This window comes from Desulfocurvus sp. DL1XJH-121 (assembly GCF_054819825.1).
The window spans coordinates 1-54,045 of the sequence record NZ_JBTVWW010000017.1; the positions used below are offsets into that span (position 1 = coordinate 1).

Below are 54,045 nucleotides of genomic sequence, written 5' to 3' on the forward strand. Positions count from 1 at the left end.
AAATAGGCGGCCGAGGCGGCCGCCTAGAAATCACCCCGCCAGGGGCGGCAGTGTCAGGTGAATACTATCTCTGTACACCCCGACACGCATTGTCATGAGAATTCAGCAGAAAAAGCCCCCTTGTCCTTTTGCCTTTCCCCCGCACGCCTGAAGCCACTCATTGAGGCGCACCTCTGTCAAGGGCGTATACCTTTACGTGTATCGATGGTTCAAATACATCCATCTCAGAAGAGATTACAATTGGTTATCAACTATGGCCATCCAAGTTGCTAATCCATTTCTCTTTCTCCTGTGCCACTTCATGCGTCAAACTGTTCTCAGAACCGACCTTTACGGCCGTTTCGATGCCGTCTTTGATCTCGTTCAGATTCGTCCTCAATTTGTTCAAATAGATATTAGTCGTAGACCGGCGCTTGTGCCCGTATAGAATCTGAACAAAGCTCGGGTTATCGCGTAGAACCACGGCCAAACAATGCCGGAAGCCATAGATGGTAAAGTCGCGGACGCCCTAGCTGGCCCTGGCCATGAAGCAAAAGAAAGCCCCCGGACCTGTCACGGCCTGGAGGCTTCGTTTTGTGGACTGACCATCTATGCGACGTTTTTCAAACCTTCTTTGATCTCTTCGACGTCCTTGGTTAGCTGCGACAGGGCAAGCATAATCTGGGCCTGGAATTGGTCGTCCTGTTCGCCCCCCATCTGCTGCCCCAGGGCCTGGAGGGCGAGGACCACCGTCCGGGGAATAGGCGTTGTGCCCTTGAGGTAGTTTTGTACTTGGCGCGGGCTGATACCCAAGGCCTCGGCCGTCCGTATCTGATTCAAATTGTGCCGGGCAATCCACTCTGCGAACGCCTGGGGGCTCATGCTCCGGCTATGGGCCCATTCGTTTATATCCCAGAGCAGGTCCGAGCCAATCTCCGTATTTTCGCCCCAGGAGACGAACCAACCCCAATCATCGACAATCATATCCCCCCAGCGGTTGGCGATGCCGGGGCCAAAGAACTTGGCGAAGCGTTCCACATGCTCCTGAACGTTTACGTCTGCAACGTCACCGTTCGTCCATTCGACGTGGACTATGAAGGGCTTCAACGCCTTGGCCGTTTTGATTTGCGGATACTCACGGGTTGCCATCGTCTTAGAACCTCCTGCCGTGGAATTTTTTCCACACGGCGTAAATCACATCGGCATAAGCCTTCGCTTCGTTCACGGCCTTTCGGGCCTCCGGAGTGGCATTGCCCCGGGTGATCTCCCATGTCTCAATGGAAACAACAACCGCCCATTCCGCTGCCGTGATGTGGAAGTGGGGCGGTTGATGATCGTTGGCCCTGACTTCAATTCGGTAGTTATTTTGTTTGGTGATGGTGGTCACTTTGGAGTTCCCTTCGTGTTGAATATAAATTACGAAAATATTGCGTATAGTCAAGAGCAAAAACGAAATAATTTCTTACAACGAGCAATTGAGAGTGAAATTCGCAAAAAAGAGCATGCGAAGCATGGCGGGTGTCCAAGGCGGGTTTCCCGTCCCGGTCGTCCATATGCCATCACTTCATGTGCCAAAGTGTCGAAAAAAGTCTTCTGAAAATGGCACATGAACAAACGGGTGCCTGGTAAACATAGGGATAATAGGGACCTAAGACGGTGGTATGCGCCCCTGCCAGGGGCGTATACGTTTCCTCCCTCCGCACGCGCGAAGCCACCGTGCGGCGCGGCCACGGCGTACAATTCGGACCAATCCATGACAAGTAAGGAAAATGCCGGGGCCGGGAAAACTGATCAAAAAATCAAGGGCCCTGGCTGAACGCTCCACGGCGTGCGGATGCAAGGCGCAAGGAAAATGCAAGACCGAAGCGTATTCCAATACGCGAGGGTTTGCATTTTCCGAAGCAACGCAGCAGACGTGCGTCGTGGGGCGTTCAGCCTTCGCCGTGGGTGTGGGGGACTTGGCCGTGCACGTGGGCGTGGACGTGCTGGTGGGTGGCGGTCTGGCCGTCGAAGGCGATCATCCCGGCGTGCATGGCGTAGATGTCGCGGGTGGTGCGGGCCAGGAAGTCGTAGTCGTGGGAGATGATGATGCGCGGCAGGTTCAGGTCGTTCAGGATGGCGATGAGCCGCTCGCGCGTGTCCACGTCCAGGGCGTTGGTGGGTTCGTCCAGGAACACGGCCAGGGGTTCCATGGCCAGGACCGTGGCCAGGGACACGAGCTTTTTTTCCCCGCCCGAGAGCTTGTAGGTCACGCGGTCCTCGAAGCCGGACAGGCCCAGGCGGGCCAGGGTGGCGCGGGCCGCGTCCAGGGCTTCGCCCGGCCCCTTGCCCAGGTTCAGGGGGCCGAAGGCCACGTCCTCCAGCACGGTGGGGTAGAACAGCTGGTCGTCGGCGTTCTGGAAGAGCAGGCCCACCTCCCGGCGCAGGGCCGCGAAGCCCTTCTCGTCCACCACGGGCGCGCCCCGGTGCAGGACCTGGCCCGCGTCGGGGCGTATCAGGCCCATGACGATGTGGGCCAGGGTGGTCTTGCCCGCGCCGTTGGGGCCGATGAGGCCGATGCAGTCGCCCAGATGGAAGGTGAAGTCCAGGTCCCTGAGCACGGGCTGGCGGCCCGGGTAGGCGAAGGTCACGCCCTTGAGGGCGAAGAGTTCCTGTGTCATGCGATGAATCCCAGATCGTAGAGGGCCAGGGCCGCGCAGGCCGCGAACACGCAGGCCGCGAAGCCGAAATCCCGGGGCGTGGCGCGCAGGCCGTTCAGGGAGCGGAAGCGGCCGTCGAAGCCCCGGCAGAGCATGGCCGCGTGCACGCGCTCGGAGCGGTCCAGGCCGCGCACGAGCACCATGCCCGCCAGATAGGCCAGGGCGCGGTAGGTGTGCAGGTTGCTGCGCGGGGTGAAGCCCCGGATCTTCATGGCCTGGCGCATGCGCTGGTATTCCCCGGCCATGACGAACACCGAGCGGTGGGTGAAGACCAGCAGCCAGGCCAGCTTGTCCGGCACGCGCAGGCCGCGCAGGGCGCAGCCCAGGTCCGAGACCGGAATGGTGGCCACCAGGGCGATGAATCCCAGCACGATGGCGTTGGACTTCAGCGTCACAATGAGGGCCAGGGCGAAGCCCTGGCGCGTGGCCGCGAAGCCCAGAACCTGGAAAACGGGGTCCCCGGGCACGGAAAAGGGCACCAGGGCCCAGAGCAGGAGGATGAACACGTTCACCGCGGCCAGACGCCGCGCCAGGCGCGCCAGAGGCGGGCGCGAGAGCCCGGCCAGCAGGCCCCCGAGGATGAGCGCGGCCCAGGCCGCCGACGCGGTGGTCAGCAGGGCCGCGGTCACCGACCAGACCAGGGCCGCGGCCAAGCGGGCGCGCGGGTCCGTGCGGTGCAGGAGCGAGCCGCCCTGGGTGAATGGTTCGTCCATCATGGTGCTTATCGGGGCGTGCCCGGCAGATTAGTTGAAATGGTCGCCTTCGGCAGGCCGTTCAAAAATAGTGAGATGCAAGGCGCAAGGGAAATGCAAGGCCGACGCGTACTTCCTGTACGCGAGGGTTTGCATTTCCCGCAGCAACGCAGCAGATCGCTGTTTTTCAACGGCGTGCCCTGACGAGGGCCGCCACGCCGAACAAGCCCAGGATGTAGCCGATGCCGCCGAACACGTCCGAGGCGCTGGGCCCGGGTTCGGACAGGGCCGCGAGCCTGCGATTGATGGGCCCCAGGCGCTTGTCCAGGGCCTGGTCCACGATGCGCGTCAGGGCGGCCTCGTCCACAGCGGCCGTCCGCCCGGAGCCGGGCTTTTCGGCCTCGGCCGCCGGAGCGGCCTCGGGCGCGGGGGCTTCGGCTCCCTCGGTCTGGCCCAGGTATTCGTCGGCCTTGATGACCCATTCGCCCTGGTGCCCCTCGCCGGCGTGCAGCACCAGCCGGAGGTCCAGGCGCGCGGCGCGCGCGGCCTCGGGAACGGGGAAGGAGGCCTCGCCCTGGCCGTTGGTCTCCACCACCAGGAGCTCCTTGTCCGTGGCCGCGTCCTCGACGCTGATGGGCGCGTTCTTGGCGGGCTTGCCGCCGGAGAACGAGCATTCCATCTTGATCTGCCCGCCTTCCTCCCAGGCGAAGATGTTGGCCCTGTGGGCCGACGCGGGGGAGGCCAGAAGCAGGAAGGCCCACAGCAGAACGCACAGGGCCGCGCAGGACCGCGCATGGAAATGGTGCATGGCGTGCTCCGTATTGCTGGTTTACGGATTTCGAACGGGAAGCCATGCGTAGCATACTTTCCTGGAATGTGCCATAGCGCGGGGCTAGGGTTTTCCGGGATGCGCCGTTTTCAGGACCGAAAAGGGCGGCCCCGCATGCGCGGGGCCGCCCTTGCAGGCGGTTCGAAGGACCCGGACCTAGGCGTTCAGGTCCGGATGGCGCTCGAGCACGGACAGGAACTGGTTGGTGCGCCTGTCCATCCTGATCTTCATCAGCATGTACATCTTGTTCATGAACTGGTAGCCGAAGTCGTGGTCCTCGTCCATGAGCATGCGCAGCTCGTCGCCGGGCAGCACGATGACGTCCGAGGTCTCCGTGGCCTTGGCGCGCATGGTCTGCACCGAGGCGGGCAGCATGCCGTACCAGCCGAACAGGTAGCCGGGCTTGATGGAGGCCAGGGACACGGTCACCGTGTCGCTCACGTCGGCCTCCAGGATGATCTTCCCGAACTTCACGATATACAGGTCGTTGGCCTCTTCCTGGGCCTCGTAGACGGTTTCGTCCTCCTGCAGGGTCTGCGCGCGGGCGATGGTCAGGAGCTTCTCGTAGATGGCGTCGGAGAAGCCCTGCAGCAGGGGCACGTTCTTCAGGTCGTCGATGGTTATCATTGTGTGTTACCTCGCCTGGTTGCTTGGGACCGCTACTTGAGGGTCATGATGATGAAGCTGAACAGGTACAGCGTGGCCACGGCCACGGACAGGCCGATGGGCGACATCCCGGCCTTGAAGTAACGCTTCACGCGCTCGCGTCTCGCCCCCGCGAGGGGCAGGACCATGAGCGTCAAGCGCATGGGCGCGGCCGTGAAGTAGTTGGTCAAGGCGACGCAGGCACCCTTGTGGAACAGCTCGTCGAAGATGCGGTTTAGGCTGTTGAGGATCTTGTCCATGGCCAGGGCGAACCAGCGGCCGCCGAAGCGGTAGAGCAGGTCGGCGTCCAGGTTCACGCAGCGCATCTCGGCCGGATACAGGCCGGAGAGCATCAGCAGGGTGAAGGCCAGGGCCGAGAAGAACAACAGCTGCAGCTGCGAGAGCACGTGGGGCGCCGTGTAGGGCACGAAGTCCACGGGGTAGGGCAGCAGGTTGTACAACGGCTTGGGATAGACGCCCACGCCGATGCAGAAGAACGCCGCCACGCCCATGGCCAGAAGCATGTTCCACGGGGCTTCCTTGACCCTCCAGCCCGCATCGTGGCCGAAGAAGGCGAAGAACGGGATCTTGATGCCCGAGTGGTGGAACACGCCCGCTGACGCGAAGATCAGGGCGAACCAGACCAGCACGTAGTGCCCTTCGCCCGACGCCGTGACGACCATGGATTTGGATATGAATCCGCTGGTCAGGGGGAAGGCGGATATGGACGCCGCTCCTATGCAGCAGAACAACGTGGTCCAGGGCATGGACTTGTACAGCCCGCCCAGGTCCGTGGCGTTGATCTTGCCGGTTCTGTGCATCACCGCGCCCATGCTCATGAACAACAGGCCCTTGTAGAGGATATGGGCGAAGGCGTGGGCGCAGGTGCCGTTGATGGACAGCTGGGTGCCGATGCCGATGCCCACCATCATGAAGCCCACTTGGTTCACCAGGGAATAGGACAGCACCCGTCGCAGGTCGTTCTCGATGACCGCGAAGAAGATGGGGAAGGCGGTCATGATGGCGCCGATCCAGATGAGCAGCTCCGTGCCCGGGAAGGCGCGCGCCAGGACGTACACCGCGCTTTTGGTGGTGAACGCGGACAGGAACACCGTGCCCGTGGGCGAGGCCGTGGGGTAGGCGTCCGTGAGCCAGGCGTGGAAGCCGGGCCAGGCCGCGTTGACGCCGAAGCCGATGAAGATCAGGGCCGAGGACAGGTCCGTGAGCCCGATGTAGCCGAACTCGATGGTCCCGTGCACGCGCTGGCGCAGCACGATGCCCGCCAGCAGGCAGAGGCCGCCCGCCGCGTGCACCATGATGTAGCGGAAGCCCGCGTTGCGCGCCTGCTCCGTGCGGTTGGACCAGATGATGACCGCGGCCGTGACCGTCAGGCATTCCCAGAACAGGAACAAGGTCAGCATGTCTCCGGCGAAGACCACGCCCTGCACGGCGCCCGCGTAGAACAGGGCGAAGACGTGCTGCACGTTGTCCTCGTGCTGGAAGGCGAAGACCATGCCGATGGCCGTGACGATGTGGAAGATGAGCCCGAACAGGAAGCTCATGCGGTCCATCATCACGGGCATCAGGTCGAAGCCCAGGAAGTGGATCTGGCAATGCGCCCCGTTGGGGATCAGGCACAGGTTGTAGAGGCTCGCCAGGGGCAGGGCCAGCATGACCAGGCGCTTGGCGTTGCCGCGCAGAAAGGGCACGAACAGCGCCCCCAGGATCATTATCACCGCGGGATGCAGGACGAAACTATTCATCGTAGAAGTCCTCCCGTCTCATGACCAGCGGGCGGAGCACGTAGCGCGCAGCCAGAACCAGCAGGACGCAGGCGATGAAGCCGTAGATGGCGTAGAAGCCGAACCAGTCCTCCCAGGGGAAGTGCGAGTGCTTTTCCACCACCAGGTCGAGGCCGAACAGGACCACCAAGCTGGCGAAGAAGACCTTGAGCAGCCGCTGGAGGTTCCTCGGATCGTCGAACATGTGTTTCTTTTCGGTGTTGTTTTCCATTATCCCTCTCCTAGTGGCCGGCCACGGTCGTTCCCATGGACATGCACAATATCAGCACCAGATAGCCGAGCCCGCCCAGGAAGCACACCCAGAAAGCGAAGCCGTATCCGGGAACGGGGTCGTGGTCCAGGACCATGCGTTCCCCTTTTTCATTGAATTCGGGAAGTTTCATGGTGTCATCCTCCAAAGATGCTCTTGACGGTCATCTCCGCCAACTGCAGGAACGGTCCAGGATGGAACAGCAGGCCAATGGAAACCAATGCGGTGAAGGCCAGGGGCGCCACGCATTGCACGGGGGCTTCCGAGAAGCCGATGGCCGCGTCCTCCGGATTCGGGTCCTTGAAGAAGGCCCGGTAGACGATGGGCATGAAGTAGGCCGAGTTGAGCAGGGAACTGCCCAAGAGCACCACCACGAAGACCATCTGGTCGGCCTGCAGCGCGCCCTGCAGCAGATACCATTTGGATATGAAGCCGCCGCACGGGGGCAGGCCGATGATGGACAGGGAGCCTATGAAGAACGCGGACATGGTGATGGGCATACGTTTGCCCAGTCCGTCCATCTGGCTGATGAGGGTCTTGCCGGTGGCCACCATGATGGCCCCGGCGCACATGAACAGCGTGATCTTGCCGAAGGCGTGCATGGCGATGTGCACCATGCCGCCCGTGAGTCCCTTGGGCGTGAGCAGGCCCATGCCCAGGACGATGTAGGACAGCTGCCCGATGGTGGAGAATGCCAGCCTGCGCTTGAGCCCGTCCTGGGACAGGGCGATGAGCGAGGCCGTGATGATGGTCACCGAGGCGATGGCCGCGATGAGGGTCCCCAGGTGCAGGTCGCGGAGCAGGTCCACGCCGAACACCCCCGTGACCACGCGCACCACGGAGAACGCGCCCACCTTGACCACGGCCACGGCGTGCAAGAGGGCCGAGACCGGGGTGGGGGCCACCATGGCGGCGGGCAGCCAGGAGTGGAACGGCATCAACCCCACCTTGGAGAACCCGAACAGGAACATGACCAGGAGCGTGGTGGCCATGGCCGGGCTCACGTGGCCCGCCAGGAAGCCCTGCGGACCGAAGTCCAGGGTCCCGGCTTGGAAGTAGGCGATGAGCATGGCCGGCAGGGCCAGGCCGATGGACGTGCCCATGAGGTAGCCCACGTACTTGCGGCCGGAGATGCGGGCCTCGGGGGTCTGCATGTGCGTGACCAGCGGGAACGTGGACAGGGAGAGGATCTCGTAGAACATGTACATGGTCAGCAGGTTCGCGGAGAAGGCCACGCCCACGGTGGAGGACAGGGCCAGGGCGAAGTAGGAGGCGAAGCGCGTCTGGCTGTGCTCCTTGAGCCCCCGCATGTAGCCCACCGTGTACAGGGAAACCACGATCCACAAGGGAGACGAGACCATGGCGAACATCAGGCCCAGGCCGTCCACCTTCAGCGCCAGGGGCACGCCGGGCAGGACCGGAGCCAGGGTGTACACGAACTGTTTGCCGTCGAGCACGTCGGGGACCATGCTGGCCACGATGGCCGTGAGGATGACCCCGGCGGCGATGGAGATGGCGTCCCGCGCATTGGGCGATTTTCCCGCCGCGCAGATCATCGGCATGGCGAGGAAGGCGACCAGGATGGCGAGAAGCGGTCGGATGGATTCAACAAGTTCCATGTGGAAAGCCCCCTAGACGATGGTCGCCGGGATGGCGAGGTCTATGATCTTGGTCACCAGATCGCCCGAGTACAGGCCGAGCACCACGAGCCCGGCGGCCACCGCCAACAGCGGCACGACCATGCCCCAGGGGGCGTCGTTGATCTCCTCGTGCGGCGGCCCGTGGTAGTGGGCCCCGTGCATGTCGCCATACGGCTCGAAGTAGGAGATCTCGAAGATCCGGAAGAACAGCACGATATTGATGAGGCTCGAAAGGATCAGCGCGCCCACGAAGCCCCAGTGCCCGGCGGTGAGCCCGCCCAGGATCAGGTACCACTTGGAGTAGAACCCGCAGGTGGGGGGCACGCCGATCATGGCCAGGGCGCCGATGACGAAGGCCGCCATGGTGAAGGGCTGCCTGCGCGAGATGCCCCTCAGGCTCTCGAAGCTTGTGGTGCCCGAGTGGTAGGCGAAGGAGCCCACGCACAGGAACACGCACAGCGTCATCACCGAGTCGTTGACGATGTGCAGGATGGACCCGGACATGCCCAGGCGGTTGCCCAGCCACAGGCCGCCCACCATGTAGCCCACTTCCGAAACCACGATGAAGGCCAGCATGCGCTTCAAGTCCCTCTGGGCCAGGGCGAAGAACGCTCCGGCCACCATGGCGACGACCGCCGCCCAGACCATACCTTCGGCGATGAGCGGGTTCTTGAAGGCCATGTCCGGGGTGAACACCGTGATCACCATGCGCGCCATGGCGTAGACCATGACCTTTGTGGTCAGGGGCGCGATGAGGCTGGACGCCGGGGACTCCGCGTCGGAGTAGGCGTTGGGCAGCCAGGCATGCACCGGGAAGAAGGCCATCTTGGTGAACAGGCCCACGAGCACCAGCCCGAAGGCCGTGAGGATGGCCGGGGAGTCGGCCATGGGCTGGATGAGCCGCGAGATGTCCTGCATGTTCAGGGAGCCGGTCTTTATATAAAGGTAACCGACGCCGAGCAGGTAGAAGCTCGCGCCAACGGTGCCCATGAACAGGTACCTGAGGGTGGAGAGCTGGGCCTTGGCGTTGCCCATGGCCAGGAGCGCGTAGCCCGACAAGGCCGTGATCTCCAGGAGCACGTACAGGTTGAAGGCGTCGCCCGTGACCACGATGCCCAGGTGGCCGGTCACGGAGAGCAGGTACAGGGTGTAGAACACCGGGACCCTGCCCGCGTAGCGCTTTTCAACGTCCTCGCGGGTGGCCACGAGGTTCACCAGCCCCACGCAGGAGACCAGGACCAGAACGAGGCCGTTCAGGTAATCCACATAGTATTCGATGCCGATGGGCGGCGGCCAGTGCCCCAGATGGTAGGACACCGGGCCCGTGGCCAGGATCTGCAGCAGCAGCGCCACGGCGGACGCCGCGGAGCAGAGCAGTGCGAAACAGGCGAGGGCGAAGGCGAATCGCCGCCCGAGCCAGCCGCTGATGAACGTAAAGAACGAGAACAGCAGCGGAATGATGAGTATGAGCGCGGGATATTGATGCGTCATGGCTAGTCACTCAGGTGGCTTAAGATTTCGTCTTCTTCCAGGGTCTTGTGCTCGCGGTAGATCTTGAGCAGCAAGGCCAGGGCCACACCCAGGGTCGCCACGCTGACGACGATGGCCGTGAGCATCAGCACGTGGGGCAGGGGGTTGATGTAGTCAACCGCGTGCACCGCGTGGTGCCCGCCCCCGTGGCCGTGTTCCATGATGGGGATGGTGGCCCCCTTCTTGGAACCGATGGACACGTAGAAGAGGATGATGGCGGTCTGGAAGATGTTCATGCCGACCACCTTCTTGACCAGGTTGTTCTTGCCGATCATGGCCCACAGGCCGATCATCATCAGGATGATGTACAGCCAGAAGTTGTACTTGGCCACGACAACGTTCTGCAGGAAGTCCATCATGGCTACAGGCCCTCCTCGTATCTGCCCAGGGAGGCGACGTTGTTGTAGATGATGACCATGGTGGACATGACCGTCAGGGCCACGCCGATTTCAACGAAGAGGATACCCAGGGAGCGCGCGTACACCGGGTCCACGCCCAGGAGCCCGGCCATGGCCGAGTAGTCCAGGAAGTTGTGCCCGTAGAACAGGGCCAGGGCGCCCCAGCCCGAGTAGATGATCACGCCTCCGGCGCTCATGATGCCCAGAACCTTGTTGGATATCCGCGAGGTCAGGGTGGTCATGTTGTGCGACAGGGCCAAAAGCAGGAAGGCCGCCGCGAGGATCACGCCGCCCTGGAATCCGCCGCCCGGGCTGTGGTGGCCGTGGGCCACGACGTACAGGGCGTAGATCTGGATGAAGGGGACCATCATCTTGGCGACCCGCGAGACGATGAAGTCGTAGGGCACCCAGGTGGGGTCGATCTGCTCGAACTCGCCGCCCGTCTTCGGGGCCGTGCCGCCGGGTTTGATGGTCAGGACCACGCCCGAGGGCTTGTGGCGGAAGTAGTGCCTGCGCTCGTCATCCTTGCGCGTGTAGGCGCCCAGGAGGAAGAAGCAGGCCGCGCCCGCGCAGAAGACCACCGTGGTCTCGAACATGGTGTCGAAGCCGCGGTAGTCGGCTAACAGCGACGTGACGAAGTTGGGCACGTCGGTGTCTTCGAGGCTGTGCTCGATGTAGTAGTTGGACAGGTACGTGGACGCCGGAGACTGGGGGTCGCCGAAGGCCGGGAAGTCCACGGTCACGGCGATAAGGATGATGCCGGTCAGCACCGTGGAGATGAAAGCGAGCTTTTTCATCAGTCTTTCGACCTCCTTGCGGTTCTGAACACGGCGGCCAGGAAGAGCACGGTGGAAACGCCCGCGCCCACGCTGGCCTCGGTGAAGGCCACGTCCACGGCCCCCATCACGGTCCACAGCACGCACATCATGAAGCTGTACGCGCCGAACAGTATGCCCGCGCCCAAGAGATCCTTGATCTGCAGGGCGCCGATGGCGCAGATCACCACCAGCAGCAGGATAGCCAGGTCGATTTGCCAGATCATGCGCCTACCTCCTGGGCTCGCCCTGGGTCCAGGGCTTGAGGCCGGCCCTGAAGCCCGCGTCCACGATGGCGTGGGTGGCGGTGGGGCTGGCGATGAACACGAAGACCAGGATGAGCATGATCTTCAGGGCCGTGAGAATGGAGCCCACATCCAGGTGGTGCAGCTCGTACAGCGCGAGGCCGCCGAGCATCAGCAGCGAGGCCAGGGTGTCCATCTTCCCGGCCGGGTGCAGGCGCGAATAGAAGTCCGGAAAGCGCAGGATGCCCAGGGAACCCCCGAAGAAGACGACGAGGCCCAGGACGAGCAGCGCTTTGACCGCGAGATCGAGCATGATGCCTCCTAGTTGTCCTGGGGCTGGTTGCGGAGCCCCTTGCGTTTCTGGAAATATCTCGCCGCGGCGATGACCGCGATGAAGTTGAGCATGCCGTAGGCCAGGGCGATGTCCACGAACATGTCCTGGCGATGGAACAGGTGCCCCGCGATGATCAGCAGCACCACCGTCTTGGAGCCGATGCCGTTGACGCCCACCAGGCGGTCCAGGGCCGTGGGACCCACCACGGCGCGGTACAGGGTCATGAGCATGATGGCGATGAGCGCCAGGGCCGTGCCTATGAAGAAGCCGTCCATCTATTCCTCCCCGAAGGTCTTGGCGATGTTCCGCTCCATGTCCCCGGGCAGTCCGTCGGCGGACTTCTTGTCGATGGCGTGCACGGTGTAGCGGCCGAAGCGGTCCACATACACGGTGATGGTGCCGGGGGTGAGCGTGATGGAGTTGGCGAAGGTCAACCGGGCCATGGTTCCCGTCAGGTAGGAGTCGATCTTGATGACCCTGGGGGAGATCATCGACATCATACGCGGATGGAAAGCCAGGTAGAGGAGCCAGATGTTGGCCTTGACGATTTCCCAGATCAGCCAGGGGATGTACAGGATGAACCTGAACCATACCCCGGTTACGGCGGCCTGCGTGTTCGGTGGGAAGAGCAGGTCCGACGACGCCCAGGCCACGATGGCGCAGCAGATTACGCCTAGGCTCATGTGGAACGGGTCGAATTTGCCCGAGAGCACTACCCAGGTCACGGCCATGAGCACGAAGGTCAGTGCCACCGCGCCCAGGCGTTTCCTGGGCCTGGTCAGGGTTTCTTGGTGGTTGTTCGCCATGTCGTTGTCCTTAAAAATGGAGGGTGACGGAATACGGGCCTTGGGGAACGTGGTCCGACCAAAGCCCGGAAAGGCATATTTCACCAAGATGTTCAGCGGGTCAAGCTCACCGGTGAACAAACTTCAGGCAATGGTGCGCGAAATCAGCCTTTATGTGAAGGGTCCCGCCATGTCCCGCAAGGAAGGCGGGAATGGTGGGAACCCACGGCCGTTGCGCGCTACCATGCGCCTGGAATAACGATGCGGTGGTTGTGCAACTCCCGTGCCGTGTGCACGGAGCATTTGTGCGGTCGCCCAGGTTGCCGGAAAGCTCTATATTGGCCTTGTTATTTTTTTGATTCCAATATGTTGTTTTCGCAATAGGGCTGGAGGTTCACGCTGCTTGTTTAAAATAGATCAAGCATTGCCGGAGCGATGTCCACGGTGGGATAGATGCCTTTGAGAGGGCCGTCGGGGTAGGGTTGCACAATGCTGAAAGACATGTCCTGGTTCTTTTGGGCGTGTCCGGCCATTGATTTTCCGTCATAGAAGGCGCCGTTCTCTTCCAGGATATGCTGGATGCGGTGGGTGAAGGCGTCCACGAAGGCCTTGCCCGATCCGGAAAACCGCATGCTGCCGAATTCCGCTTCGCCGCTGAATTCGCGAAGCCGCGTCAGGGCCACGCTGTTGTTGGTGATGTCCTGCTGGCGGGTGATGTATCCCCAGACAAGTGAACCTCCTGGAATTTCGATTGGTTCAACGGCGTCGATGATGGTGTGGGGCATGATGATGCAGCCCTTGCCCACCTGTACGGGATTTTCCGGGGTGCCGTGGACAAAGGCGTTGAAGCCCACGAAGCAGTTGGGGCCGCAGTGGGCGTGGATGATCTTGCCGCCGTGGGCTGTGACGTTCATGCCCTCCAGGTGCGCATGCACGATGTAGCAGTTCTCTTGGGCGTTGGCGCCCTCGCCCAGGGAGGAATCCTCTATGTAGGCCCGCTGGGCCACGAGGACCTTCTTGTCCACCTGGCAGGAACCCTTGACCACGGCGTAGGGGGACACGGCCGCGCCCTCGGGCACGTCCCGGGGCTGGCCCTGGTTCACGGAGCTGTAGATGGGGACGAAGTCCTCCTTGCGGTTCTCCACGTAGTCCATCATCACGCCCGTGGGCCGCGCGCCCACCTTGTAGTCGATGTAGTGCGGCAGCACCTCGCGCGGGAAGCGGTAGTCGAACTCGAAGGAGCCCTCGGAGCGGATCCAGACCCGCCCGGGCTCCACGTAGGTGTGGGAGATCTCCCCGGCCTGCACGTAGCTGTGCATGCCGAACACGCAGTTGTGGGCGCTGGTCAGGTCCACGGTGGCGAAGGGCTCCAGCAGGCAGCCCTCCATGGGCGAGCCGTGGATGTTGGACCAGTGCAGGGCCACGGTGTTGCGGATGGCGAATTTCTCCAGGTTTTCTGGATCGTGGGACTTGTTGTGCACCAGGGTCTTGATGAGAAAGCTGTCGCGGATGGAGATGAACTCGTCGTTGTAGAGCTTGATGGTCATGCCCTCGAAGTCCACGCTGTCGCCCTTGCGCTTGAGCTCGTCGCCGCGGATGTCGCTCTTGTAGACGATGGAGCGGTCCACCACGCACTTGCCCAGGAAATAGGTGCCCGAGATGCAGGACTCGGAGAACTGGAAGCGCAGGGGGTGGTGGGTGGTCAGGGCGTAGAAGGCGTAGAAGGCCGAGTAGTTGTCCGGATTGATCAGGGTGCGGATGTGGGGGCCCACCTCGGCGAACTCGTGGAGGTTGACGTTGACGCGGTTCACGATGCTGTCGATGAGCTTGTTGACCTGCATGGGGCTCTCCGTCCGCTGATGGTTGTAGGCGTGGCGGCGCGGCCCCGGAAAGACGGGGCCGCACCATTACCTCATAGTCGAATGCCTGCGTGTGGTCTACCCGCCCGCGGGCAGGGTGATGGACATGCCCATGAGGGGCCAGAGCACGTACACGGCCAGTCCCGTGACCGCCATCAGCAGGATGGACGCCGGGATGCCGTACATGAAGAACTCCCCGCTGGTGAACTGTCTGGAATTGTAGGCGATGGCGTTGGGCGCCGCGCCCACCAGGAGCAGGAAGGGCATGCCCGCCACGATGAGCGAGGAGAACAGGATGACCTCGCCGGCCACGCCCAGGTAGGGCGCGATGACCAGGGCCACGGGCAGGGAGATGGCGATGGCCGCCACGTTCATGATGAAGTTGGTCATGATCATCACGAAGAAGGCGATGGACATGACGAAGATGAACCAGTGGGCCTCCTTGAACATGGCCAGCCAGTTCACGGCCAGCCACTTGGCCGCGCCCGTCTCCCAGAGGCAGAAGCCGATGGACATGGCCCCGGCGAAGAGCAGGATGATGTTCCAGGGCACCTCCTCCAGGTCCCGAAGGTCCAGGATGCGGAACACGTAGAAGAGCACCGTGGTCATGAGGATGATGGCGGTCTTGTCGATGGGCTTCAAGGCCGGGATGAAGGACCGCAGGCTCATGATCACGATGGCCGTGCCCACGATGACGGCGGCCAGGATTTCGTTCCGGCTCAGGCGGCCCAGGCCGGCGTTGAGCTCGCGGGCCTTTGCGCGCAGCCCGGGGATGGTCTTGTGCTCGGGCTTGCAGAAGATCATGAAGAAGCCCCACAAGAGGAAGGTCATCAGCCAGCCGATGGGGAACATGTAGTAGGTCAGCTGGAAGAAGGTGATGTCCTGGCCCATGATGTCCTTGTAGAAGCCCAGGGCCACGGCCCCGCGCGCCGCGCCCAAGAGGGTCACGATGGACCCGGCCCCGGCCACGTAGGCCATGCCGATGAACAGGCCCTTGCCGAACTTGGTGGGCGTGTGCGGGTCGTCGGAGTACAGGCTGTAGATGGCCACCAGCAGCGGATACAGGGTGGCGGCCACGGCGGTGTGGGCCATGATGTGCGTGAGCGCCGCGCAGACCACGAAGCTGCCCAGCAGGATCATGGACGTGCGCTCGCCCACGATGTCCAGCATCTTGTAGGCCAGGCGCTTGGTCAGCCCGGTCTTGGTGAACACCGTGCCGATGACCAGGGAGGCGAAGATGAACATCACGGACGGGTCCATGAAGTCCTTGAAGGCCACCTTGGCCGGGCGGATCAGGAACAGGGCCTGGAGGATGCCGATCATCAGCGAGGTCACGCCGATGGGCACCACCTCGAAGACCCACCACGTCCCGGCCAGCAGGAACACGGCCAGGGCGCCCTTGCCCTCGCGCGAGAGCAGGAAGTGCTCGCCCATGGGGTCGATGGCGTCGGGCCAGGCCGGCGAGAAATAGACCACGCAGAACAGGGCCACGCCGGTGAGCATGAACACGAGCCGTTTCCAGTCGAAGGACGCGGCTTGTTTGGTTGCGGCAGTCATATTGGATTACCTTCCCTTTGTCTGGGGTTGGATGGGGATTATCTGGCGCAGGCCAGGACGAGGGCCTTGATCCTGCTGAACACGTCGCCGAAGCGCAGCGCGCCCACGACCTTGCCGCCCTCGCGCACCAGCAGAGGCTGGTGCGCGCCCATGACGTAGAGGTGCAGGGCCTTGTCCAGGCCCGCCCCCGCGTCCACGAACTCGGTCTCGGCGGGCTCGTGCATGATGTCCGCCACCTTCAGGCCCGAGGCCTTGCGGCAGAGGTCCGCCAGGGGCGCGGACCAGAGGTCGTATTCCCTAAACATCGCGGCCATGTAGTCCGGGGTCAGCACGGACCGCTGGTCCATGGACTCCAGGATGCTCTTGTATCCGGGCTCCAGGGCCAGGTAGATGTCCGTCATGGTCACCTTGCCGCGCACGCCCCCGTCCGGCCCGAAGACCAGCACGTCGCGGTGGGAATGCGCCTGGCCCCTGGTCTTCTTGTCTTCCTCCAGCGCCAGGAAGCAGTCCAGGAGGGTGTCCTCGATCCCCACGGAGACGTACTCCCCGATGGGGATCATGAGGTCCTTGATAGTGATGTCCATCAGCCGTCCTCCAAAGGTTTGTCCGGGCGCCCCACCCGGCTTGCGTTCATGCCGGGGCCGCGATCCGGCCCCGGGCTCAGCTTCGTTTCGCGGGCCGTTTGCCCGCGCCCTGGATCTTGTGCAGCAGCTCGTTGACGTCGAAGGGCACCAGCATGTCGTCCAGCACCCCCTGGCTCCTGGCGCGCATGGCGAAATCCACGTCCCCGCCGCTCTCCAGGAGGATGATGCCCGCCTTGGGGGCCGCGTCGGCCAGCCTGCGGATGCGGCCCAGATCCTCGTCGCCGCACTCCCGGGCCAGGAACAGGATCACGTCCGCGCCCCTGTCTGTGAGAAATCGCACAGCCTCGCCGGTGTCCGCCTCCTCGTCCACCACGATGCCGGCGGCGGCCAGGCGGAAGGCCAGCTGGCTGCGGAAACCGTCGTCCGGCGCGAGGATGAGAACGCGCGGGCCCATGCTTTTCGACTCCTTGGCAACGCGGATCTCCCCGCGTTGTCCGGCCATGGCTCTTGGCATGAAATTCACAAAGTCAGGCCGGAAAAGCAGAAAGCATGCCAGAAAAAATATGTCTGAATACCGGATAATTGGCGATTGGAGGCGAAACAGGCGAGACGAATTGAAACTATACGAAACGAATTATCAAAGACAAAAAGAAACAAAAAGCCACATATCGGTAATCACATGTCGTCGGGGCAATCCAGGACCGCGCCGGGTTCCAGGGTGCGGGAGTCCAGGGCCGCGAGCACCGAGTCCAGGCCGCCGATGACCGAGTCGTAGACCTCCACGCCCTTCCATTGCAGATAGTCGTAATACTTGCCCTCGATGGCTCCGCAGACCACCAGGGAGACCTTTTCCGTGAGCACCAGCTTGCACAGTTCGTCGGCCGAGGCCGAGGACAGCACCAGGGTCTTGCCGTCGGCCTCGGCGCCGCTCTCCAGGCGGCCCAGCCAGGCCTCGGCCGTGAGGTCGAAGCGGGCGGCCACGTGGTCCAGGTCCAGGGTGATGAGGATCTTGGTCATGCCGGGGGCCCCTGGGGATCGATCCCGTGTTTCTTCATCTTGCGCCACAGGGTGCTGCGGCCCCAGCCCAGGATGTCCGCGGCGCGGCCCCGGCGGCCCTTGGCCTGCACCAGGGCGTCCATGATCAACTCGCGTTCCGCCGCGTCCCAGTTGGGGGCGTGGGGCCTGGCCGCGGCGCGCGGCGGGGCCGGGGCTCCGGGCTCCACTGGGCGCGGGGCCGGGGCCGGGTGCGGCCGGGTCATGTACGCGGGCAGGTGCTCGGGCAGCACGGTGTCGCCCTCGCAGACGTTGACCGCGTATTCCACCACGTTGCGCAGTTCGCGCACGTTGCCCGGGAAGGGATGGCCGAGCAGGATGTCCCGGGTGCGCGGGCCGAGGCTTTTGACCTCCTTGCCGAAGGAGGCCCGGAACATGGCCAGGAAATGGTCCGTGAGCATCTCCAGGTCCTCGCCGCGCTCGCGCAGGGGCGGCAGGTGCATGCGCACCACGTTCAGGCGGTACAGGAGGTCCTCGCGGAACAGGCGCTGGGCCACCATCTCCTCCAGGTCGCGCAGGGTGGCGGCGATGATGCGCACGTCCACCTTCACGGGCTTGGTGCCGCCCAGGGGATAGAAGGTCTTGTCGTCCAAGAAGGACAGCAGCTTGACCTGCAGGGGCAGGGGCAGGTCGCCGATTTCCGTGAGGAACAGGGTTCCGTTGTGGGCCAGCTTGAAGCGGCCGGACTTGTTCTCCACCGCGCCGGTGAACGCGCCCTTGACGTGGCCGAAGAGTTCGCCCTCCAGGAGCGTCTCGGGCAGGGCCCCGCAGTTGACCTTCACGAAGGGGCCCTTGGCCCGGTCCGAGGACTGGTGGATGGCCTCGGCCACCAGGTCCTTGCCCGTGCCCGTTTCGCCGGTGATGAGCACCGAGGAGTCGGTCTGGGCCACGCTGGGCAGCAGCTGGAACAGCTTCTCCATCTTGGGGCTGTGGCCGATGATGCCCGCGTACCCGAAGGCGGCCTGCTGGCTGGGCTCCAGGTTTCGGAGCAGGCGCAGGTCCTCCACGGTCTCCATGTAGCCCTGCACGGACCCGTCCGCAGCGCGCACGGGCGAGGCCGTGACGCGCACGGGGATGCGTTCGCGGTCGGCGTTGATGATGTCGCCCTCGGCGCAGGCCGGGGAGCTGTCGCGGTCCAGTCCCGCCAGGGGGCAGCTGCGGCCGCACAGGCTGCCGCGCAGGGCGTAGCGGCAGGGCAGCCCCAGGCTGCGCCGCGCCGGAAAGCCAATGAGCACCTCGGCGGCCTGGTTCATGGCCACCACGCGCCGTCGGGTGTCCAGCAGGAGCACGGCCAGGGGAATCTCGTCCAAGAGCGGCAAAAAGGGCACGGGCGAGTTCAGGATGCCGTGGACCAGGGCGCTGCTCATGGGGCGGTGGTGTTTCGTGTGTGGAACATGATGCAACACTTTGACATGAATTTAACAAGTGTTGTCAAGGACGGAATTGGGCTCCTCTGGGCGGGAGCCGCCAGCACGCAAGGAAATATTGTCCCGGTGCCCTTTGGTAATATATTCATTTTCAAAATAAATTTTTCACATGGCGCGCCGCGCGCCCGTCGCGCCCGCGGGGCGGGGAAAAAATCGCGGCCCGGCGTGTTGACAGGCGTGTGCGCGGATGGGATTGATGCACTATGGAATGAAATGGGACGGTTGCGTCGAACCGGACGGAGATCGGCCAGCATGGAAAAGCAATACCAGGCGCTGCGGCGCACCATGATCGTGACCATCGTGTTGGTCTCCCTGGCGCCCCTGTTGGGGCTCTCGGTCATCGGCGGCTACCAGTTCCAGTCCGCGTACAGCGAGAAGGTCCTGGCCCACGTGGAGCAGCTGGTGCTCAAGCACCGCCAGAACGTGGACGGATTCCTGCGCGAGAAGCTGGCCGAGATCCAGGTGGTGGCGGACATCCTGGACGGCGAGCGCCTGCAGGACGAGGCCTTGCTGGAGGATGTGCTCCTCAGCCTGCAGCGCAGGCACGGCGGGGTCTTCGTGGACATCGGCGTGGTCGGGGCCGGAGGCCTCCAGACGGCCTACGCCGGGCCCTTCCGCCTGGAGGAGGCCGACTATTCCCAGGCCCTCTGGTTCCGCGAGGCCATGCGCCGCGACCACTACATCAGCGACGTGTTCCTGGGCCTGCGGGGCCTGCCGCATTTCATCGTGGCCGTGAAGCGGGTCTGGAACGGCGAGGTGCGCATCGTGCGCTCCACCATCGACTTCGTGGCCTTCAACGAACTGGTGGACTCCATCCGCCTGGGACGCACGGGCCAGGCCTACATCGTGAACCGCGAGGGCGGCCTGCAGACCAGGAGCCGGGGCGGTTTCGTGCCCGACCCCGACACCATGCGGGGCATCGTGCGTCTGGTCCAGGCGGCCGGGGCCCGGCAGGGCGGTTCGGGCGACGTCCCGGCCGACGTCCTGCGCCCGGTCCCGCCCCCGGCCATGGACGTGCGCCCCGGTCCCCACGGCGAGCCCCTGCTCTATCTGGCCGCCCCCCTCAAGGACGGCAGCTGGTACCTGGTCTACCAGCAGGACGAGTCCGAGGCCTTCGCCGAATTCTACCACGCGCGCCTAGTGGCCCTGGTGGGCGTGCTCCTGTCGGGCGCTGCCATCGTGTTCATGGCCGTGGTGCTCTCGCGGCGCATGGTGGGCTCCATCGTGCGCGCCGACAAGGACAAGGAGCGCATGAACGAGCAGATCGTGGAGGCGGGCAAGCTCGTGTCCGTGGGCGAGCTGGCCGCGGGCATCGCCCACGAGATCAACAACCCCGTGGCCATCATGATGGAGGAGGCCGGGTGGATCGGCGACCTCATGGACGAGGAGGCCATGCGCGCCACGCCCCGCCACGCCGAGATCATGGAGTCCGTGGCCCAGGTCCGGGGCCAGGGCCGCCGCTGCCGGGAGATCACCCACAAGCTTTTGTCCTTCGCGCGCAAGCTCGATCCCACGCCCACGGAGGTGGACGTCAACGACCTGGTGTCCGAGATGGCCGACCTCTCGGAGCAGCGCGCGCGCTACGCCAACGTGACCATGGTCACGGATTTCGACGAGGGCCTGCCGCACATCCACGCCTCGTGTTCCGAAATGCAGCAGGTCCTGCTGAACCTCGTGAACAACGCCATCGACGCCATGGAGAGCGGCGGCGGCGAGCTCAGGCTGGGCACGGCCCGGCAAGGGGACGAACTGGTCATCAGCGTGGCCGACACGGGCGCGGGCATCCCCCAGGCCAACCTGCCACGCATCTTCGACCCCTTTTTCACCACCAAGCCCGTGGGCAAGGGCACGGGCCTGGGCCTGTCCATCATCTACGGCATCGTCAAGAAGATGGGCGGGGAGATCACGGTGGCCAGCTCCGTGGGAGTGGGCACCACCTTCACCATCCGCCTGCCCCTGCCCCGGACGGACCGGGACGCGCGGGGCGGCGGCCATGAACCTGGGACGATCAACTCCGAAGGAGGCTCCTGATGCACGAGCGAGTGCTGCTGGTGGACGACGAACAGGGTTTTCTGGATGCCATGGCCAAGCGCCTGGACAAGCGGGGCTTGAAGGTCAAGACGGCGACCAGCGGCCAGGAGGCCCTCGACGCCCTGCAGGCCGACGATCTCGTTGAGGTGGTCGTCCTGGACGTGAAGATGCCCGGGCTGGACGGCATCGAGACCCTCCAGCGCATCAAGGCCGACCAGCCCATGGTGGAGGTCATCATGCTCACGGGCCACGCCACCGTGGAGACGGCCATCGAGGGCATGCGCCGCGGGGCCTTCGACTACCTCATGAAGCCCTGCGAGGTCGAGGTGCTCATGGACAAGATCGCCCAGGCCGGGGCCCGGCGCCGGGAGCAGGATCAGCGCATCCTGGAGGCTCAGGCCATGAATATCGCCCTGCGCCGCGGCGACTAGGCGGAAGGCCTATAAGCGCACAATCGCCGCGTTGCTGCGGCCGGGGCAAAACCTCGCGTATTTGGATACGCTTCGGTCTTGCCCCGGCCTTGCGCCTTGCGCTTGCACGCTTCTAGGCCTTCCGCCGCGAGGCGTGCCGCGTGTGGGGACCGCCTGACGGCGGTCGGGGCCGTGTAAAGTGGAGTTGTAGAGGAGGGAGCATGGCGGACGAACCCATCAGGCTGCTGCTGGTGGACGACGAGCAGGCCTTCATCAACGTGCTGGGCAAGCGTCTGGCGCGGCGGGGCGTGGACGCCACCCTGGCCTCGTCCGGGGCCGAGGCCATCCAGCATCTGCGCGGCCGGGACTTCGACGTGGCCGTGGTTGATCTGAAGATGGAGGGCATGGACGGCATCGAGCTCCTCGGGGTCTTCAAGAAGATGCTGCCCGCCATGCCCGTGATCATCCTCACGGGCCACGGTTCGGAGCGCGCGGCCCGCGAGGGCGTGCGCCAGGGGGCCTTCGACTATCTGGTCAAGCCCTGCGACCTGGATCGACTGTTGGAAAAGATTCGCCAAGCCATCGCCTAGAAGCGTTTCCGGAATCATGGTGCTTTGGCCGGGCGGTTTGCCTTGGTGCGCAAAACGTGGCATTCACGGCGGCACGTCGAGAACCGCTTTCCGCCGCAGGCGGGAAACAGTCCCGGGAGCCGCCCAGATGCCCAAGATTCCCCAGTGCAGAACCCAGGAGCGCAAGGACCGCGTGCGCGAAGTCCTTATGCGCCGGCAGAAGGACCTGCGCCTGGTCCTGGCCAACATCCACGACCCGCACAATGTTTCCGCCATCCTGCGCAGTTGCGACGCCTTCGGCGTCAACGAGGTCGACCTCTACTATACGGACACGGCCTTTCCCAACCTGGGGCGCAAGTCCTCGGCCTCGGCCAAGAAATGGGTCTCCCGCACGCGCCACACCGCCGCCGCCGCCCTGGTCGGCGGCCTGCGCGGCCAGGGCTACCAGATCCTGTCCACGGGATTTTCCGAGACCGCGCGGCCGCTCATGGACTGGGACATGACCCGGCCCACGGCCATCATGCTGGGCAACGAGCACCGGGGCGTGGACCCTGAGCTGGACGAACTGGTGCCCGACCAGATCTACGTGCCCATGATGGGCATGGTCCAGAGCCTCAACGTGTCCGTGGCCGCGGCCGTGATCCTGTACGAGGCCTACCGCCAGCGCCGGGCCGTGGGCATGTACGACAACCCTTCCTACGCCCCCGAGGAGATCGAGGCGCGGATAGAGGACTGGTGCGCGCGATGAACGTGGATTTCGAGCGGGCCCTGGAGATCGTCAGCGCCGGGGGCTGCCTGGTCTACCCCACGGAGACCCTCTACGCCGTGGGCGGGGACGGCCGCGACGCGCGCGCCGCCGCCCGGGTCATGGCCATCAAGGGCCGCGCCCCGGCCAAGCCCCTGCCGTTGGTGGTGGGGGCCATGGAGCAGCTTTCCCTGGTCACGGACGAGATATCCGGGACCCTGGAGCGCCTGGCCGGGAGCTTCTGGCCCGGGCCCCTGTCCGTGCTGGTGCGTGCGCGGGCGCACCTGCCGCCCCAGGTATCGGACGAGCGGGGCCTGACCAGCGTGCGCTTGACCCCGCATCCCCTGGCCGCGCGCCTGTGCCTCGCGGCGGGCGCGCCGCTCATCGCCACCAGCGCCAACCTGAGCGGCCGTCCGGCAACGGCGGACCCCGCGCGGCTGGATCCCGAGTTGGTCCGGCGCGTGGACGGGGTCCTGGCCCTGGCCCCCGGCCCCTCGGGGGGCGCGGCCTCCACCGTTGTTGGCGCGGGCGAGGACGGCGTTCTCGTGGTGCACCGCCTGGGCGCCGTGTCCATGGACGCCCTTCGCGCCGCCGGGTTCCGCCCAGTTCCGGCCGGTTCCTGAACCGCCCCAAGGGTAAATATTTGAACCTCCGCCCCAGTCATGCAGGGGGTTTCGGCCGGAACGGGCCAAAAAATTTTACCCCCGCGCGTGGTCCCGTTTCGAGCCGTCAGGAACATTTTCCAGTTATTGCGGTGTGATATTGTTTTTCTTCCGGGATTCCCGGCGTTGGCACGATATCTGCTATATTCTGTGCGTCATCCCATCCTTTCTTTACGGGAAGCCGGCTTTACCTTTGGCGGGGTAAAGCCGGTTTCCGTTTTTTGTGGGCTCGTTGCGGGGGCGGACGGGGCCGGGGCGCGGGCCCCGGGCAGGGGGGCGACGGGGGAATAATTTTTGAACCACGGCCCGTTTTCCCGCTGGGGAGTTTCAAACAACTTCAATTATTCAAAAGATTCTTGTCTTCGATTTTTCATTGCCCTATATTTGCCCATAATGGCCCGGTTTCCCGGGCCGAAAACGGCTTCTGGCCGTAGCGAGGTGCATGACCCATGGATTCGGACAGCAGCCGCGCCGGGGGCAGGCAGCACCGCAACCCCGTGCCCACGGTGGACGCGGTGATTTTCGACGCCCGGCGCGGGGTGGTGCTGGTGGAGCGGGCCAATCCGCCCTTCGGCTGGGCCCTGCCCGGCGGGTTCGTGGACTACGGCGAGACCGTGGAGGCGGCGGCCGTGCGCGAGGCCCGCGAGGAGACGGGGCTGGACATCGTGCTCATCGGGCTGTTGGGCGTGTATTCCGACCCCGGGCGCGATCCGCGCATGCACACCATGAGCGTGGTCTTCGCCGCCCAGGCCGTGGACCCCGGGGCCCTGCGGGCCGGGGACGACGCGGCCACGGCGCGCTTTTTCCCCCTGGACGGCCTGCCCGGGGTCCTGGCCTTCGACCATGGCAGCATCCTTGAGGATTTCCGGCGGACGTTGCGACTCCCCGGCGACCTGAAACCGTAACCCGCCGCGCGTACGGTGCCCTGATTCCGGGAGACGTCGCATCATGGCAGCACCACTGGTCCTTTTCGCCACCTCGGAGATGTTCCCCTTTTCCAAGACCGGGGGGCTCGCCGACGTGCTGGGAGCGTTGCCCCTGGCTCTGCACCGCCAGGGGGTGAACACGGCGGTGGTCACGCCCATGTACGGGCGCATGTCCACGGCCGAGTTCCCGGTGCGGCTGCAGATCTCCGGCTGCCCCGTGGGCTACCCCTGGGACCCCGTGACCTGCGACGTGTACCGGGCGGATTTCCACGGCATGCCCGTGTACTTCATCGACCGCGCCGAGTATTTCGACCGCCGTTTCCACTACTGCACCCACCACGGCGACTATTTCGACAACTGCGAGCGCTTCGTGTTCTTCTCCCGGGCCGTGCTGGAGCTGGCCCGGCGTCTGGAGCCCGTGCCCTCCGTCATCCACCTGAACGACTGGCAGACCGCCGTGGCCGCCGCCTACCTGCACTTCTGGCGGCGGGACGACCCGCGCCTGGCGCGGACCAGAAGCGTCCTGACCATCCACAACCTGGCCTTCCAGGGGCGCTTTTCCAGTCGCCTGTTCGAGACCAGCGGCCTGCCGCCCGAGGCCTGGCACATGGATGGGGTGGAGTACTACGGGGACTTCAACCTGCTCAAGGGCGGCATCGCCTACGCCGACGCCATCACCACGGTGAGCCCGGGCTACGCCGGGGAGATCCTGACCCCGGAGTTCGGCTGCGGACTGGAAGGCATATTGCGCCATCGTTCCCACCTGCTCACGGGCATCTTGAACGGCGCGGACTACGAGGTCTGGGACCCGGGCTCGGACCGCTTCCTGCCCAGCTCGTACTCCCGGGCCGACACGCGGGGCAAAGAGGCCTGCAAGCGCGCGCTCATCGAAACCTTCGGCATGGACGAGGCCCTCATGGACCGGCCCATCCTGGGATTCATCGGCAGGCTCCGGCGGCAGAAGGGCATCGACCTGGTGCTGGACGCCATCAAGCGGCTCATGGACCTGGACGTGGGCCTGGTGGTCCTGGGCGAGGGCAAGCTGGAGTTCGAGGCGCGCCTGGCCGCCCTGCGCGAGGACTGGCCGGGCCGCGTGGAGGCTGTCATCGGCTACACCGAGGATCTGGCGCACCTCATCCAGGCGGGCTGCGACATCTTCCTGATGCCCTCGCGCTACGAGCCCTGCGGCCTGACCCAGATGTACGCCCTGCGTTTCGGATCCCCGCCCGTGGCCACGGCCGTGGGCGGGCTGGGCGACACCATCGTGCCCTGGCCCGGGGAGGGCTCCACGGGCTTCATCTTCCCGCGCCCCGAGGCCGGGCCGCTGGCCGAGGCCGTGGGCCGGGCCGTGGCCCTGTGGGAGGATCGGGAACAGTGGGCCGCCCTGCGCGGCCGGGCCATGGGCGTGGCCTTTTCCTGGGAGGACGCCGCCCGGCGCTACCTGGACGTCTATCGCGGCCTCGGCGTGTCCGTCTGAGGCCGTCAACGCTTCGCGGCGCCCCCCGCGCCGCGCTGGAGGATGCCATGGCGATCAAGAAGCAGTACATGAAGACCAAGGCCAGGGTGAAGGTCACCTTCCGCCTGCCTGCGGACGCGGCCCCGGGCGCGGGGTCCGTGGCCCTGGTGGGCGAGTTCAACAACTGGAACCTCTACGCCACGCCCATGGAGCGCCTGAAGGACGGCTCCTTCAAGAAAGTCCTGGAGCTGGAGCCCGGCCAGCGGTTCGAGTACCGCTATCTCATCGACGAGACCAAATGGGAGAACGACTGGGAGGCGGACGGCTACGCGCGCAGCCACTACGGCAACTGCGACAATTCCGTGGTCGAGACCTGATGATTTCCGGCCCGTCTCCGGTTCTGGACCGGGGGCGGGCCTTGGCGTACTGTCGTCGCGCGCGGCATGGGCCGCGCTCGACAACTGCGTAAAGGACGGTGCGCCATGGATTCCTCCCCCCTGCTCCTGACCCTGGGCGACCCCAACGGCCTGGGACCCGAACTCGTCTGCCGCCTGCTGGGCGCGGGCCGCGCGCCCGCGCGCCCCGTGGTGCTCATCGGCCCGGCCGAGGGCCTTGAATATCATCGCCAACGCCTGGGACTGCCGCGATTCTGGCGGCCGGTGACGCGCGCCGAGGTGGCCGCGCCCCCGGCCCCGCTGACCCTTTTCACCCCGCCGGAGCAGGGCGCGTACACAGTGCGCGCCGGGCAGGCGCATCCCGAGGGCGGCCGCGCCGCGGGCCTGGCCGTGGAGGCCGCCTGCGAGATCTTGAACGCCGGGCAGGCCGCCGGGGTGGTGACCTGCCCCCTGAACAAGGCCATGCTCCAGGACGCGGGCTTCGACTTCCCCGGGCATACGGAATTTTTAGCCGAGCGCCTGGGCGCGGGACGCGACGGGGTCTGCATGCACCTCTGCGGCCCCCGGCTGCGGGTCTCCCTGGTCACCACCCATCCCCGGCTGCGCGACGTGGCCGGGCTGGTCACGCCCGAGCGCGTGGGGCTGTGCCTGGACCTGACCTGGGACCTGGTGCGCCGCCTGGAGCCGGACCCCGCGCCCGTGGCCGTGTGCGGCCTGAACCCACACGCCGGGGAGAGCGGCAAGATCGGGGACGAGGAAATCCGCATCATCGCCCCGGCCGTACGCGCGGCCCGGGAGCGCGGGGTGCGCGTGGAAGGGCCCCTGCCCGGGGACACGGTGTTCCATTTCGCGGCCGCCGGGCGCTACAGCGCCGTACTGGCCATGTACCACGACCAGGGCCTGGCCCCCCTGAAGCTGCTGCACTTCTCCGAGGCCGTGAACGTGACCCTGGGCCTGCCCGTGGTGCGCACCTCCGTGGACCACGGCACGGGCTACGACATCACGGGCAAGGATACGGCGGACACGGGCAGCCTGGCGGCGGCTCTGGAACTGGCGGAGACCCTCACGGCCTGAGCGGCCGGGGCAGGGCGGGGCTAGTTGTTGTCGGCGTCCTGTTGGTGTTTGGCCTGGATATCCTGGATGGTTTCGGCCATTTGCAGGTATTTCACGGCGTGGTCGTCGGCTCCGGCCAGCATCAGGATCCAGCCCGCCGCGCGGCAGGCCTCGGGGTCCGTGTGCAGGCCGCCGGTGAGCATGTCCATGGCCTGGATGACCCGGGCCGCGTGGATCAAGGCCTGGTCGGGGGTGGCGTCGGTCATCTCCCGGGTGCAGGCCGCGTGCACGGCCTCCCAGTCCCGATGGCGGATGAGCCCCAGGAGTTCCGGGGGCAGGGTGTTCATGAATCTCTCCTTGGCCCGCGCGGCGCGGGGTTGCATTCACGGTGATACCCTTTATTATGCCGGGAAAATTGAAACTGTTCATCCTTTTTTTGACCAGGATTTTTTAGCCCGGCGCGCAGCCCCGCCCCGCCTTCCGCAATGTCCGGGGCCCGCCGTTTTTCTTGGAAAGGAGCCTACCCATCGTGCGCGTGTGCGTGGTCAACTCTTCGGTCATGGCCCGGGCCTTCACGGCCCTGGGCCACGAGGTCCTGGCCCTGTCCCCCGGGCCGGGCCCCGTGGACCTGCCCGGCCTCCTGGACGGGCGGGGCTTCGAGCCGGAGCTGCTCCTGGACGTGGAGTCCCTGGGGCTCCGCACCCTGCTCCTGGGCCTGGGCTCCCTGTCCTGCGCCAAGCTCTTCTGGTCCGTGGACACGCACCTCAACGCCTGGTGGCATCGGGCCTACGGCCGGATGTTCGACGCCGTGCTCACCACCCAGGACGCCTGGATGCCCCGGTTGCTGCGTCTGGGCCTGCCCGTGGTGGAGCATCTGCCCTGGTTCGGTCTGCGGCGGCCCTTCAGGCCCTGGCGCGAACGCGCCACGGACCTCCGCTTCGTGGGCCGCATCTCGCCCGAACGCCCGACCCGCGTGCTCATGGTGGAGCACCTGCGGGAGCGCCACGGGCTGGACGCGGTGCAGGACGTGTCCCACGCGGCCATGCTCGATCTCTACGACGATACCCGGCTGGTGCCCAACGAGGCCATCTTCTCGGAGGTCAATTTCCGCCTGTTCGAGGCCGCGTCCTGCGGCTGCCTGGTCCTGAACCAGTCCGTGTCCTCGGACATCGCGCTCCTCTTCAAGCCCGGCCGCGAGGTGCTGGTCTTCGAGGACATCCTGGAACTGGATTCCCTGGTGCGGCGCTGGCTCGCGCGCCCGGCCGAGGCCGAGGCCATGGCCCGCGCCGCCTGGGCTCGGGTCAACGCGGAACACCTGCCCGAGCACCGCGCCCGGCGCGTGCTGGAACTGGCCGGACGCCACGCGGGCAAGGCCCGGCGCGGCGGGGACGCCCCGGTCTGGGAAGCCCTGTACCGCATGAACGAGGCCGGGACCTGCGAGGTGGCCCCCGTTCCCGTGCTGGCGGCCATGGCCGAGCGCTGCCACGAGGCCGATGGGCTGGCGGCCTTGCTGCGGGCCCTTTTTTTCTGGCGGCGCGGGGCGGAAGCCCTGTCCCGGCTGGAGGAGATTCTGGCCCGGGCCTCCTTTGCCCGGGATTTCGAGCTGAATTTCACGGCCTCGGTCCTGGGGCTGCGCCTGGGGCGCATGGATCTGGCCCTGGCCTTCTGGCTGCGCCATGCCCTGGCCGCGGGCCTGCGCCGCAGCGACCCCGCGACCCCGGCGGAGTTCTGGATGGCCTGGGCCAAGGAGTGCGAACGGCATTGGCTGCCCGTGAATAGCGGCTTCTCCTACGCCGTGGGCAGCGGGCTGCCGCAGTCGGCCTACGACTGCCTGCAGGAGGCCGTGGTCCTGGAGATCGAGGACCAGGGGGTGATGCGCAGGATGAGCGCGCTGCTGGCCGAGGAAGGCAGCGGGGCCCAGGGGCTTCGGCTGCGGACCCTGTCCTACCTGGGGCTGCGCTGCCCGGACGACTGGCGGCTGGGCCTGGAGCTGGGCCTGGTGAACCTGCGCGCCATGCGCTTGCGCGAGGGGCTGGAGGAAATTCTGGGCGCCCTGTATACGGCGCGCCGGGCCGGGGAAGAGGCGCGTTTCCGCCGCGTCCTGGCCGCGGGCGACCGCACCGGTTGCATCGCGGGGGCCATCGATGCGGAAGGGGCCGCCTAGAGGATTGTCGGAGAGGTCCTTGGACGCAGGCCGTTCAAAAATAGTAAGATGCAAGGCGCAAAAAAAATGCAAGACCGACGCGTATCCCAATACGCGAGGTTTTGCATTTTTTGCAGCAACGCCGCAGATCGCTGTTTTTCAACGGCCTGCTAGAGGGACGCGTAGAAATTTAGCAGCCGATCGAGCACCCGCCGCCTGTTCCAGCTTTGTTCCATGAACCGCCGCGAGGCCTGGCTCGCGCGCAGGCGTTCGTCCGGATCGTCGGCCAGCCTGCCCAGGGTCGCGGCCAGGGCCCCGGGGTCGCGCGCCACCAGCCAGGGCAGGTCGTCGCGACCCGCGAATTCCCGCATGTGCCCCATGCAGTTCTCCGACAACCCGGCCACCGTGGGCAGGCCCTGAGCCAGGGCCTCCAGGCTGCTCATGCCGTAGTAGCCCTGCATGTGGTCGAAGCACACGTGGCAGCGCCGTTTGCGCGCCAGGCATTCGTCGTGGGGCGCGTCGTCGATGAGGTCCAGGCCCATGTCCCGGCCCGTGGCGTGCATCTCGCGCATCGCGCGTAGCAGGTCGTCGGTGTTCTTCAGCGCCTTGCACGTGGGCGAATGGGCCACGAGCACGGGCTCCAGCGGTTTGTCCGCCAGGGGGGTGCTCAGGGGCGCGTCCTCGTCCACCAGGTTGGGCTGCCAGCGGGCCCCGGGCAGCAGGTCCAGGAGGTCCGGGGTGCTCACCAGGAGGTTCCCGCGGCCCAGGGCCGCGTACTTGTCCCGGTACTTGCCCGGGTTGCCCCTAAAGTCCGGGTGCCCGTGGTGGTGGTGGACCACGGTCTTGCCCGCCAGGTAGTCCGAGGGCAGGAAGGGCCCCAGGCGCAGGCGCTCGTCCGCGGTCATGTGGAAGTGGAACACGTCCGCCGTGGCCAGGGCGTCGCGCAGCTCCTCCAGGCCCGCCTCGTCCAGGTCGGGCACGTGCAGGTCCTTGCGCCAGCCGTGGTTGTAGCGGGTCTCCAGGGTGGCCACGCGGCAGAAATGGGGGCTCAGCTCGTTGATGGCCTCGGCGAAGCCGATGGCCGTGCCCGCCGGGTCGTTGACCGCGATCATCAGGATGTTCACGACGCGCCCCCGGCCGCGGCCTTGCCGGATTCGGCGGGGGCCTCGTCACCGGCGAGATCCCCGGGGGCCAGCATCTCGTCCTCGTCCAGGGCGCGCAGCAGCGTGCGGCCCAGGACCTCGTCCCAGCGCAGGGGGCAGATGCCCGTGCCCGGGCTCTTCACGGTCAGGTCGGCTTCCGCGAGCACGGTCCCGGCGGGCAGGGGGCGCGCGGCCACGATGCTCTTGCGCAGCTTGGCGGCGCAGGCCGCCTCGCCCGGGGTCACGCGCTTGGCGCGCCCGGCCAGGGCGGCCTCCATTTCGCGGGCCATGGCGGCCAGGTCCGCGAATTCCTCCGGGGTCAGGGAGGCCGCGTGGTCCGTGCCGGGCCACGTGCGGTCCAGGGTGAAATGGCGCTCCACAACGCACGCGCCCAGGGCCACCGCGCCCAGGGACGGGGCGATGCCTCGCTCGTGCCCGGAATAGCCCACGGGCAGCCCGAAGCGCCGGGCCAGCTCGTTCATGGCGGGCAGGGCCACGTCCCGGTCCGGGCAGGGGTAGGTGCTGTTGCAGTGCAAAAGAATCAGCCGCGCGCCCAGGGGCCGCAGCACGGCCAGGGCCGCTTCCACGTCGGCCAGGGTGCTCATGCCCGTGGAGATCAGGATGGGCAGGCCCGTGGCCCTGGCGGCCCTGAGCAGAGGCAGGTTGGTCAGGTCGGCGGAGGCGATCTTCAACAGCTCCAGGCCCAGGTCCGCCATGCCCCGCAGGCTGGGCAGGTCCCAGGCCGAGGCGAAGAAGACCAGGCCCAGGGCCTCGGCGTATTCCTTGAGCCGCGCCATGGCGGCCAGGGGCAGCTCCAGGGCGTCGCGGTGCTGGCCGTAGGTGGCGCCGAAGCTGTTGGGCCCGGCGTACGGGGCCCGGCGTCCGGCGCGGGTCAAGAGGGCGCGGGTGTCGCGCTTCTGGAATTTCACGGCGTCGGCCCCGGCCTGGGCAGCGCGTTTGATCATTTGCCGCGCCGTGGCCTCGTCGCCCTGGTGGTTGTTGCCGATCTCGGCCACCAGGAAGCAGGGCCGCCCGGGGCCGATCTCGCGGCCGCCGCGCAGGCGGATGACGGGGAAATGCGTGTTCATAGCCTGACCACCTCCAGGCCGTGGGCCTCGGCCAGGGGCCGGAGCTGGGCGTGTATGTCCTGGCTGCGTCCGAAGGACGTGATGACCACGGCGTCGCAGTGCAGGGAGGGCAGGACCTCGGGCGGCAGGATGGCGTGCCCGGCCAGCAGGGTGCCGTGCTTGGCCGGATCGCTGTCCAGCAGCGCCAGCACGGAGAGGTCCGTGTCCCGGATGGCCGAGAGCACCACCTCGCAGGTCTCGGACGCGCCCCACAGGGCCAGGCGGCTGACTCCGCGATCGGCTAGGTCCGCGAGCTTGGAATGCACCAGGGCCTTGAGGGCCGTGTAGCCGCGCACGATTTCCGCGCAGTATTCGTCGAGGAGCGAGCGGCGTTCGCGCTGGCCCCGGTCCGTGAGCACGTATTCGAAGCTCTTGGCGTTCACGGGCCGCCGCTCGATGAGGCCCAGGGCCTTCAGCTCGCGCAGATAGCCGTTGACGCGCGCGCCGGACAGGCCCGTGCGTTCGCCCAGGGCGGACTGGGACACGGCGCTGTCTTTGGCCAGGGTCTCCAGGATGGAGAGGGTGCGGGTGTCCGTGCTGGGCGTCAGGAACCGCCCGTGGGAATGGAGCATGGCGTCCTCCGAAAGTGCGGGTCGACTGCCGGGGCGGCAAATCATTCACGCGCTAAATGATTTTATGCAAGGAGCGCGCCACAGTCAATGCCGATTCCAGGTCCGGACGGGGTGCTTCTGGGGCTCGAAGCTGGAGTGATGCTTCTATTGATTCAATAGTATTTTCAAAGAATTGTTTGTCACCCTCCAAGGCCTTCGCCCCTAAGGGCGCGGGCAGGGGGGCGGGCGTGTCCGGGGCCTGGGTGCGTGTGAATGGGAGGGCTATCTTCGTTAATTCGCTGAACGAAGCGTCGGAAATTTGTTCCCCGTCCCGGGCCCGGCGCATGGCCGCGCGCCCGGCCCGGGCCCCGAAGACCTGGGTGGCGGCCACCATGGCCCCGCCAAGGCGGTCGGCCCCGTGCATGCCCGTGGCGCATTCCCCGGCGGCGAACAGGCCGGGAACGGTGGTGGCCGAGTCCGCGTCCACCAGGGCCCCGCCGTTGCCGCAATGGGCCCGGGCCAGGACGCGCGTCTCCCGGCCGCCGAGGCGCAGGCCCACGCCGCCGTCCCCGCCCGCGTGGCGGGCCAGGAGGCGGTCCAGGGCCCTGTCCGCCAGGCCCCAGGACGCGGGCGCGTGCCCGGCGCGGGAGGCGGCCAGGGCCGCCATGTCCGGGGGCAGGGCGACCTCGCCGCCGTCTGGCGCGAGGATGCGCGCGCCGTCCCGGGCCAGGCGGGCCGGGTTCACGAAGCTCCCGTCCCGCGCGTCGCTCCAGAAGAACTGCACGAACCCCGCGTTCGCAAGCTCGGCCCCGGCCCGCGCCAGCAGGGCGTAGGACCAGCCCGTGCCCCCGCTGCCGCACAGGTTGGCCGCGAACAGCGGGGCCGGGCCGCCCAGTGCCGCCACCACCGCGCCGGCGCGCACGGCCAGGGCCGGGCCGCCCCCGGTCGGGGCCAGGAGCGCGCCGCAGGTCCCGTGTTCCGGGTCGGCGAGGATGGACAGGGCCGTGTATCCCTCCAGGACCTCCACGTTCAGGGAGCGCGTTCGCTCCATGAGCAGGGCGTGGGTCCTGGGCAGATCCGTGAGCTGCACGGCGCAGCGCAGGTCCGGGGCGAAGCATGAATGGTGCAGGACGGGCGCGCCCGTCGCGTCCCGGGCCAGGGGAACGCCCAGGGTTTCGAGGTCCGCCAGGCGTCCGGCGGCCTCCCGGGCCAGGATGCGCGCCAGCTCCGGCCGCGCCGCGCCCGGCGGGGCCAGTTCCAGTATGCGCCGTGCGGCGTCCTCGCGCGTGGCGGGGTCTTGCGGGGCCAGGAAGCCCAGGCGGGCATTGGGATTGGTGAAGGAGGAACCGGACGGGCCGCGCCCGGCCGTGGCCAGGAGCACCCGGCCCCGGGGATCGGCCTCGGCGGCGGCCCAGGCCGCGCGCAGTCCGGCCAGGCCGGAGCCGAGGATCAGCACGTCGCAGGTCGGCGGGGGCATGGGGCCTCGCGCGCGCCGGGCGGCCCAAGGGGCGGGGATCAGGCCTGCTTGCGGGCCTTTTCCTCTTTCCTGAGCTGCTTGTTGGCGAAGGAGCGCATCTTCTGGGCCTCGACGAAGCCCTTGTTGATCTCCAGGGCCCTGGTGGCCATTTCGTCCACCTTCTCCCAGCGCTTCCAGTCGATATAGAGCCTGCCGATGTTGAAGTACAGGCCCGGGTCGTCGTCGGACAGGCGCACGGCCTTCATGAAATACTTCTCGCTCATCTCGTACTCTTCCATCTTGCGCAGGACCATGCCCACGCGGTTGTAGAGATGGGCGGATTCCGGGAAGTCCTTGAGGGCCTCGGTGAGGTGCTTGAGGGCATCCTTGTTGCGGTCGTACTTGAGGTAGAGCTCGGCGATCTCGTATTTCAGGTCCGTGTCGTCGGCGAACTGCAGCAGCAGTTTGTCGAAGATGACCTTGGCGTCCTTGAACTTGCCCTTTTCAAGGAGCTGCGAGCCGCGCTCCAGCTGCATGCGCTTGGTGTCGTCGATGGCCTGGAGCATCTTCTGGGCCTCGGACACGGCCGAGCCCTGGAGGTCCTCCAGGAGCTCCTTGAGGGCGGAGAGGAGCTCCTTCTCCGACCCCTCCTGGTACTCCAGGACCATGGGACAGACCTTGCGGAACTCCTTGTCGCCGTTGAGCAGATGCAGGGCGGTGTCCAGGCTGCGCGCGAACTCGTCCTTCTCGTGTTTGAGCAGGGGCGTGCGACAGATCACGGACACGGAATCGTGCAGCGAGACGATGGCCGGAAGAAGCTTTTCTTGCTTCAGGTAGCCTTTGATCTGCGAAATCTTTGACCGGGCTTTGATGAGTTCGCTGGACATGCTGATCCTGTATGCGTTCGTGTGGTCGATTTTCGCGAAAGTATTGCCCGAATCTTTCGCCCGCGTCTATACCCCGGCGTGTTCGCGCACCATTTCCCTGAATCGTTTGAAGAAATAGTTGCTGTCGTGGGGCCCGGGGCTGGCCTCGGGGTGGTGTTGGATGGCCAGGATGGGCTTCTTCACGTGGTGGAAGCCTTCCAGGGTCTGGTCGTTCAGGTTCACGTGGGTCACGGCGATGCCCGAGAGGCTGTCCACGTCCACGCAGAACCCGTGGTTCTGGGAGGAGACCTCGATGCGCCCGGTGGTCAGGTCCTTGACCGGGTGGTTCAGGCCGTGGTGGCCGAACTTGAGTTTGTAGGTCTTGCCGCCCAGGGCCAGGCCCAGGATCTGGTGGCCCAGGCAGATGCCCGCCGTGGGATAGCGGTCCGCCAGCCGGGCCACGGTCTCGGCGATGCCCGGGATGGCCGCCGGGTCGCCGGGGCCGTTGGACAGGAATATGGCGTCGGGCTCAAGGCGCTCCACTTCCTCGGCCGTGGTGCGCGCGGGCACCACGAGCAGGTCGCAGCCCTGCGCGGTGAGGAGCCTGAGGATGTTCCACTTGATGCCGAAGTCGTAGACCACCACCTTGGGGCCCGTGCCGGCCCACTGGTGATGCCCGTCGGAGATGTCCACGGTCTTGGGGCCGGTTTCGGTCCAGACGTAGGGCTCCCTGGCCGAGACGTTGGAGGCCAGGTCCAGGCCCTCCATGGAGGGCAGGGCCTTGGCGCGCTCCACCAGCTCCTGGGGCGTGACCGCGTCGGTGCTGATGACCGCGCGCATGGCGCCGTGGATGCGCAGGTGGCGGGTCAGCGCCCGGGTGTCCACGCCCTCGATGCCCATGACCCCGTGCTCGGACAGGTAGTCGGGCAGGCTCTTCACCGAGCGCCAGTTGCTGGGCACCTTGCAGCATTCCTTGACGATGAAGGCCTCCACCCAGATGCGCGAGGACTCCACGTCCTCCGGGTTGATCCCGTAGTTGCCGATGAGCGGATAGGTCATGCAGACCATCTGCCCGGCGTAGGACGGGTCCGTGAGCACTTCCTGATAGCCGCTCATGCCGGTGTTGAAGATGGCCTCGCCCTGGGCGTTGCCCTCGCCGGTGAAGGAGCGCCCGGCAAACCAGGTGCCGTCCTCCAGTGCCAGATACGCTTTCATTGCTTGGTCTCCGAAAGTCTCTTGATGACCGTGTCGATATCTTCGGGGCGGTCCACTCCGCAGGTGCGGTGGGTGGTGGGCACCACGTAGATGGGTATGTCGTTTTCCAGCAGCCGCAACTGCTCCAGTTTTTCCTGTCGTTCCATGGCGCTCACGCCCAGGGACACGAAGCGCCTCAGCGTCCGCATGCGGAAGGCGTAGAGCCCGATGTGGCCCCAGAAGACCTCGTCCTCGCCGGAGCGGGGATAGGGCACCAGGGCCCTGGAGAAATATAGGGCCGATCCGCCCTTGGTCCAGAGGACCTTGACCTGGTCCGGGCTCTCGGCCTCCTCGCGGCCGATGCGCGAGGCCAGGGTGGTGACCTGGATGTCCGGGTCCGAGAAGGGCTCCAGCAGCTCCGTGAGCATCTGCGGCGCGAGCAGGGGCTCGTCGCCCTGGATGTTCACCACCACGGCGTCCTCGGGCAGGGACAGGGCCTGCGCGGCCTCCAGCACCCGGTCCGTGCCGCTGGCGTGCTCGGTCCCGGTCATGAGCACGGGCACGTTGTACTTGCAGGCCTCGGAATAGATGCGGTGGTCGTCCGTGGCCAGGGCCACCTTGCCCAAGAGCGGGCACTGGATGGCGCGCTGGTACACGTGCCAGAACATGGGCCTGCCCAGGATGTCCGCCAGGGGCTTTCCCGGAAAGCGCGAGGACTCGTAGCGAGCGGGGATGATGCCGTAGGCCGGGGGTATGGTAGGCATGGCCCTCAGAAGGTTGAATGTCGGTTCACACGTAGCCCAGGATGCATTCCAGGGCCGTGGCCGTGCCGCCCCTGCGGCCGTCCACGTAGGCCCGCGTCTTGTTCCGCACGGCCTCGCGCTTGCGCGGCCGCGCCAGGGTGCGGGCCATCTGCTCGGCCAGTTCCAGGGCGCCGCCCACTTCCGTGACCAGCCCCTGGTCCACGATCTCCCGCCCGATCCAGGCGAAGTTGGTCCAGTAGGGGCCGATGCAGGGCGCCACGCCGTGGCACAGGGGCTCCAGGAAATTCTGGCCGCCCAGGTCCGCCAGGCTCCCGCCCACGAAGGCCGCCTTGCAGAATTCGTAGGCCGCGGACAGCTCGCCGAATACGTCCCAGAGGATCACGGACCCGGGGGGCGGCGGCGCCTGGAGCTGGGAGCGCAGGACGGGGTGCAACCCGGCCTCATACAGGGCTTTGCTCCAAAAGTCGAGCTTGTGCATGTGGCGCGGGAACAGGGCCAGGTTGGTCCTGGGCCGCTTCTCGGCGAGCAGCTTCACCGCCTTGACCACCTGCGCGGCCTCGCCCGTGCGCAGGGAGGCGAACACCGCGCAGGGCGCGTCGCCATCCAGGATCGCGCGCACCGGGCTGTCCGCGGGCGCTGGCTCGGGGTCCCCCCCGGGGAAGCGGTCGAACTTGATGTTCTGCATGCGGCCCACTCGCTCGGCCCCGAAGACCAGGGAATAGCGGTTGGCGGCCTCGGGGTCCACGGCCAGCACGCGCTGCGGGGCCAGGGCCCGGAACAGGCCCGAGGCGCAGAGATACCCGGCCAGGCTGCCGGTGTTCATGCGCGCGTTGGCCACCACCGCCGGGACCCCGTTCTCGCGGCACGCGGCCAGGAACCCGGGCCAGATCTCCGTCTCCAGGAGCACGGCCACCTTGGGGGAGAAGCGCTGCATGGCCTTGTCCATCAGCGACGGGGCGTCGAAGGGGAAATACGAGCAGAGCACGTTCAGGGCGTCGTGGCTGGCCAGGGCGTCGTCCGCGGCCTGCTCCAGGATGTCCAGGCCCTGGCGGGTGGTGCTGGTGGCCAGCACGTTGAGCTTCCTGTCCCTGGGCAGGCCCATGACCAGCTCCCGGGCCAGGTAGGCCTCGCCCGCGCTGGCCGCCTGGATCCAGATGTCCACGAAGCCCTCGGGAACCCCCTGCAGCAGGCGTCTGGCGAAGCCCTCGCGCAGGCGCGGGGCGCAGTACAGGGCGGGCACGGCCGGAATCCAGGCCAGGTTGTACAGGCCCAGCAGCAGCCGCGTGGACCGGGGCAGGCCGTTCACGGCCGCCTCCGCTGCTGGGCCAGGCCCAGCTCCATGAGCCGCCCGATGAGGGCCGCGAAGTCCATGCCCACGGCCTGGGCCTCCTGGGGCACCAGGCTGGTGGCGGTCATGCCCGGCAGGGTATTGACCTCCAGGAGCCAGGGGCCGTCGTCGGCGAGGATGAAGTCGCTGCGGCTGTAGCCCGCAAGCCCCAGGGCGCGGTGCGCGGCCAGGGATATCTCCTGCACGCGGGCCGTGGCGGCCTCGTCCAGGGGCGCGGGGCAGATCTCGTCGCACTTTCCGGCCACGTACTTGCTGTCGTAGTCGAAGAACGCGGCCCCGTCCTTGGGCCGGATCATGATCGGCGGCAGGGCCTCGTCGCCCAGCACGCCGCAGGTGATCTCCACGCCTTCCAGGCAGGGCTCGACCAGGGCCTCGCCCCCGCCCGAGAAGATGGCGTCCAGCGCCGGGCCCAGCTCCCCGGGTTCGCGCACCAGGCTCATGCCCAGGCTGGAGCCGCCGTTGTTGGGCTTCACGAACAGGGGATAGGCCAGGCGCGGGGTCCAGCTGGCCGGCGGCGGCGTGGGCAGGAATTCCCAGTCCGGCGTGGGCAGGCCCGCGTCGCGGAACAGGACCTTGGCCGCCGTCTTGTTCAGGGCCAGGAACGATCCGGCCGGGTCGGCCCCCTGGTAGGGGCAGCCCACCACGTCCAGCATGGCCTGGATCAGGCCGTCCTCGCCGGGCGCGCCGTGCAGGTTCAAAAAGGCGAAGCCGCAGGACCTAGCCGCCTCGGGCAGGGCGTCCAGGCCGTCGGTGAGGGGGTCGTAGTCCACGGGCTCGTGGCCCAGCTCCTCTATGGCCTTGCGGATGCCCCGCGCGCCCGAGAGGGAGACCTCCCGCTCAGGCGACCAGCCGCCCGCTATCAAAAGAACACGCATTGAGTTTGACCTCTAAGAGTTCATTGAAGGTATGTTCCACCGCCCGGCTCTGCTCCAGGGACTGGGTGATGCGTTCGCGGGCGCGTTCGGTCTTGCCGTAGCGCTCGAACAGGTCCGTGAAGCGCGCGCCCAGGGACACGGCCCTGTCGTGCTGCACGCGCTTGTCCGCGTAGAGCACGGCCAAGGACAGGAAATGCCGCGCCGCGTCCACGTCGAAGGGCCACCAGACGTGGTGCAGGACGCCCTGGGCCAGGGCCGGGTTGCGGGTCTCGGCGAGGACCCAGGACGCGCCCACCTGGGCGTGGCTGCCGCCGTGTTCGATGCAGTACATCTTGCCCAGGTCGTGCAGCATGGCCGAGGCCCGCACCGCGCGGGCCATGCCCGGGGATGCCGCGCCCAGCTCCTCGCCGCGTTCGGCCAGGGCCAGGGCGATGTCCGCCACCTTCTGGCTGTGCCTGCGGATGTGGTCGGGGACGGCGTACTTGTCCCACAGGGCCACGCAGGACTCGTCGTCGGGCACGGGCAGGGCGTCGGGCGCGGGAGCCGGGGCCAGATCGCCCGGGCGCGCGGAAAGAAACGTCCCCTTGTCCCGGTGGGCTTCGTGGTCGACGTGCTGGGAACTGGACTGCATGGAGCCGGGGATTCCTGTGTCTGGAGTTGGGCGTGCGGGGAGGGTCCCGGGACAGGAAGGGGCCGCGGGCGCGCCGTGCTTTCCGGTTCTATCAACCCCGGGCCGAAAAATAAAGAAGTCTTGCACCCCGCGCGCACGGGGGGCGGAAGAATCGCTCAAGGCGGGTTGAGGTACCGGCCGTTTTCGTAGTATGGCCGATCTCTCGGGCGCGGGCCCAGGTCCGCGCTTGTCTTCTTCTACCATGCGACAGAGCCCCGGAGGATGGATGTGAGCATTCTCGACAGGTTCAGCGATCCCGCCCTGTGCCGGACCCTGCTGGACAGGATTCATGCGGAGCTTGAGGACGAGCTGCGCTTCATGGAGGTCTGCGGCACGCACACCGTGTCCATCTTCCGCAGCGGCCTGCATACGCTTCTGCCCGAGCGGGTTGTGCATCTTTCGGGGCCGGGCTGCCCCGTGTGCGTGACCCACGACAGCGAGGTGGCCCTGTACCTGGACCTAGCCGCGCGCGAGGACGTCATCGTGGCCACCTTCGGGGACCTGATGCGCGTGCCCGGGCCCGGCGGCGCGAACCTCAAGGCCGCCCAGGCCGACGGGGCGCGCGTGGCCGTGGTCTATTCGCCCATGGACGCCCTGACCCTGGCCCGGGAGAACCCCGAGGCCAAGGTCGTGTTCCTGGGCATCGGCTTCGAGACCACGGCCCCGGCCGTGGCCGCCACCGTGCAGATGGCCGCCAAGATGGGGCTCACGAACTTCATGGTCCTGTCCTTCCACAAGCTGGTGCCCCCGGCCCTGCGCGCGCTCCTCGGGGACCCGGAACTGAACCTGCACGCCCTGATCATGCCCGGGCACGTGTCCACCATCCTGGGCATGGGACCCTATTCCTTCATCGCCGACGAGTTCGGCCTGCCCGCCGTGGTCACGGGCTTCGACCCCCTGGACGTGCTGCAATCCCTGTACGAGATCGTGCGCCAGCGCAACGAGGGCCGCGCCCAGGTGGTGAACAAGTATTCCCGCGCCGTGCACGACGAGGGCAACCCCAAGGCCCGGGCCGTGATGGACGACGTCTTCGCCCCGGCCGACGCCCTGTGGCGCGGCATCGGCCTGATCCCGGGCAGCGGCCTGGTCCTGGCCCCGGCCTACGAGAAGTACGACGCCATGAAGCGCCTGGGCCTCACGCTGGTGGAGGTGCCGCCGCTCAAGGGCTGCCGCTGCGGCGACGTGCTGCGGGGCAAGCTCGCGCCCAACAAGTGCCCGCTGTTCGGCAAGGCCTGCACCCCGGCCAAGCCCGTGGGGCCGTGCATGGTCTCCACCGAGGGCTCCTGCGCCGCCTACTACAAATACCACACGGACCTCTAGGCCCGCGTCCCATTCAACGCATCGAACTTGAACGAGGCCATAATGGACGACAAGCGGATTCTCCTGGACTACGGCAGCGGGGGCAAGGCCTCCCAGCGGCTCATCAGCGAACTGTTCATGCGCCATTTCGACAACCCCATGCTCAAGCGCATGGACGACGCGGCCTATCTGGAGGTGGACGGGCCCCTGTCCATGAGCACGGACACCTTCACCGTGGACCCCATCTTTTTCCCGGGCGGGGACATCGGTTCCCTGGCCGTGCACGGCACGGTGAACGACGTGGCCATGCTGGGGGCGAGGCCCCTGTACCTGTCCTGCGGCTACATCCTGGAGGAGGGGCTGGAGTTCGAGGTCCTGGAGCGCATCGTGGTCTCCATGGCCAAGGCCGCGCGCGACGCGGGCGTGGCCATCGTCACCGGGGACACCAAGGTCGTGCCCAAGGGCGCGGCGGACAAGATATTCATCAACACCACGGGCGTGGGCCGGATGCTGGTGGCGGACTACCCCAGCGGGTCCAAGGCCCGGCCCGGGGACGCGGTCATCGTCTCCGGCACCATGGGCGACCACGGCCTGACCATCCTGGCCCAGCGCGAGGGCCTGACCTTCGAGACGCCCGTGCAGTCCGACAGCGCGGCCCTGAACCAGATGATCGAGCGCCTGCTCATCGAGGTGGGGGACATCCACGTGCTGCGCGACCCCACGCGCGGCGGCCTGGCCACCACCCTGAACGAGATCGCCGGGCAGTCCGGCGTGGGCATGGACATCGTCGAGGACGCCGTGCCCGTGGCCGAGGGCGTGCGCTCGGGCTGCTCGTTCCTGGGGCTGGACCCGCTGTACCTGGCCAACGAGGGCAAGCTCATCTGCATCCTGCCCGAGGCCAAGGCGGACAAGGCGCTGGAGGTGCTCAGGAGCGACCCCAAGGGCGCGGGCGCGGTGCGCGTGGGCACGGTCACCGAGGCCAACCCGGGCAAGGTGGTCCTGGTCACGCCGCTGGGCGGGCGCAGGCTCATCAACATGCTGGAGGGCGAACAACTGCCGCGCATTTGTTGAGCCTGGCTGGACAAACTGTCGAGAAACGCATGCGCCCCGGGAAGCCTCCCGGGGCGTTTTCGTTTGCTCGGGGCGGGCCCGGGCTCCGCGCCTTGCGGCGGAAAAGGAAAAGGAGTACCAGCCTGTTCTGGAGGAAAACCGCATGACCGGAATCGATATCGCACTGCTGCTGGTCCAGATCGCCCTGACCCTTGTCCTGCTGCGCCTCAAGAATCCGCATCCCAAGGGCTCCCGGGACTACGTGACCCTGCTGCTCTGCCGCGTGGCCATGATCCTGGCCGTGTGGTCGCTGTGGTCCTTCCGCTTCGGCCTGGGCGCCTTCGTGCCCGGCGCGGCCGGGGCGGTCATCGCCCTGTTCGCCGCCGCCCTGGGCCGCACCAAGCTGGGCCTCGTCTCCCTGGCCCTGTGCGTGGTGCTTCCGGCCGTGGGCATACTCTTCCAGAGCCCGTACTAAAGGCCGCGGCTCCCGCCGCCCATCCGAAAATGAACGCCCCGGGGATCGAATCCCCGGGGCGTTTTTGGCATAAAATTATGTTTCTTGCCCTGTTGAGTTGATAATGGCCACGACTTCTAGGGAAGATTCCGGAAGAGCTATGTCTTTTGGTTGATCGGGTGGATCGAATAAGGCTCGAAGTGTTACCGGCTTTGCCGTCTCGTCAGGGTGCAGCCAATCGCTGAATTTATCATGTCTCAAAACCCAATTTTCGATTTTGGACTTGGTTGTTTTGTCTAGGTTATCCTACCTGTAAGAATAGCCTAATGGCGGTTTATGGTAGGTTTTCTTGACAATGTTCGGTTCTGGAAACGAATCGGGGAAATAACTCATTTTGTCCTCCTGGCGGCTGGAGTTTTTGAGTTGTTACGGGGTAATGAGAGAGCGTTATCAGTTTGCATACTTTTCGTATAGGGTCGCAGAAAATGAACGCCCCGGGGACAAAGTCCCCGGGGCGTTTTTGCGTCCGCGCCCTGCGTGCAGGAGGACGATGGGAGCGGGCGGAGCCGGTTCAGCCGCAAGACGACGGAGTCAATTTCTCCGAGGTGACGTTCAGGCCGTAGGGACCGGCGTCGATGGTCAGGGGCAGGGCCAGTTCGGCCAGGTCCTGGGCCAGCACGAAGGTCAGGCCGGCGGCTTCTACTGTGGTGTCGAGAGGGCCAGGTTCGTCCAGAACCATGGAGAAGCGCACGCCGCCTCAGCCGGGGGCGGCGAAGATGCGCACGGGCTCCGGATTGGGGCCCACGGCGTCCCGGATGATTTTCAGGGCCTCGGGTGTCACGTTGATCATATGGGGTCTCCTTGTGTTCGCGTGGGGGAGCTATGCCTTCTGGGCCTCGCAGGCCGGGGCTGTCTCGCATTGTTCTCCGAAGATTCGGTCCGTGAAGCGTACATACCAGGCCGCCGACTGTACCTGAACCACGTAGGCCGCCGCAATGACCAGGGCCGCGTCCGCCCCGCGCTCGCCGAAGGCGTTCAGCGCGATGGCCAGGGCGATGGACAGGTTGCGCATCACCGAGCCGTAGACCAGGGCGATGGCGTCGCCGCGCGGCAACAGCAGCCGCCCCAGGAGCGAGGACAGGCCGAAATTGAAGGCGTAGAGCAGGGCCAGGGGCACGAGCAGGAACAGCACCACCTCGGGCGCGGAGGCCACGGCCCGGGCCTTCAGGGCCATGGCCGTGAACACGATGCCCAGCACGCCGACGACCGACAGCCCCGGGAAGCGTGGGGCCCAGCGCTCGCCGAAGGTCCGCTTGCCCACGCGCCGGACCAGCCAGGCGCGCGTTGCCCAGCCCAGGGCCATGGGCAGGAACACGATGAGCCCGATCTGGCGCGCCACGGCCGCGACGTCCATCTGGATGGCCGCGCCCATGAGCGCCTGCACGTACACGGGCGTGGCCAGGGCCCCCAGGGTCAGGCCGATGACGGTCATGCGCACGGCGGCGGGCACGTTGCCTCCCGCCAGGCCCGTCCAGGAGATGGTCATGCCGCTGGTGGGCACCAGCCCGGCCAGGAGCAGGCCCAGGGCCATGAAAGGCTGGTCGCGGAAGAAGATCATGCCCAGGGCGTAGGCCGCGAAGGGCACCAGGGCGAAGTTCACCACCTGGGTCATGGCCTGGAGCTTCCAGTCCTTGACGCGCAGCACCTCGCGCACGTTCAAGGTGACCATCATGGGGTAGACCATCAGGAAGGTCAGGGGCGCGATGAGGACCTTGAGGGGCGCGGCGTCCGTGGCCAGCCCCCAGGCCAGGCCCAGGGCCATGGCCGCCGGGATGGCGAGGACCAGCCGGGTGTTCAGGGTTTTCAGCAGTTTCCACATTGTGGGGGGCCTCCTGTTTTTGATAAGCATGAGGACGGGCCGGACCCGCTGTGCGGGAAGCCGAGGTGCGTCCATGGCCCGTACAATAGACGCGCGGCGGGCGCGGCGCATTGATGCGCGTCAACGCGGAGGAAGAAAATGGGAAACGTGGCGCTTTTGCAGACCCTGCCCCTGTTCGCGGGGGTGCCCGAGGAGCAGCTGGCCGCCCTGGCGGCTCGGGCGCGGGTGCGGTCCTACGCGGCCGGGGAGCTCATCGTGGGCCAGGACGAGAGCCCGCGCGGGTTCTACGTGGTGGTCTCGGGGCGGGTGAAGCTGTTCAAGGTCTCGGCCGAGGGCCGGGAGCAGACGGTCTACGCCTTCGGCCCGGGCGAGCCCTTTTGCCTGTGTTCGGTGTTCGAGGGCGAGAAGTTCCCGGCCAACGCCGCCGCCCTGGAGGACAGCCGCGTGCTCGTGGCCCCGCCCGACGTGTTCGAGTCCGTGGCCCGGGCCGAGCCGTCGCTGTTGTTCAACATCCTTCTCGTGCTCTCGCGGCGGCTGAAGGACGCCATGACCCTGGTGGAGTCCCTGTCCCTCAAGGAAGTGCCCCAGCGCGTGGCCGCGTACCTGCTCCAGGCCCCGCAGGAGGACGGGCGCGTGGACCTGCCCGTGACCCACCGCGAGCTGGCCAAGATAGTGGGCACCACCCCGGAGTCCCTGTCCCGCAGCCTGCGCCGCATGGCCGAGGCCGGGCTGGTGTCCGTGGAGGGCCGCCGCGTAACCCTTCTGGACCGCGCGGGACTGGAGCGGTGCTCGGAGGAAGGCCTTTAGCCGCAGCTCGGAAAAGTTTTCTCCCGCAGGCCGTTCAAAAATAGCGCTTCGCTGAGATGCAAGGCGCAAGGAAAATGCAAGACCGACGCGTACTCCCCGTACGCGAGGTTTTGCTTTTTCGCAGCAGCGAGGTGGCGAAGCGCCGAAGCGACGCAGCAGATCGCTGTTTATGGGCGGCCTGCGGCGCGTTTGCCCGCGCTGGCCACGACCAGGTGATGAAAGGGGCGGATGCAGTTGAAGTACAGGGCTCCGGTCCAGCGCCGGTAGCGCACGGCCGTGAGCACGTGGAAGCGTACGGCCCCGCCGCCGGAGGGCTCGGCGGCCACGCCGAACCAGGCCGTGAGGTGGTTTTCCACGGCTTCGCCCAGCCAATAGCGCTCGGGTTCGGCGCACAGCACCGTGAGAAAGCGCAGCTTTTCGCCCGGGGCGAAGGGTACGGCGGACGGGTCCAGGGACGTGCGCTCGGGCACGGAGCGGCTGATTCCCAGCAGCGGGACCAGGGCGCTGCGCACGGCGTACAGGGCCTTGATCCAGGCGGGGTCGTGGCTCAGGAGCCGGGCCAGGAACGTGGGCAGGCCGCAGCTTCCCGTGAAGGTCTTCACGTCCACGTGGTCGGCTTCGCGCAGGATCTGCTCCAGCCCCGGGATTGTTTCCCGAACGGCGTTCAGGGCGTCGGAGGCGGGCGGGTGGTTCGAGGTGGGCATGGTCGTCTCCCTAGCGGGTCACGCGCGCGGCCAGGGGCATGCGCCAGCCCGTGCCGAAGGCGCGGTCGGTGATTTTCAGGCCGGGCGCGGCCTGGCGGCGTTTGAACTCCGCGATGCGCACCAGGTGCGCCACGCGGTCCACCACTTGGCGGTCGAAGCCCAGGGATGCCACCTCCTCCGGGGAATCGCGCAATTCCACCAGCCGGTGCAGGATGGGGTCCAGGACCTCGTAAGGCGGCAGACTGTCCTCGTCCTTCTGGTCCGGGCGCAGCTCCGCGCTGGGGGGCTTGGTGATGATCACGTCGGGGATGATCTCGCGCCCGCGTTCCGCGTTCAGCCAGCGGCAGATGGCGAAGACCAGGGTCTTGGGCACGTCGGAGATCACGGCCAGGCCGCCGCTCATGTCCCCGTAGATGGTGCAGTAGCCCACGGCCAGCTCGCTCTTGTTGCCCGTGGTCAGGAGCAGGGACCCGTACTTGTTGGACAGGGCCATGAGCAGGTTGCCCCGGATGCGCGCCTGGATGTTTTCCTCGGTCACGTCCCGTTCGCGGCCCGCGAAGGCCCCGGCCAGGGTCTCGTCCATGGCCCGCATGGCTTGCTCGATGGGCAGGGTCAGGGTGCGGATGCCCAGGTTCGCGGCCAGGGCCAGGGCGTCGTCCACGCTGCCCTGGCTGGACCAGGGCGAGGGCATGAGCACGCCCAGCACGTTCTCCGGCCCCAGGGCCTCGGCGGCCACGGCCGCGGTCAGCGCCGAATCAACGCCCCCGGACAGGCCCAGCAGCGCGGTCTTGAATCCGCACTTGCCCACGTAGTCCCGCACTCCCAGGACCAGGGCGCGCCAGGTCTCGCTTTCGGCTGAAAAATCGTCGGGCTCCACGCGGCCCGAGTCCTCGGACAGGTCCGCGGTGTCCACCACCAGGATGTCCTCGTCAAAGGCCCGGGCCCGGGCCGCGACGGTCCCGTCCGGGGCCACGGCCATGCTGCGCCCGGCGAAGACCAGGTCGTCGTTGCCGCCCACCTGGTTGCAGTAGACCAGCGCCTTGCCGCGCTTGGACGCGGCGTGGGCGAGCATGGCCTGGCGCACGCGCTGCTTGCCCAGGGTGAAGGGCGAGGCCGAGATGTTGGCGACGAGGTCCGCCCCGACCACGGCCGGGGAGTCCATGGGGTCGCCCGCGTAGCGGTGGGTGTTCCAGAATTCCGCGTCGTTCCAGAGATCCTCGCAGATGGTCACCGCCACCCGCACGCCCTCCACCTCGAAGGCTCCCGGGCCGTGGCCGGGCTCGAAATAGCGGTCCTCGTCGAACACGTCGTAGGAGGGCAGCAGGGTCTTGTGGAACAGGGCCTCCACCTGGCCCGCGCGCAGCAGGGCGGCGGAGTTGAACAGCGGCCTGCCCGCGCCCGATTCGTTCTGCGTGGGCAGGCCCACGAGCACGGCCGGGCCATCGGCCAGGTCGCGGGCCAGGGCCTCCAGGCGCTCGCGCGCAGCGCGCACGAAGGACGGCGTGAGCAGGAGGTCGCGAGGCGGATAGCCGGTCAGCGCCAGTTCCGGGGTCAGGCAGAGGTCCGCGCCCAGGTCGCGGGCGCGGGAAACGGCGAGGGCGATCCGGGCGGCGTTGCCAGCCAGATCGCCCACCGTGGGATTTTGTTGCAGCAGGGCGATGCGCATGACGTGGAGCCTGGGCTAGTCCTCGGAGTGCCCCTGGGGAGCCGAGCCCCCGGCCATGCGCTCGGCGATGATTTCCTTGGCCCGGAGCGCCAGCTTGGAGACCTCGGGCTTGGAAACCTGCTCGTCCGCGCCCACGGAGTCGCCCTTGTGGCGCAGCTTGTCCGTGATCAGCGAGGAGAACAGGATCACGGGCAGGTCGCTGAGGAAGGGGTCCTTGCGCACGCGCACCGTGAGGTTGTGGCCGTCCATACTGGGCATCTCGATGTCCGAGACCAGGACGTTCAGGTAGTCCCAGAGGGCCTTGCCCTCCTCCTGGGCGCGGTCGCGGATGGATTCCAGGCGCTCCCAGGCCTCGCGGCCGTTGTTCACCGTGTCCACGGCGAACCCGGCCTTGGTCAGGAGGTCCCGGAGCATCTCGCGCACCAGGGAGGAGTCGTCGGCCACCAGCGCCCTGTAGTCGGCGTCGGTGGTCCAGTCCAGGGACTCGTCCAGGCGCAGGCCCAGGGCCGGGTTCAGGTCCGCCACGATCTTCTCCAGGTCCAGGATGAAGATGATGCGCCCCTCCAGCTTGACCACGCCGGTGATGGAGTTGTTGGACAATTCGGAAATGTAGCGGTTTGGCGGCTCCACCTCCTCCCAGCTGATACGGTGGATGCGGGTCACGCCCGAAACCATGAAGGCGGTGGTCACCTGGTTGAACTCCGTGACCACGACCTTGGGGTCCTCGTGCTGGGAGCGTTCCTTGCCCAGCCACATGGAGAGGTCCACCAGGGGGATGATGTGCGAGCGCTGGTTGAAGGCCCCGAGTACCGAGGGATGATTGACCTCGGGCATTTCCGTGATCTTGGGCATGCGGATGATCTCCAGGACCTTGGCCACGTTCACGCCGTAGTAGCCCTGGTAGGTCTCGCCGTCCTTTCCCGGCTCGTCGAGGAAGAACTCCACGATTTCCAGTTCGTTGGTGCCCGATTCAAGGAGAATATTGGTCGTCTGGTTCATGGGGCCTCCGTGTTCGTGGTACGGGCTGTTGGGGGCAGGGCCGCCAGCGCGGCGCGTACCGCCTCAATGGTTTTATCATGCGTTGACGCTCCGGCTGTCAAGCCGATAACGGTGCAATCCTTGAAATGTGCGGGATCGAGCTCCTCGGCCGTCTCCACGTGGGTGCAATCCACGCCCTGTTCGAGCACCACCTTGGCCAGGCGGCGGGTGTTTCCGCTCTGGTAGCCGCCCACGACCACCATCCTGTCCACCTCGCGGGCGATGCTCACGGCCTCTTCCTGGCGGACCTTGGTGGCGTCGCAGATGGTTTCCAGCACGGGGAAGGGCTTGGGGATGCGCGAGGACAGCGCCGCCCGGATCTCCTGGAAGGCCACCTTGTCCTGGGTGGTCTGGGCGGCCATGAAATAGTCCTTGTCCGCCTCCAGTTTCGGCAGCAGCTCTTCCAGGGAGCCGAAGACCAGGGCGTCCGGGCCGGCGTAGCTTAAGAGCCCGCGAACCTCGGGGTGGTTCTCCTCGCCGTAGAGCATCAGCGTCTGGCCCAGGGAGGAATGCTCCTGGATGAGCAGCTGGGCCTTCTTGACCTTGGGGCAGGTGGCGTCCACAACGCGCACGCCGCGTCCGCGCAGGGTCTCCTCCAGCTCGCGGGGGATGCCGTGGGCGCGGATGACCACGGTGCTGCCGGGCTCGGCCTCCTCGGGGGAGGAAATCTGGCGCACGCCCTGGGCCTCGTACATGGCCAGGACCTGGGGATTGTGGATGATGGGCCCCAGGGTGTGGATGGGCCCCTGGGCGGTGGCCAGGGTCGTGTCCAGCTTCTTCAGGGCCAAGCTGACGCCCATGCAGAACCCGGCTGTCTTGGCGAGTCGTATTTCCATGTCCGTTCCCGTTCGTGGGTGTTGGAATGCTCAACTATACAGCAAAATTTTCGTCCCGGCCATGGTCGGCGCGGGAAAGGAAGTCCGCGACCATTTCCTCCAGCTCGGCCCACTCTGCGCAGTGCACGATGCGGGCGCGCAGCGCCCGGGATCCGGGCAGGTGGCGCACGTAGCGGGGCACGATGGTGCGCATCTTGAGCAGGGCCTTGCGCTCGGGCAGAAGCTCCCGCGCCAGTTCCGCGTGGCGGCGGATGGCCCGGCCCAGGGCCTCGGGCGTGCGCTCCGGGGGCGTCTCCCCGCGCACGCGGGCCGCGTACTCCTGGAATATGGCCGGGCCGTACAGCGCGCCCCGGGCGAACATGACCCCGGCCACGCCCGTCTCGGCCACGCAGCGGGCCCCGTCCTCGGCCGTGAACAGGTCGCCGCTGGCCAGCACCGGGATGGAGAGGGCCGGGACCAGGGCGCTCAGGCAGGACCAGTCGGCCCGGCCGGAATAGCCCTGGCGGGCCGTGCGCGGGTGCAGGGCGACCCAGGCCGCGCCCGCGTCCTGCACGCGTCGGCCCACTTCCAGATAATTGTCCTCGCCGTCGACCCAGCCCCGGCGGAACTTGACCCCCGAACGGCCGGGGCCGGCGGCCCTGGCCATGATCGCCGCCAGCCGCGCCAGGAGCTCGGGGTCGCGCATCAGGGCCGCGCCCGCGCCGGTCTTGTTGACCTTGCGCACCGGGCAGCCCGCGTTGAGGTCGAAATAGCGGAACCCGCGCTCCAGGAGCTGGTCCATGGCCCGGGAGATGCTGTCCTCGTCCGCGCCGAAGAGCTGCACCACCAGGGGCGCGTCGTCCCCGCGCGTGGCCAGGAGCTTGTCCGTGTTCGCTCCGCCGAAGCACAGGCCCTTGGCGCTGACCATCTCCGTGACCGCGGCCGCAGCCCCGTATTCGCGGCACAGGATGCGGAACGCGAGGTCCGAGAAACCGGCCAGCGGGGCGAGCCAGGGCTTGCCCGAGGCGATGAAGGGCGGGCGGGACGGTGAAGGCAAGGGGGTGCTCCGGGAATCAGAAATAGTTCGCTGCTGCGCGTGTAGCATTGCGCCGCGCTTGCTGACAAGCCCGCAGGCTTGCGGCAGGCAAATAATCATCACATGATCGGGGGTTAGGCCGAGATCAAAACCGCTGTCGTATCGGAGGGTTTCAGAAAAACATAAGGGGCGATTTCCCCGGCCTGTCCCAGGGGGCAGCCGGGATCAGACGCGGCGGGCGAAGCGCAGGCCCCCCGGCGCCGAGGCCAGGATCTGGGCCAGCAGGCCCGCACGGGCGGCCGGGGGCAGGGTTGCTGGGGCGGGCATGTCCAGGCCCTCGGGGGTCAGGCCGCGCCCCCGGACCAGGGCCTCGAAGGCCCCGGCCAGCTCCGGGCGCTCCAGGAACAGCCGCGCGCCCGTGCCGCCCGGCCCGGAGACGAGGCGCAGTTCGCACTGGCCCTGGCCGGGCAGGGCGAAGGACAGGCCCGTCTCGGTGCCGTCGTCCTTCGGGCGCCGGCGGGTCAGGATTTCGTGGGACAGGGTCTCGGGCAGGAGCCAGGGCTCGTAGCCCAGCATGGGGCCGCCCCGGGCCTTGAGCAGGGCGTTCACGTCCGTGACGGCCCGGATCACGGCGGCGTATGCCTTCTCCGCCTCGGGGGCCGCCTTGAGGGCGGCCAGAAAGGCTTTCTCGCGGGCCTCGGGCCCGCCCCGGGCCTGCCCGGTCTTCTCGCGAACGTCCCAGGACAGGGCCTCGAACCGGGCGCGCGCGGCCCAGAAAGCCCCGGCCGCCGGGCCCATGGGGTTGCCCTGGCTCTGGGCCACGTGCAGTTCCTGGAGCAGGATTTCCGGGTCCAGGCTGAGGATGATGAACAAGAGCAGGCTGCCGGGGGCGGGATTGGACTGGATGCGGGCGCTGAGCTCGATGCCCTCGAAATCCACCCAGGCCTGGCCGGGGGTGTCGCTGCCGAGCACCCGCCCGGTGACGCGTTCGCCCACCCTGTGCCGCCTGCGGAAGGTTCCGGCGCGGTCCCGGCCCGGGCCGTGGCCGCCTCCGTTTCCCGAGCCGTATCCGCCGATGCGCATCCAGGCCTCCGGCTAGTGCTCGGCCTGTTCGAGGATCAGTTCCACCTCGTCCATGCTCAGGCCCGTGGACGAGGCCAGCTCGGGAATCGTCCGCCCCTGGCGGCGGCCCGAGAGGATGATCTCGCGCAGGAACTGCGGGGATCGGCTCACGCTTTCGGCCTGCTTGATGAGTTTTTCCAACTCCCTGGTCTTGGCGTCCAGGGCTTCGTCCAGCTTTTCCAGACCGGCCTGGCGCTGGGCGAAGGTGGAGACGAGCTCCTGTTCCAGCTCGGCGTTGAAATGCAGTTTCTTGAGGAGGTTTTCCTGGTTTTCCTGCAGGGCGCTTAAGAGCGCCTCGGAACGCTTGAGGCGGAAGAAGAAGACAAGCACGACCACCAGAACGACCAGTTCCGTGAGGCTGACCAGGAACAGCAGGGTGAGGGAGGAGGACATGGAGATGCCTTTTGCGGCGCGGCCGCGGATTTCAGATCTTGAGGTTGATGATGTTGCCCGCCCAGGGGGTGTTGGGAGTGGATTCGCGCTCCTCCTCGGGCTCTTCCTCGGGATTTTCCCGCCGTTCCCCGGCCTGGCGCTTGCCGTGCTCCCGCTCCTGGTCTCCCACCACGGAGGACTTCTCCTTCTTCTCGGCCTTTTCGACCCTGGACCTGGACAGCTCCTGCTGCTGGCGCGACAGTTCCTCCGAGAACTCGGCCTGGGTCTTGGGGCTCTCCTGCTGGGCCGCCGTCACCTTCGCCAGATGCGGCAGTTGGGCCAGCAGCACGGGGAGGTTGATCGTGGTGGACATCTTATTTTACCAGGTATTGCTCGATAAGCAGTTGCTCCAGTCTGTCGACGCTCAAATACTGGTTGACCACCGAGAGGACATCAGCTTTGAGGGTCTGTGCATTTTTCTTATCGGACAGGAAAGTCAAATCCTTATTCCGAAGATAATAGTAGATGGCGTCCCTGAGGATGGTCGTCTTCTGCGTTATCTCGAAGGACAGCTTCTCGTTTGTGGTCACTGCGGTGAACTGGCAGACCAGGAAGCGTATCTTCTGGTCCTCGCCCTTCTGTTCCACCCAGAAGGGGGCCAGGGGCACCAGGAACTCCTGGGGTTCCGGTTCCTTCTCGACCACGGGCGGCGGCGGGATTTCGCCTTCCTGGATTTCAGGCTCGGGCTGGACGACTTCTTCAGGGGCGGGGGAGAGCAGGAGGTACGCCAAAAGCGCACCGATGAGCAGCAGGAGCCCGGCCGCCGCGGGAATGACGATCTTTTTGTTCTTGTACCAGGGCTCCTTTTCTTCATCCAGCCCCGGCTCCGCGAGGGAAACCTCCTCTTCTTCCTCTTCCTCCTCCTCCTCGTCCTCGTCGTCTTCGAGGAAGGGGGCGTCCTCCAGATCCAGCTCGACTTTTTGCTGTTCTTTGGGGAGATCCTGGGCCAGTTCTCCCGCGTCGAGTTCGGCCTTGGCGTCCCCGTCGGAGTTCTCCATCACGGAGGAGAGATCTTCCTCAAGTTCGGTGTCGGGGACCTGGAGCACCATGCTTGCGTCCGGCGGTCAAGCGCGCGGGCTTACCTGTTCTCGAAAATCTTGTCGATCTTCTGGCCCAAGGTCTCGGCCGTGAAGGGCTTGACGATGTAGTTGGAGACCTTGGCCTGCACCGCCTCGATGATGTTCTCCTGCAAGCCTTCCGCGGTGACCATGAGGAAGGGGATGTCCTTGAATTCCTCGCTTGCGCGGACCTTGCGCAAGAGGTCGATGCCCGGCAGCTCGGGCATGTTCCAGTCGGAGACGATGAAGTCGATCTTGTCCTTGTTCAGGACCTCCCATGCGGTGCTGCCGTCGTCGGCCTCAACGATATTGTTGAAACCCAGTTGGCGCAGGATGTTCTTCACGATGCGGCGCATGGTGGAGAAATCGTCCACGACGAGGACGCGCATGTTCTTATCGTAACCCATTGATGTGACTCCTTTCACTTAGTCCAGCCCGTAGGCTGCCCGAAATTTTTTCCTGAGCTTCGTCAAGGCCTGGGAGTGCAACTGGGACACCCGGCCTTCGGTTATGCCCATGACCTCTGCGGTTTCCCGCATATTCAACTCATCACTGTAATACAAGGATAGTACCAGCTTTTCCCGAAGGGTCAATTCGTCTATCAATTTGGCGATTTTGTCAATGACGTCCTGGAGGGCGGCCGAGCGGTAGGGCTCGTTGTCCTGGTGGGCGCTGGTTTCCGGGGAGAACTGTTCCTGGATGGTCTCCAGGGACAGGCAGAGCTGGTTCTGCAGCGCGGCAAGACCCGACTCCACGTCTTTGCGGGACAAACCTGTCTCTTCCATGAGTTCCTCGTGCGTGGGCTTGCGCCCGGTCTGGTGCTCGAGCCGGCGGGTGGCATCCTCCAGGGACCGAACCCTGGCGCGCAGCCCGCGCGAAAACCAGTCCATGCGCCTGAGCTCGTCGAGCATGGCGCCCTTGATGCGGTTCTCCGCATAGGTCTCGAACTTGATGTTCAGTTCCGGCTTGAACTTGCGCAGGCATTCGATGAGCCCAAGCGCGCCGGCGGACATGAGCTCGTTCAGGTCCACCTGCTGGGGCAGCTTGCCCTTGAGGCGCAAGGCGAGAATCTTGATCTTCGGCGCGTAGTGCCGGACGATTTCGTCCTTGCACCGGGCGTCGAAGTCTTCCCACTCGACTTCACCGGACTCGAGCAGCTTCCAGGGTTCATTCCTGGAA

General features: G+C 66.5%; 62 protein-coding genes (2 of these 62 cut by a window edge). 14 read left to right on the plus strand and 48 right to left on the minus strand.

Annotated elements, in window-relative coordinates; all coding sequences use genetic code 11:
• Positions 1-588 precede the first annotated feature (588 nt).
• The 23 genes from ACYYG1_RS12005 to ACYYG1_RS12115 all read right to left on the minus strand — a co-directional run bounded on the left by ACYYG1_RS12005 (position 589) and on the right by ACYYG1_RS12115 (position 19,063).
• Complete coding sequence (locus tag ACYYG1_RS12005; RefSeq protein ID WP_461210556.1) at positions 589-1,128, minus strand: helix-turn-helix domain-containing protein; 540 nt, start codon at positions 1,126-1,128, stop codon at positions 589-591.
• A 4-nt stretch (positions 1,129-1,132) separates the two neighbouring features.
• A complete protein-coding gene (locus ACYYG1_RS12010; RefSeq protein ID WP_461210557.1) occupies positions 1,133-1,366 on the minus strand; it encodes a DUF4160 domain-containing protein in 234 nt (77 codons plus the stop codon).
• Positions 1,367-1,910: 544 nt separating this feature from the next.
• On the minus strand, positions 1,911-2,639 hold the full coding sequence (locus ACYYG1_RS12015) for an energy-coupling factor ABC transporter ATP-binding protein (RefSeq protein WP_461210558.1): 729 nt from the start codon (positions 2,637-2,639) through the stop codon (positions 1,911-1,913).
• On the minus strand, positions 2,636-3,394 hold the full coding sequence (cbiQ, locus tag ACYYG1_RS12020; protein ID WP_461210559.1) for a cobalt ECF transporter T component CbiQ: 759 nt from the start codon (positions 3,392-3,394) through the stop codon (positions 2,636-2,638). Before cbiQ ends, ACYYG1_RS12015 begins: the two co-directional genes overlap by 4 nt.
• 163 nt (positions 3,395-3,557) lie before the next feature.
• Positions 3,558-4,178, minus strand: a complete 621-nt coding sequence (locus ACYYG1_RS12025; protein ID WP_461210560.1) for a cobalamin biosynthesis protein CbiL — start codon at positions 4,176-4,178, stop codon at positions 3,558-3,560.
• A 177-nt stretch (positions 4,179-4,355) separates the two neighbouring features.
• A complete protein-coding gene (locus tag ACYYG1_RS12030) occupies positions 4,356-4,826 on the minus strand; it encodes a Crp/Fnr family transcriptional regulator (protein WP_461210561.1) in 471 nt (156 codons plus the stop codon).
• 32 nt (positions 4,827-4,858) lie between these two features.
• Entirely contained in the window at positions 4,859-6,607 is a 1,749-nt protein-coding gene (locus ACYYG1_RS12035) for a Na(+)/H(+) antiporter subunit D (RefSeq protein ID WP_461210562.1), read from the minus strand.
• On the minus strand, positions 6,600-6,857 hold the full coding sequence (locus ACYYG1_RS12040) for a hypothetical protein (protein ID WP_461210563.1): 258 nt from the start codon (positions 6,855-6,857) through the stop codon (positions 6,600-6,602). Before ACYYG1_RS12040 ends, ACYYG1_RS12035 begins: the two co-directional genes overlap by 8 nt.
• 10 nt (positions 6,858-6,867) lie before the next feature.
• Positions 6,868-7,029 (minus strand): hypothetical protein, encoded by a 162-nt coding sequence (locus tag ACYYG1_RS12045; protein ID WP_461210564.1) that lies wholly within the window; start codon positions 7,027-7,029, stop codon positions 6,868-6,870.
• 4 nt (positions 7,030-7,033) lie between these two features.
• Entirely contained in the window at positions 7,034-8,515 is a 1,482-nt protein-coding gene (locus ACYYG1_RS12050; RefSeq protein WP_461210565.1) for a monovalent cation/H+ antiporter subunit D family protein, read from the minus strand.
• 12 nt (positions 8,516-8,527) lie between these two features.
• Positions 8,528-10,027 carry a complex I subunit 5 family protein gene (locus ACYYG1_RS12055; RefSeq protein ID WP_461210566.1) on the minus strand — a complete coding sequence of 500 codons (1,500 nt, stop codon included), beginning with the start codon at positions 10,025-10,027 and terminating at the stop codon, positions 8,528-8,530.
• A gap of 2 nt (positions 10,028-10,029) precedes the next feature.
• Positions 10,030-10,425, minus strand: coding sequence for a cation:proton antiporter subunit C (locus tag ACYYG1_RS12060; RefSeq protein ID WP_461210567.1), 396 nt, complete (start codon positions 10,423-10,425; stop codon positions 10,030-10,032).
• A 2-nt stretch (positions 10,426-10,427) separates the two neighbouring features.
• On the minus strand, positions 10,428-11,261 hold the full coding sequence (locus tag ACYYG1_RS12065) for a Na(+)/H(+) antiporter subunit B (protein WP_461210568.1): 834 nt from the start codon (positions 11,259-11,261) through the stop codon (positions 10,428-10,430).
• Positions 11,261-11,506 (minus strand): hydrogenase subunit MbhD domain-containing protein, encoded by a 246-nt coding sequence (locus ACYYG1_RS12070; protein ID WP_461210569.1) that lies wholly within the window; start codon positions 11,504-11,506, stop codon positions 11,261-11,263. The genes ACYYG1_RS12065 and ACYYG1_RS12070 overlap by 1 nt, the downstream gene beginning before the upstream one ends.
• A gap of 4 nt (positions 11,507-11,510) precedes the next feature.
• Entirely contained in the window at positions 11,511-11,837 is a 327-nt protein-coding gene (gene mnhG / locus ACYYG1_RS12075) for a monovalent cation/H(+) antiporter subunit G (RefSeq protein ID WP_461210570.1), read from the minus strand.
• A gap of 8 nt (positions 11,838-11,845) precedes the next feature.
• Positions 11,846-12,133 carry an MrpF/PhaF family protein gene (locus ACYYG1_RS12080; RefSeq protein ID WP_461210571.1) on the minus strand — a complete coding sequence of 96 codons (288 nt, stop codon included), beginning with the start codon at positions 12,131-12,133 and terminating at the stop codon, positions 11,846-11,848.
• Entirely contained in the window at positions 12,134-12,664 is a 531-nt protein-coding gene (locus ACYYG1_RS12085; RefSeq protein WP_461210572.1) for a Na+/H+ antiporter subunit E, read from the minus strand.
• 386 nt (positions 12,665-13,050) lie between these two features.
• A complete protein-coding gene (locus ACYYG1_RS12090; RefSeq protein WP_461210573.1) occupies positions 13,051-14,484 on the minus strand; it encodes a transferase in 1,434 nt (477 codons plus the stop codon).
• A gap of 96 nt (positions 14,485-14,580) precedes the next feature.
• Entirely contained in the window at positions 14,581-16,059 is a 1,479-nt protein-coding gene (locus tag ACYYG1_RS12095) for an SLC13 family permease (protein ID WP_461210574.1), read from the minus strand.
• A 38-nt stretch (positions 16,060-16,097) separates the two neighbouring features.
• Positions 16,098-16,643 (minus strand): CBS domain-containing protein, encoded by a 546-nt coding sequence (locus ACYYG1_RS12100; protein ID WP_461210575.1) that lies wholly within the window; start codon positions 16,641-16,643, stop codon positions 16,098-16,100.
• 76 nt (positions 16,644-16,719) lie between these two features.
• Positions 16,720-17,097 (minus strand): DNA-binding transcriptional response regulator, encoded by a 378-nt coding sequence (locus ACYYG1_RS12105; protein ID WP_461210576.1) that lies wholly within the window; start codon positions 17,095-17,097, stop codon positions 16,720-16,722.
• A gap of 221 nt (positions 17,098-17,318) precedes the next feature.
• The gene (locus tag ACYYG1_RS12110; protein ID WP_461210577.1) at positions 17,319-17,660 is read right to left on the minus strand and encodes a dinitrogenase iron-molybdenum cofactor biosynthesis protein; all 342 of its coding nucleotides are present in this window, start codon (positions 17,658-17,660) and stop codon (positions 17,319-17,321) included.
• A complete protein-coding gene (locus tag ACYYG1_RS12115; protein ID WP_461210578.1) occupies positions 17,657-19,063 on the minus strand; it encodes a sigma-54 interaction domain-containing protein in 1,407 nt (468 codons plus the stop codon). Before ACYYG1_RS12115 ends, ACYYG1_RS12110 begins: the two co-directional genes overlap by 4 nt.
• Positions 19,064-19,375: 312 nt before the next feature.
• On the opposite strand from ACYYG1_RS12115, the gene ACYYG1_RS12120 reads away from it, so the two are divergent.
• From ACYYG1_RS12120 to pdxA, 9 genes are all read left to right on the plus strand, one after another.
• The gene (locus ACYYG1_RS12120; protein ID WP_461210579.1) at positions 19,376-21,154 is read left to right on the plus strand and encodes a sensor histidine kinase; all 1,779 of its coding nucleotides are present in this window, start codon (positions 19,376-19,378) and stop codon (positions 21,152-21,154) included.
• A complete protein-coding gene (locus ACYYG1_RS12125; protein ID WP_461210580.1) occupies positions 21,154-21,585 on the plus strand; it encodes a response regulator in 432 nt (143 codons plus the stop codon). Before ACYYG1_RS12120 ends, ACYYG1_RS12125 begins: the two co-directional genes overlap by 1 nt.
• Before the next feature lie 200 nt (positions 21,586-21,785).
• The gene (locus tag ACYYG1_RS12130) at positions 21,786-22,154 is read left to right on the plus strand and encodes a response regulator (RefSeq protein WP_461210581.1); all 369 of its coding nucleotides are present in this window, start codon (positions 21,786-21,788) and stop codon (positions 22,152-22,154) included.
• A 127-nt stretch (positions 22,155-22,281) separates the two neighbouring features.
• On the plus strand, positions 22,282-22,881 hold the full coding sequence (locus ACYYG1_RS12135) for a TrmH family RNA methyltransferase (RefSeq protein WP_461210582.1): 600 nt from the start codon (positions 22,282-22,284) through the stop codon (positions 22,879-22,881).
• Positions 22,878-23,501 carry an L-threonylcarbamoyladenylate synthase gene (locus ACYYG1_RS12140; RefSeq protein WP_461210641.1) on the plus strand — a complete coding sequence of 208 codons (624 nt, stop codon included), beginning with the start codon at positions 22,878-22,880 and terminating at the stop codon, positions 23,499-23,501. The genes ACYYG1_RS12135 and ACYYG1_RS12140 overlap by 4 nt, the downstream gene beginning before the upstream one ends.
• A gap of 488 nt (positions 23,502-23,989) precedes the next feature.
• Positions 23,990-24,445 carry an NUDIX domain-containing protein gene (locus ACYYG1_RS12145; protein WP_461210583.1) on the plus strand — a complete coding sequence of 152 codons (456 nt, stop codon included), beginning with the start codon at positions 23,990-23,992 and terminating at the stop codon, positions 24,443-24,445.
• 43 nt (positions 24,446-24,488) lie between these two features.
• Complete coding sequence (gene glgA / locus ACYYG1_RS12150; protein ID WP_461210584.1) at positions 24,489-25,943, plus strand: glycogen synthase GlgA; 1,455 nt, start codon at positions 24,489-24,491, stop codon at positions 25,941-25,943.
• 47 nt (positions 25,944-25,990) lie between these two features.
• A complete protein-coding gene (locus ACYYG1_RS12155) occupies positions 25,991-26,299 on the plus strand; it encodes an isoamylase early set domain-containing protein (protein ID WP_461210585.1) in 309 nt (102 codons plus the stop codon).
• A 105-nt stretch (positions 26,300-26,404) separates the two neighbouring features.
• Entirely contained in the window at positions 26,405-27,391 is a 987-nt protein-coding gene (gene pdxA / locus ACYYG1_RS12160; protein WP_461210586.1) for a 4-hydroxythreonine-4-phosphate dehydrogenase PdxA, read from the plus strand.
• A gap of 20 nt (positions 27,392-27,411) precedes the next feature.
• Here the strand turns inward: pdxA and ACYYG1_RS12165 are convergent, their stop codons facing one another.
• On the minus strand, positions 27,412-27,717 hold the full coding sequence (locus tag ACYYG1_RS12165; protein WP_461210587.1) for a hypothetical protein: 306 nt from the start codon (positions 27,715-27,717) through the stop codon (positions 27,412-27,414).
• A 161-nt stretch (positions 27,718-27,878) separates the two neighbouring features.
• Here ACYYG1_RS12165 and ACYYG1_RS12170 point away from each other — a divergent pair, with 161 nt between their 5' ends.
• Positions 27,879-29,534 (plus strand): glycosyltransferase family protein, encoded by a 1,656-nt coding sequence (locus ACYYG1_RS12170; protein ID WP_461210588.1) that lies wholly within the window; start codon positions 27,879-27,881, stop codon positions 29,532-29,534.
• Between the two features lie 149 nt (positions 29,535-29,683).
• On the opposite strand, the gene ACYYG1_RS12175 is transcribed toward ACYYG1_RS12170, so the two are convergent.
• From ACYYG1_RS12175 to ACYYG1_RS12220, 10 genes are all read right to left on the minus strand, one after another.
• On the minus strand, positions 29,684-30,637 hold the full coding sequence (locus ACYYG1_RS12175) for a glycosyltransferase (RefSeq protein ID WP_461210589.1): 954 nt from the start codon (positions 30,635-30,637) through the stop codon (positions 29,684-29,686).
• Positions 30,634-31,743: an N-acetylneuraminate synthase family protein gene (locus ACYYG1_RS12180; RefSeq protein ID WP_461210590.1), complete on the minus strand. Its 1,110-nt coding sequence runs from the start codon at positions 31,741-31,743 to the stop codon at positions 30,634-30,636. Before ACYYG1_RS12180 ends, ACYYG1_RS12175 begins: the two co-directional genes overlap by 4 nt.
• Positions 31,740-32,354, minus strand: a complete 615-nt coding sequence (locus ACYYG1_RS12185; RefSeq protein ID WP_461210591.1) for a winged helix-turn-helix transcriptional regulator — start codon at positions 32,352-32,354, stop codon at positions 31,740-31,742. The genes ACYYG1_RS12180 and ACYYG1_RS12185 overlap by 4 nt, the downstream gene beginning before the upstream one ends.
• A 52-nt stretch (positions 32,355-32,406) precedes the next feature.
• On the minus strand, positions 32,407-33,810 hold the full coding sequence (locus tag ACYYG1_RS12190; protein WP_461210592.1) for an FAD-binding protein: 1,404 nt from the start codon (positions 33,808-33,810) through the stop codon (positions 32,407-32,409).
• A 38-nt stretch (positions 33,811-33,848) separates the two neighbouring features.
• A complete protein-coding gene (locus ACYYG1_RS12195) occupies positions 33,849-34,676 on the minus strand; it encodes a tetratricopeptide repeat protein (protein ID WP_461210593.1) in 828 nt (275 codons plus the stop codon).
• Positions 34,677-34,742: 66 nt separating this feature from the next.
• Positions 34,743-35,870, minus strand: coding sequence for a glutamine-hydrolyzing carbamoyl-phosphate synthase small subunit (gene carA, locus ACYYG1_RS12200; RefSeq protein ID WP_461210594.1), 1,128 nt, complete (start codon positions 35,868-35,870; stop codon positions 34,743-34,745).
• Positions 35,867-36,613 carry a 3-deoxy-manno-octulosonate cytidylyltransferase gene (kdsB, locus tag ACYYG1_RS12205; protein ID WP_461210595.1) on the minus strand — a complete coding sequence of 249 codons (747 nt, stop codon included), beginning with the start codon at positions 36,611-36,613 and terminating at the stop codon, positions 35,867-35,869. The genes carA and kdsB overlap by 4 nt, the downstream gene beginning before the upstream one ends.
• Positions 36,614-36,638: 25 nt before the next feature.
• On the minus strand, positions 36,639-37,919 hold the full coding sequence (locus tag ACYYG1_RS12210) for a 3-deoxy-D-manno-octulosonic acid transferase (protein ID WP_461210596.1): 1,281 nt from the start codon (positions 37,917-37,919) through the stop codon (positions 36,639-36,641).
• A complete protein-coding gene (locus ACYYG1_RS12215) occupies positions 37,916-38,836 on the minus strand; it encodes a D-alanine--D-alanine ligase family protein (protein ID WP_461210597.1) in 921 nt (306 codons plus the stop codon). The genes ACYYG1_RS12210 and ACYYG1_RS12215 overlap by 4 nt, the downstream gene beginning before the upstream one ends.
• Positions 38,799-39,467 (minus strand): HDIG domain-containing metalloprotein, encoded by a 669-nt coding sequence (locus tag ACYYG1_RS12220; RefSeq protein ID WP_461210598.1) that lies wholly within the window; start codon positions 39,465-39,467, stop codon positions 38,799-38,801. Before ACYYG1_RS12220 ends, ACYYG1_RS12215 begins: the two co-directional genes overlap by 38 nt.
• A 261-nt stretch (positions 39,468-39,728) precedes the next feature.
• Here ACYYG1_RS12220 and hypD point away from each other — a divergent pair, with 261 nt between their 5' ends.
• From hypD to ACYYG1_RS12235, 3 genes are all read left to right on the plus strand, one after another.
• Positions 39,729-40,826 carry a hydrogenase formation protein HypD gene (hypD, locus tag ACYYG1_RS12225; RefSeq protein ID WP_461210599.1) on the plus strand — a complete coding sequence of 366 codons (1,098 nt, stop codon included), beginning with the start codon at positions 39,729-39,731 and terminating at the stop codon, positions 40,824-40,826.
• A 42-nt stretch (positions 40,827-40,868) separates the two neighbouring features.
• Entirely contained in the window at positions 40,869-41,876 is a 1,008-nt protein-coding gene (hypE, locus tag ACYYG1_RS12230; protein WP_461210600.1) for a hydrogenase expression/formation protein HypE, read from the plus strand.
• A gap of 142 nt (positions 41,877-42,018) precedes the next feature.
• On the plus strand, positions 42,019-42,330 hold the full coding sequence (locus ACYYG1_RS12235) for a hypothetical protein (RefSeq protein WP_461210601.1): 312 nt from the start codon (positions 42,019-42,021) through the stop codon (positions 42,328-42,330).
• Between the two features lie 550 nt (positions 42,331-42,880).
• On the opposite strand, the gene ACYYG1_RS12240 is transcribed toward ACYYG1_RS12235, so the two are convergent.
• On the minus strand, positions 42,881-43,060 hold the full coding sequence (locus ACYYG1_RS12240; protein ID WP_461210602.1) for a hypothetical protein: 180 nt from the start codon (positions 43,058-43,060) through the stop codon (positions 42,881-42,883).
• A 129-nt stretch (positions 43,061-43,189) separates the two neighbouring features.
• Complete coding sequence (locus ACYYG1_RS12245) at positions 43,190-44,188, minus strand: arsenic resistance protein (protein WP_461210603.1); 999 nt, start codon at positions 44,186-44,188, stop codon at positions 43,190-43,192.
• A gap of 138 nt (positions 44,189-44,326) precedes the next feature.
• Here ACYYG1_RS12245 and ACYYG1_RS12250 point away from each other — a divergent pair, with 138 nt between their 5' ends.
• On the plus strand, positions 44,327-44,995 hold the full coding sequence (locus tag ACYYG1_RS12250) for a Crp/Fnr family transcriptional regulator (protein WP_461210604.1): 669 nt from the start codon (positions 44,327-44,329) through the stop codon (positions 44,993-44,995).
• 167 nt (positions 44,996-45,162) lie between these two features.
• Here ACYYG1_RS12250 and ACYYG1_RS12255 read toward each other — a convergent pair whose 3' ends face one another.
• On the minus strand, positions 45,163-45,699 hold the full coding sequence (locus ACYYG1_RS12255) for a DUF2867 domain-containing protein (RefSeq protein ID WP_461210605.1): 537 nt from the start codon (positions 45,697-45,699) through the stop codon (positions 45,163-45,165).
• Positions 45,700-45,709: 10 nt separating this feature from the next.
• Positions 45,710-47,365, minus strand: a complete 1,656-nt coding sequence (locus ACYYG1_RS12260) for an NAD+ synthase (protein WP_461210606.1) — start codon at positions 47,363-47,365, stop codon at positions 45,710-45,712.
• Between the two features lie 15 nt (positions 47,366-47,380).
• A complete protein-coding gene (locus ACYYG1_RS12265) occupies positions 47,381-48,364 on the minus strand; it encodes a chemotaxis protein (protein ID WP_461210607.1) in 984 nt (327 codons plus the stop codon).
• Positions 48,361-49,239: a 4-hydroxy-3-methylbut-2-enyl diphosphate reductase gene (gene ispH / locus ACYYG1_RS12270; protein ID WP_461210608.1), complete on the minus strand. Its 879-nt coding sequence runs from the start codon at positions 49,237-49,239 to the stop codon at positions 48,361-48,363. Before ispH ends, ACYYG1_RS12265 begins: the two co-directional genes overlap by 4 nt.
• A gap of 34 nt (positions 49,240-49,273) precedes the next feature.
• The gene (locus ACYYG1_RS12275) at positions 49,274-50,275 is read right to left on the minus strand and encodes a tRNA dihydrouridine synthase (RefSeq protein ID WP_461210609.1); all 1,002 of its coding nucleotides are present in this window, start codon (positions 50,273-50,275) and stop codon (positions 49,274-49,276) included.
• Positions 50,276-50,479: 204 nt separating this feature from the next.
• A complete protein-coding gene (locus ACYYG1_RS12280) occupies positions 50,480-51,337 on the minus strand; it encodes a hypothetical protein (RefSeq protein ID WP_461210610.1) in 858 nt (285 codons plus the stop codon).
• Positions 51,338-51,349: 12 nt separating this feature from the next.
• The gene (locus ACYYG1_RS12285; RefSeq protein WP_461210611.1) at positions 51,350-51,769 is read right to left on the minus strand and encodes a hypothetical protein; all 420 of its coding nucleotides are present in this window, start codon (positions 51,767-51,769) and stop codon (positions 51,350-51,352) included.
• Positions 51,770-51,800: 31 nt separating this feature from the next.
• Positions 51,801-52,121 (minus strand): hypothetical protein, encoded by a 321-nt coding sequence (locus tag ACYYG1_RS12290; protein WP_461210612.1) that lies wholly within the window; start codon positions 52,119-52,121, stop codon positions 51,801-51,803.
• A gap of 1 nt (position 52,122) precedes the next feature.
• Complete coding sequence (locus tag ACYYG1_RS12295; RefSeq protein ID WP_461210613.1) at positions 52,123-52,857, minus strand: flagellar basal body-associated FliL family protein; 735 nt, start codon at positions 52,855-52,857, stop codon at positions 52,123-52,125.
• Between the two features lie 29 nt (positions 52,858-52,886).
• Complete coding sequence (locus tag ACYYG1_RS12300) at positions 52,887-53,273, minus strand: chemotaxis response regulator CheY (protein ID WP_461210614.1); 387 nt, start codon at positions 53,271-53,273, stop codon at positions 52,887-52,889.
• 18 nt (positions 53,274-53,291) lie between these two features.
• Positions 53,292-54,045 carry the 3' portion of a FliA/WhiG family RNA polymerase sigma factor gene (locus tag ACYYG1_RS12305; protein WP_461210615.1) on the minus strand. Its footprint extends 35 nt past the window's final position, so 754 of the gene's 789 nt are visible here — the last part of the coding sequence; the start codon falls outside the window, past its right edge — the gene reads right to left on this strand; its stop codon occupies positions 53,292-53,294.
• Positions 54,034-54,045, minus strand: partial view of a MinD/ParA family protein gene (locus ACYYG1_RS12310; RefSeq protein WP_461210616.1) — the 3' end only. 849 nt of this gene lie beyond the right edge of the window; 12 of the gene's 861 nt are visible here — the last part of the coding sequence; its start codon lies off the right edge, out of view — the gene reads right to left on this strand; its stop codon occupies positions 54,034-54,036. The genes ACYYG1_RS12305 and ACYYG1_RS12310 overlap by 47 nt, the downstream gene beginning before the upstream one ends.

Bases quoted from the DNA above. Each gene is read 5' to 3' on its own strand.
- ACYYG1_RS12005 (WP_461210556.1), bottom strand. From the start codon at position 1,128: ATGGCAACCCGTGAGTATCCGCAAATCAAAACGGCCAAGGCGTTGAAG.
- ACYYG1_RS12015 (WP_461210558.1), bottom strand. From the start codon at position 2,639: ATGACACAGGAACTCTTCGCCCTCAAGGGCGTGACCTTCGCCTACCCG.
- cbiQ (WP_461210559.1), bottom strand. From the start codon at position 3,394: ATGATGGACGAACCATTCACCCAGGGCGGCTCGCTCCTGCACCGCACG.
- ACYYG1_RS12025 (WP_461210560.1), bottom strand. From the start codon at position 4,178: ATGCACCATTTCCATGCGCGGTCCTGCGCGGCCCTGTGCGTTCTGCTG.
- ACYYG1_RS12030 (WP_461210561.1), bottom strand. From the start codon at position 4,826: ATGATAACCATCGACGACCTGAAGAACGTGCCCCTGCTGCAGGGCTTC.
- ACYYG1_RS12035 (WP_461210562.1), bottom strand. From the start codon at position 6,607: ATGAATAGTTTCGTCCTGCATCCCGCGGTGATAATGATCCTGGGGGCG.
- ACYYG1_RS12040 (WP_461210563.1), bottom strand. From the start codon at position 6,857: ATGGAAAACAACACCGAAAAGAAACACATGTTCGACGATCCGAGGAAC.
- ACYYG1_RS12045 (WP_461210564.1), bottom strand. From the start codon at position 7,029: ATGAAACTTCCCGAATTCAATGAAAAAGGGGAACGCATGGTCCTGGAC.
- ACYYG1_RS12050 (WP_461210565.1), bottom strand. From the start codon at position 8,515: ATGGAACTTGTTGAATCCATCCGACCGCTTCTCGCCATCCTGGTCGCC.
- ACYYG1_RS12055 (WP_461210566.1), bottom strand. From the start codon at position 10,027: ATGACGCATCAATATCCCGCGCTCATACTCATCATTCCGCTGCTGTTC.
- ACYYG1_RS12060 (WP_461210567.1), bottom strand. From the start codon at position 10,425: ATGATGGACTTCCTGCAGAACGTTGTCGTGGCCAAGTACAACTTCTGG.
- ACYYG1_RS12065 (WP_461210568.1), bottom strand. From the start codon at position 11,261: ATGAAAAAGCTCGCTTTCATCTCCACGGTGCTGACCGGCATCATCCTT.
- ACYYG1_RS12070 (WP_461210569.1), bottom strand. From the start codon at position 11,506: ATGATCTGGCAAATCGACCTGGCTATCCTGCTGCTGGTGGTGATCTGC.
- mnhG (WP_461210570.1), bottom strand. From the start codon at position 11,837: ATGCTCGATCTCGCGGTCAAAGCGCTGCTCGTCCTGGGCCTCGTCGTC.
- ACYYG1_RS12080 (WP_461210571.1), bottom strand. From the start codon at position 12,133: ATGGACGGCTTCTTCATAGGCACGGCCCTGGCGCTCATCGCCATCATG.
- ACYYG1_RS12085 (WP_461210572.1), bottom strand. From the start codon at position 12,664: ATGGCGAACAACCACCAAGAAACCCTGACCAGGCCCAGGAAACGCCTG.
- ACYYG1_RS12090 (WP_461210573.1), bottom strand. From the start codon at position 14,484: ATGCAGGTCAACAAGCTCATCGACAGCATCGTGAACCGCGTCAACGTC.
- ACYYG1_RS12095 (WP_461210574.1), bottom strand. From the start codon at position 16,059: ATGACTGCCGCAACCAAACAAGCCGCGTCCTTCGACTGGAAACGGCTC.
- ACYYG1_RS12100 (WP_461210575.1), bottom strand. From the start codon at position 16,643: ATGGACATCACTATCAAGGACCTCATGATCCCCATCGGGGAGTACGTC.
- ACYYG1_RS12105 (WP_461210576.1), bottom strand. From the start codon at position 17,097: ATGGGCCCGCGCGTTCTCATCCTCGCGCCGGACGACGGTTTCCGCAGC.
- ACYYG1_RS12110 (WP_461210577.1), bottom strand. From the start codon at position 17,660: ATGACCAAGATCCTCATCACCCTGGACCTGGACCACGTGGCCGCCCGC.
- ACYYG1_RS12115 (WP_461210578.1), bottom strand. From the start codon at position 19,063: ATGAGCAGCGCCCTGGTCCACGGCATCCTGAACTCGCCCGTGCCCTTT.
- ACYYG1_RS12120 (WP_461210579.1), top strand. From the start codon at position 19,376: ATGGAAAAGCAATACCAGGCGCTGCGGCGCACCATGATCGTGACCATC.
- ACYYG1_RS12125 (WP_461210580.1), top strand. From the start codon at position 21,154: ATGCACGAGCGAGTGCTGCTGGTGGACGACGAACAGGGTTTTCTGGAT.
- ACYYG1_RS12130 (WP_461210581.1), top strand. From the start codon at position 21,786: ATGGCGGACGAACCCATCAGGCTGCTGCTGGTGGACGACGAGCAGGCC.
- ACYYG1_RS12135 (WP_461210582.1), top strand. From the start codon at position 22,282: ATGCCCAAGATTCCCCAGTGCAGAACCCAGGAGCGCAAGGACCGCGTG.
- ACYYG1_RS12140 (WP_461210641.1), top strand. From the start codon at position 22,878: ATGAACGTGGATTTCGAGCGGGCCCTGGAGATCGTCAGCGCCGGGGGC.
- ACYYG1_RS12145 (WP_461210583.1), top strand. From the start codon at position 23,990: ATGGATTCGGACAGCAGCCGCGCCGGGGGCAGGCAGCACCGCAACCCC.
- glgA (WP_461210584.1), top strand. From the start codon at position 24,489: ATGGCAGCACCACTGGTCCTTTTCGCCACCTCGGAGATGTTCCCCTTT.
- ACYYG1_RS12155 (WP_461210585.1), top strand. From the start codon at position 25,991: ATGGCGATCAAGAAGCAGTACATGAAGACCAAGGCCAGGGTGAAGGTC.
- pdxA (WP_461210586.1), top strand. From the start codon at position 26,405: ATGGATTCCTCCCCCCTGCTCCTGACCCTGGGCGACCCCAACGGCCTG.
- ACYYG1_RS12165 (WP_461210587.1), bottom strand. From the start codon at position 27,717: ATGAACACCCTGCCCCCGGAACTCCTGGGGCTCATCCGCCATCGGGAC.
- ACYYG1_RS12180 (WP_461210590.1), bottom strand. From the start codon at position 31,743: ATGAACACGCATTTCCCCGTCATCCGCCTGCGCGGCGGCCGCGAGATC.
- ACYYG1_RS12185 (WP_461210591.1), bottom strand. From the start codon at position 32,354: ATGCTCCATTCCCACGGGCGGTTCCTGACGCCCAGCACGGACACCCGC.
- ACYYG1_RS12190 (WP_461210592.1), bottom strand. From the start codon at position 33,810: ATGCCCCCGCCGACCTGCGACGTGCTGATCCTCGGCTCCGGCCTGGCC.
- ACYYG1_RS12195 (WP_461210593.1), bottom strand. From the start codon at position 34,676: ATGTCCAGCGAACTCATCAAAGCCCGGTCAAAGATTTCGCAGATCAAA.
- carA (WP_461210594.1), bottom strand. From the start codon at position 35,870: ATGAAAGCGTATCTGGCACTGGAGGACGGCACCTGGTTTGCCGGGCGC.
- kdsB (WP_461210595.1), bottom strand. From the start codon at position 36,613: ATGCCTACCATACCCCCGGCCTACGGCATCATCCCCGCTCGCTACGAG.
- ACYYG1_RS12215 (WP_461210597.1), bottom strand. From the start codon at position 38,836: ATGCGTGTTCTTTTGATAGCGGGCGGCTGGTCGCCTGAGCGGGAGGTC.
- ACYYG1_RS12220 (WP_461210598.1), bottom strand. From the start codon at position 39,467: ATGCAGTCCAGTTCCCAGCACGTCGACCACGAAGCCCACCGGGACAAG.
- hypD (WP_461210599.1), top strand. From the start codon at position 39,729: ATGGATGTGAGCATTCTCGACAGGTTCAGCGATCCCGCCCTGTGCCGG.
- hypE (WP_461210600.1), top strand. From the start codon at position 40,869: ATGGACGACAAGCGGATTCTCCTGGACTACGGCAGCGGGGGCAAGGCC.
- ACYYG1_RS12235 (WP_461210601.1), top strand. From the start codon at position 42,019: ATGACCGGAATCGATATCGCACTGCTGCTGGTCCAGATCGCCCTGACC.
- ACYYG1_RS12245 (WP_461210603.1), bottom strand. From the start codon at position 44,188: ATGTGGAAACTGCTGAAAACCCTGAACACCCGGCTGGTCCTCGCCATC.
- ACYYG1_RS12250 (WP_461210604.1), top strand. From the start codon at position 44,327: ATGGGAAACGTGGCGCTTTTGCAGACCCTGCCCCTGTTCGCGGGGGTG.
- ACYYG1_RS12255 (WP_461210605.1), bottom strand. From the start codon at position 45,699: ATGCCCACCTCGAACCACCCGCCCGCCTCCGACGCCCTGAACGCCGTT.
- ACYYG1_RS12260 (WP_461210606.1), bottom strand. From the start codon at position 47,365: ATGCGCATCGCCCTGCTGCAACAAAATCCCACGGTGGGCGATCTGGCT.
- ACYYG1_RS12265 (WP_461210607.1), bottom strand. From the start codon at position 48,364: ATGAACCAGACGACCAATATTCTCCTTGAATCGGGCACCAACGAACTG.
- ispH (WP_461210608.1), bottom strand. From the start codon at position 49,239: ATGGAAATACGACTCGCCAAGACAGCCGGGTTCTGCATGGGCGTCAGC.
- ACYYG1_RS12280 (WP_461210610.1), bottom strand. From the start codon at position 51,337: ATGCGCATCGGCGGATACGGCTCGGGAAACGGAGGCGGCCACGGCCCG.
- ACYYG1_RS12285 (WP_461210611.1), bottom strand. From the start codon at position 51,769: ATGTCCTCCTCCCTCACCCTGCTGTTCCTGGTCAGCCTCACGGAACTG.
- ACYYG1_RS12290 (WP_461210612.1), bottom strand. From the start codon at position 52,121: ATGTCCACCACGATCAACCTCCCCGTGCTGCTGGCCCAACTGCCGCAT.
- ACYYG1_RS12295 (WP_461210613.1), bottom strand. From the start codon at position 52,857: ATGGTGCTCCAGGTCCCCGACACCGAACTTGAGGAAGATCTCTCCTCC.
- ACYYG1_RS12300 (WP_461210614.1), bottom strand. From the start codon at position 53,273: ATGGGTTACGATAAGAACATGCGCGTCCTCGTCGTGGACGATTTCTCC.